Source organism: Buttiauxella sp. 3AFRM03 (assembly GCF_003675305.1).
Classification (GTDB): domain Bacteria; phylum Pseudomonadota; class Gammaproteobacteria; order Enterobacterales; family Enterobacteriaceae; genus Buttiauxella; species Buttiauxella ferragutiae.
Window position 1 is genome coordinate 342,577 of record NZ_CP033076.1, and the last position, 57,671, is coordinate 400,247.

General features: G+C 50.9%; 51 protein-coding genes and 1 pseudogene (2 of these 52 only partly in view). 28 read left to right on the forward strand and 24 right to left on the reverse strand.

Annotation, left to right across the window (positions count from 1 at the left end; genetic code table 11):
- A protein-coding gene (locus tag D8682_RS02800; protein ID WP_064546757.1) for an MFS transporter crosses the window boundary here: on the reverse strand, positions 1–175 show its start. The gene continues 1,244 nt to the left of window position 1, outside the view; 175 of the gene's 1,419 nt are visible here — the first part of the coding sequence; it begins with the start codon at positions 173–175; the stop codon falls past the left edge of the window.
- A gap of 619 nt (positions 176–794) precedes the next feature.
- On the opposite strand from D8682_RS02800, the gene D8682_RS02805 reads away from it, so the two are divergent.
- Positions 795–1,079 (forward strand): SemiSWEET transporter, encoded by a 285-nt coding sequence (locus D8682_RS02805; RefSeq protein ID WP_064546755.1) that lies wholly within the window; start codon positions 795–797, stop codon positions 1,077–1,079.
- Positions 1,080–1,164: 85 nt separating this feature from the next.
- On the opposite strand, the gene D8682_RS02810 is transcribed toward D8682_RS02805, so the two are convergent.
- From D8682_RS02810 to D8682_RS02825, 4 genes are read right to left on the reverse strand one after another with little or no spacing between them, the layout of a single operon-like run.
- On the reverse strand, positions 1,165–1,812 hold the full coding sequence (locus D8682_RS02810; protein ID WP_064546753.1) for a hypothetical protein: 648 nt from the start codon (positions 1,810–1,812) through the stop codon (positions 1,165–1,167).
- A gap of 8 nt (positions 1,813–1,820) precedes the next feature.
- The gene (locus D8682_RS02815; RefSeq protein ID WP_121813479.1) at positions 1,821–3,971 is read right to left on the reverse strand and encodes a hydantoinase/oxoprolinase family protein; all 2,151 of its coding nucleotides are present in this window, start codon (positions 3,969–3,971) and stop codon (positions 1,821–1,823) included.
- Between the two features lie 43 nt (positions 3,972–4,014).
- Positions 4,015–5,310 carry a Na+/H+ antiporter NhaC family protein gene (locus D8682_RS02820; RefSeq protein WP_202914368.1) on the reverse strand — a complete coding sequence of 432 codons (1,296 nt, stop codon included), beginning with the start codon at positions 5,308–5,310 and terminating at the stop codon, positions 4,015–4,017.
- 9 nt (positions 5,311–5,319) lie between these two features.
- A complete protein-coding gene (locus tag D8682_RS02825; protein WP_064546748.1) occupies positions 5,320–6,666 on the reverse strand; it encodes an FAD-dependent oxidoreductase in 1,347 nt (448 codons plus the stop codon).
- A gap of 276 nt (positions 6,667–6,942) precedes the next feature.
- Between D8682_RS02825 and D8682_RS02830 the strand changes: the two genes are divergently transcribed.
- The 3 genes from D8682_RS02830 (at position 6,943) to D8682_RS02840 (ending at position 10,565) form a co-directional block, all read left to right on the forward strand.
- Positions 6,943–7,863, forward strand: coding sequence for an ROK family protein (locus tag D8682_RS02830; protein ID WP_121813480.1), 921 nt, complete (start codon positions 6,943–6,945; stop codon positions 7,861–7,863).
- Between the two features lie 24 nt (positions 7,864–7,887).
- Positions 7,888–8,868, forward strand: coding sequence for a LacI family DNA-binding transcriptional regulator (locus tag D8682_RS02835; protein WP_064546939.1), 981 nt, complete (start codon positions 7,888–7,890; stop codon positions 8,866–8,868).
- 122 nt (positions 8,869–8,990) lie between these two features.
- Positions 8,991–10,565: a helix-turn-helix domain-containing protein gene (locus tag D8682_RS02840; RefSeq protein WP_255424160.1), complete on the forward strand. Its 1,575-nt coding sequence runs from the start codon at positions 8,991–8,993 to the stop codon at positions 10,563–10,565.
- A gap of 6 nt (positions 10,566–10,571) precedes the next feature.
- On the opposite strand, the gene nagA is transcribed toward D8682_RS02840, so the two are convergent.
- From nagA to D8682_RS02855, 3 genes are read right to left on the reverse strand one after another with little or no spacing between them, the layout of a single operon-like run.
- On the reverse strand, positions 10,572–11,783 hold the full coding sequence (gene nagA / locus D8682_RS02845; RefSeq protein WP_064546743.1) for an N-acetylglucosamine-6-phosphate deacetylase: 1,212 nt from the start codon (positions 11,781–11,783) through the stop codon (positions 10,572–10,574).
- 3 nt (positions 11,784–11,786) lie between these two features.
- Positions 11,787–13,136, reverse strand: a complete 1,350-nt coding sequence (locus tag D8682_RS02850) for an adenylosuccinate lyase family protein (RefSeq protein WP_121813482.1) — start codon at positions 13,134–13,136, stop codon at positions 11,787–11,789.
- A gap of 2 nt (positions 13,137–13,138) precedes the next feature.
- Complete coding sequence (locus D8682_RS02855) at positions 13,139–14,701, reverse strand: PTS transporter subunit EIIC (protein ID WP_121813483.1); 1,563 nt, start codon at positions 14,699–14,701, stop codon at positions 13,139–13,141.
- A 287-nt stretch (positions 14,702–14,988) separates the two neighbouring features.
- On the opposite strand from D8682_RS02855, the gene D8682_RS02860 reads away from it, so the two are divergent.
- The 9 genes from D8682_RS02860 to D8682_RS02900 all read left to right on the forward strand — a co-directional run bounded on the left by D8682_RS02860 (position 14,989) and on the right by D8682_RS02900 (position 22,069).
- Positions 14,989–15,594, forward strand: a complete 606-nt coding sequence (locus D8682_RS02860) for a CDP-alcohol phosphatidyltransferase family protein (protein ID WP_121813484.1) — start codon at positions 14,989–14,991, stop codon at positions 15,592–15,594.
- On the forward strand, positions 15,591–16,508 hold the full coding sequence (locus tag D8682_RS02865; protein ID WP_064546734.1) for a phosphatidate cytidylyltransferase: 918 nt from the start codon (positions 15,591–15,593) through the stop codon (positions 16,506–16,508). The genes D8682_RS02860 and D8682_RS02865 overlap by 4 nt, the downstream gene beginning before the upstream one ends.
- Positions 16,509–16,514: 6 nt before the next feature.
- Positions 16,515–17,153: a lysophospholipid acyltransferase family protein gene (locus D8682_RS02870; RefSeq protein WP_064546732.1), complete on the forward strand. Its 639-nt coding sequence runs from the start codon at positions 16,515–16,517 to the stop codon at positions 17,151–17,153.
- Complete coding sequence (locus D8682_RS02875; RefSeq protein WP_121813485.1) at positions 17,146–18,906, forward strand: bifunctional alpha/beta hydrolase/class I SAM-dependent methyltransferase; 1,761 nt, start codon at positions 17,146–17,148, stop codon at positions 18,904–18,906. Before D8682_RS02870 ends, D8682_RS02875 begins: the two co-directional genes overlap by 8 nt.
- A complete protein-coding gene (locus tag D8682_RS02880) occupies positions 18,903–20,189 on the forward strand; it encodes a phosphatase PAP2/dual specificity phosphatase family protein (RefSeq protein ID WP_121815619.1) in 1,287 nt (428 codons plus the stop codon). Before D8682_RS02875 ends, D8682_RS02880 begins: the two co-directional genes overlap by 4 nt.
- A complete protein-coding gene (locus tag D8682_RS02885; RefSeq protein WP_121813486.1) occupies positions 20,165–20,566 on the forward strand; it encodes a hypothetical protein in 402 nt (133 codons plus the stop codon). The genes D8682_RS02880 and D8682_RS02885 overlap by 25 nt, the downstream gene beginning before the upstream one ends.
- An 87-nt stretch (positions 20,567–20,653) precedes the next feature.
- Positions 20,654–20,977: an antibiotic biosynthesis monooxygenase gene (locus D8682_RS02890; RefSeq protein WP_064546725.1), complete on the forward strand. Its 324-nt coding sequence runs from the start codon at positions 20,654–20,656 to the stop codon at positions 20,975–20,977.
- Positions 20,970–21,362 (forward strand): amino acid-binding protein, encoded by a 393-nt coding sequence (locus D8682_RS02895; protein WP_121813487.1) that lies wholly within the window; start codon positions 20,970–20,972, stop codon positions 21,360–21,362. The genes D8682_RS02890 and D8682_RS02895 overlap by 8 nt, the downstream gene beginning before the upstream one ends.
- Positions 21,359–22,069: a helix-turn-helix transcriptional regulator gene (locus D8682_RS02900; RefSeq protein WP_238392812.1), complete on the forward strand. Its 711-nt coding sequence runs from the start codon at positions 21,359–21,361 to the stop codon at positions 22,067–22,069. Before D8682_RS02895 ends, D8682_RS02900 begins: the two co-directional genes overlap by 4 nt.
- A 64-nt stretch (positions 22,070–22,133) precedes the next feature.
- Here D8682_RS02900 and D8682_RS02905 read toward each other — a convergent pair whose 3' ends face one another.
- The gene (locus D8682_RS02905; protein WP_232885872.1) at positions 22,134–22,505 is read right to left on the reverse strand and encodes a hypothetical protein; all 372 of its coding nucleotides are present in this window, start codon (positions 22,503–22,505) and stop codon (positions 22,134–22,136) included.
- Between the two features lie 333 nt (positions 22,506–22,838).
- Here D8682_RS02905 and D8682_RS02910 point away from each other — a divergent pair, with 333 nt between their 5' ends.
- Complete coding sequence (locus D8682_RS02910) at positions 22,839–31,418, forward strand: GH36-type glycosyl hydrolase domain-containing protein (RefSeq protein WP_121813489.1); 8,580 nt, start codon at positions 22,839–22,841, stop codon at positions 31,416–31,418.
- On the opposite strand, the gene D8682_RS02915 is transcribed toward D8682_RS02910, so the two are convergent.
- Positions 31,411–31,995: a nuclear transport factor 2 family protein gene (locus D8682_RS02915; protein ID WP_064546717.1), complete on the reverse strand. Its 585-nt coding sequence runs from the start codon at positions 31,993–31,995 to the stop codon at positions 31,411–31,413. The two genes, D8682_RS02910 and D8682_RS02915, sit on opposite strands and share 8 nt — an antisense overlap.
- 108 nt (positions 31,996–32,103) lie before the next feature.
- Here D8682_RS02915 and D8682_RS02920 point away from each other — a divergent pair, with 108 nt between their 5' ends.
- Together D8682_RS02920 and D8682_RS02925 are read left to right on the forward strand one after the other, a co-directional pair.
- Positions 32,104–32,991: a LysR substrate-binding domain-containing protein gene (locus D8682_RS02920; protein ID WP_064546716.1), complete on the forward strand. Its 888-nt coding sequence runs from the start codon at positions 32,104–32,106 to the stop codon at positions 32,989–32,991.
- Positions 32,992–33,076: 85 nt separating this feature from the next.
- Entirely contained in the window at positions 33,077–33,499 is a 423-nt protein-coding gene (locus D8682_RS02925; RefSeq protein ID WP_064546714.1) for a DUF2809 domain-containing protein, read from the forward strand.
- Between the two features lie 230 nt (positions 33,500–33,729).
- Here the strand turns inward: D8682_RS02925 and D8682_RS02930 are convergent, their stop codons facing one another.
- Positions 33,730–34,785, reverse strand: a complete 1,056-nt coding sequence (locus D8682_RS02930) for a LysR family transcriptional regulator (RefSeq protein WP_121813490.1) — start codon at positions 34,783–34,785, stop codon at positions 33,730–33,732.
- Positions 34,786–35,030: 245 nt separating this feature from the next.
- On the opposite strand from D8682_RS02930, the gene D8682_RS02935 reads away from it, so the two are divergent.
- From D8682_RS02935 to D8682_RS02950, 4 genes are all read left to right on the forward strand, one after another.
- A complete protein-coding gene (locus D8682_RS02935) occupies positions 35,031–35,420 on the forward strand; it encodes a tautomerase family protein (protein ID WP_064546712.1) in 390 nt (129 codons plus the stop codon).
- Between the two features lie 135 nt (positions 35,421–35,555).
- Positions 35,556–35,879 carry a hypothetical protein gene (locus D8682_RS02940; protein ID WP_064546710.1) on the forward strand — a complete coding sequence of 108 codons (324 nt, stop codon included), beginning with the start codon at positions 35,556–35,558 and terminating at the stop codon, positions 35,877–35,879.
- Between the two features lie 38 nt (positions 35,880–35,917).
- Positions 35,918–36,211, forward strand: a complete 294-nt coding sequence (locus D8682_RS02945) for a DUF1330 domain-containing protein (protein WP_064546708.1) — start codon at positions 35,918–35,920, stop codon at positions 36,209–36,211.
- A 460-nt stretch (positions 36,212–36,671) separates the two neighbouring features.
- Positions 36,672–37,307: a hypothetical protein gene (locus D8682_RS02950; protein WP_121815621.1), complete on the forward strand. Its 636-nt coding sequence runs from the start codon at positions 36,672–36,674 to the stop codon at positions 37,305–37,307.
- Between the two features lie 43 nt (positions 37,308–37,350).
- On the opposite strand, the pseudogene D8682_RS02955 reads toward D8682_RS02950, so the two are convergent.
- The 9 genes and pseudogenes from D8682_RS02955 to D8682_RS02995 form a co-directional block, all read right to left on the reverse strand.
- Positions 37,351–38,230 (reverse strand): annotated as a pseudogene (locus D8682_RS02955) (ISNCY family transposase); the annotation flags it as partial.
- 198 nt (positions 38,231–38,428) lie between these two features.
- On the reverse strand, positions 38,429–38,929 hold the full coding sequence (locus D8682_RS02960; RefSeq protein WP_121813491.1) for a GNAT family N-acetyltransferase: 501 nt from the start codon (positions 38,927–38,929) through the stop codon (positions 38,429–38,431).
- Entirely contained in the window at positions 38,920–39,183 is a 264-nt protein-coding gene (locus D8682_RS02965; RefSeq protein ID WP_064546702.1) for a DUF1778 domain-containing protein, read from the reverse strand. Before D8682_RS02965 ends, D8682_RS02960 begins: the two co-directional genes overlap by 10 nt.
- Before the next feature lie 198 nt (positions 39,184–39,381).
- Positions 39,382–39,609, reverse strand: coding sequence for a hypothetical protein (locus D8682_RS02970; protein ID WP_064546700.1), 228 nt, complete (start codon positions 39,607–39,609; stop codon positions 39,382–39,384).
- A 112-nt stretch (positions 39,610–39,721) separates the two neighbouring features.
- Positions 39,722–40,732, reverse strand: a complete 1,011-nt coding sequence (locus D8682_RS02975; protein WP_121813492.1) for an Ldh family oxidoreductase — start codon at positions 40,730–40,732, stop codon at positions 39,722–39,724.
- A 20-nt stretch (positions 40,733–40,752) separates the two neighbouring features.
- Positions 40,753–42,318 carry an APC family permease gene (locus tag D8682_RS02980; RefSeq protein WP_064546695.1) on the reverse strand — a complete coding sequence of 522 codons (1,566 nt, stop codon included), beginning with the start codon at positions 42,316–42,318 and terminating at the stop codon, positions 40,753–40,755.
- Between the two features lie 20 nt (positions 42,319–42,338).
- Positions 42,339–43,955 carry an aldehyde dehydrogenase (NADP(+)) gene (locus tag D8682_RS02985; RefSeq protein ID WP_121813493.1) on the reverse strand — a complete coding sequence of 539 codons (1,617 nt, stop codon included), beginning with the start codon at positions 43,953–43,955 and terminating at the stop codon, positions 42,339–42,341.
- A gap of 60 nt (positions 43,956–44,015) precedes the next feature.
- Positions 44,016–44,936, reverse strand: coding sequence for a dihydrodipicolinate synthase family protein (locus tag D8682_RS02990; protein WP_064546691.1), 921 nt, complete (start codon positions 44,934–44,936; stop codon positions 44,016–44,018).
- Positions 44,937–45,131: 195 nt separating this feature from the next.
- On the reverse strand, positions 45,132–45,977 hold the full coding sequence (locus D8682_RS02995; RefSeq protein ID WP_121813494.1) for an AraC family transcriptional regulator: 846 nt from the start codon (positions 45,975–45,977) through the stop codon (positions 45,132–45,134).
- Between the two features lie 276 nt (positions 45,978–46,253).
- Here D8682_RS02995 and D8682_RS03000 point away from each other — a divergent pair, with 276 nt between their 5' ends.
- The 5 genes from D8682_RS03000 to D8682_RS03020 all read left to right on the forward strand — a co-directional run bounded on the left by D8682_RS03000 (position 46,254) and on the right by D8682_RS03020 (position 51,255).
- Positions 46,254–47,204, forward strand: a complete 951-nt coding sequence (locus tag D8682_RS03000; protein ID WP_121813495.1) for a 4-hydroxyproline epimerase — start codon at positions 46,254–46,256, stop codon at positions 47,202–47,204.
- On the forward strand, positions 47,204–48,319 hold the full coding sequence (locus D8682_RS03005) for an FAD-binding oxidoreductase (RefSeq protein WP_121813496.1): 1,116 nt from the start codon (positions 47,204–47,206) through the stop codon (positions 48,317–48,319). Before D8682_RS03000 ends, D8682_RS03005 begins: the two co-directional genes overlap by 1 nt.
- A complete protein-coding gene (locus D8682_RS03010) occupies positions 48,316–48,564 on the forward strand; it encodes a (2Fe-2S)-binding protein (protein ID WP_121813497.1) in 249 nt (82 codons plus the stop codon). Before D8682_RS03005 ends, D8682_RS03010 begins: the two co-directional genes overlap by 4 nt.
- Entirely contained in the window at positions 48,561–49,829 is a 1,269-nt protein-coding gene (locus tag D8682_RS03015) for an FAD/NAD(P)-binding oxidoreductase (protein WP_121813498.1), read from the forward strand. Before D8682_RS03010 ends, D8682_RS03015 begins: the two co-directional genes overlap by 4 nt.
- Before the next feature lie 85 nt (positions 49,830–49,914).
- Positions 49,915–51,255, forward strand: a complete 1,341-nt coding sequence (locus tag D8682_RS03020) for a glycoside hydrolase family 10 protein (protein ID WP_121813499.1) — start codon at positions 49,915–49,917, stop codon at positions 51,253–51,255.
- Between the two features lie 378 nt (positions 51,256–51,633).
- Here D8682_RS03020 and D8682_RS03025 read toward each other — a convergent pair whose 3' ends face one another.
- Complete coding sequence (locus D8682_RS03025; protein WP_121813500.1) at positions 51,634–53,133, reverse strand: aldehyde dehydrogenase family protein; 1,500 nt, start codon at positions 53,131–53,133, stop codon at positions 51,634–51,636.
- 258 nt (positions 53,134–53,391) lie between these two features.
- Here D8682_RS03025 and feaR point away from each other — a divergent pair, with 258 nt between their 5' ends.
- A complete protein-coding gene (gene feaR / locus D8682_RS03030) occupies positions 53,392–54,300 on the forward strand; it encodes a transcriptional regulator FeaR (protein WP_064546668.1) in 909 nt (302 codons plus the stop codon).
- A gap of 46 nt (positions 54,301–54,346) precedes the next feature.
- Here feaR and paaY read toward each other — a convergent pair whose 3' ends face one another.
- Positions 54,347–54,937: a phenylacetic acid degradation protein PaaY gene (paaY, locus tag D8682_RS03035; protein WP_121813501.1), complete on the reverse strand. Its 591-nt coding sequence runs from the start codon at positions 54,935–54,937 to the stop codon at positions 54,347–54,349.
- Positions 54,938–54,946: 9 nt separating this feature from the next.
- Entirely contained in the window at positions 54,947–55,879 is a 933-nt protein-coding gene (gene paaX, locus D8682_RS03040; protein WP_121813502.1) for a phenylacetic acid degradation operon negative regulatory protein PaaX, read from the reverse strand.
- 286 nt (positions 55,880–56,165) lie between these two features.
- Between paaX and D8682_RS03045 the strand changes: the two genes are divergently transcribed.
- Positions 56,166–56,531: a DUF6516 family protein gene (locus D8682_RS03045; RefSeq protein WP_121813503.1), complete on the forward strand. Its 366-nt coding sequence runs from the start codon at positions 56,166–56,168 to the stop codon at positions 56,529–56,531.
- Positions 56,528–56,905 (forward strand): transcriptional regulator, encoded by a 378-nt coding sequence (locus tag D8682_RS03050; RefSeq protein ID WP_064546659.1) that lies wholly within the window; start codon positions 56,528–56,530, stop codon positions 56,903–56,905. The genes D8682_RS03045 and D8682_RS03050 overlap by 4 nt, the downstream gene beginning before the upstream one ends.
- Positions 56,906–56,929: 24 nt before the next feature.
- Here the strand turns inward: D8682_RS03050 and paaK are convergent, their stop codons facing one another.
- Positions 56,930–57,671, reverse strand: the 3' portion of a protein-coding gene (gene paaK, locus D8682_RS03055; protein WP_121813504.1) for a phenylacetate--CoA ligase PaaK. The gene runs 575 nt beyond the window's last position; only the last 742 of its 1,317 coding nucleotides appear in the window; its start codon lies beyond the right edge, outside the window — the gene reads right to left on this strand; its stop codon occupies positions 56,930–56,932.

The window sequence follows — 57,671 nt, forward strand, 5'->3', positions numbered from 1 at the left end:
TGATCCCTGAAACACCAAGGACGTTTGTGTAATAAATCATTAAGAAGCTATTAACTAGCCCTAAAATAAAGCAGGTGCCTAAGTCACCACACATGTAACCAATTTTATCCCTCATACCAAAGGGCTTAATTGCAGCTATTCTTATTTTTTCATCATTTAAAACTTTGGTACTCATAGAGCTAACCCTCTTAATTCTCATGTAATAAAAATATTAAGAATCTATTGCGATTTTGTATACCACTTCCTATTTGTGTCATACAGGTAAGTGATGCTGAGAATAATTGGTATGACATAATTGTTTGTTGTTGGCGGTCACATAAATAAAAAACCTAAGATAATTACTCTGATAACTGTGATTTTATTCACATTGTTATTGCTTGTTTTTTTAAAGTTTATTTTTAAACTTTTTAGGGGCGTGAAAGTGGTTTACCAAATAATTTATTTTTAAATGAATTGTTTATTGTTTTTTAACAGTGGGTTATTTATTATTTTTGGATAATGGCAATTTTTTAATTCGCGAGAATTAGTAATTATTAAGCTGAATTGTCATTGTTAATAATGGAAATGAATTGATTAATCAGTATGTTATGACTTACCATGAACTCGAAATAATCACGGAATGGTAAGAGTTTTGTGAGAGGGCAGGTATTTTAAAAGATGGTGTCTGGAGAGATGTTTACCAGGTAAAATAATTGGTCCAATAACTGTGTTAAGACTCAATGCTATCTTTCAAGGAGCATGCCGAATCAACACTTTGATTGGCGTTAAGCTCTAGTTTTACGAGAATTTACTACATGAATACGATTGATATGGTGGGGTTTATCGGTGGTGCATGTACCACTGTTTCATTTATCCCTCAGGTAGTTTTGGTTCTGAAAAGTAAGTCGACAAAAGATATATCTTTAACAATGTACTCTATTTTTGTGTTTGGTATTTCTCTATGGCTAATGTACGGCATTATGTCTAATGCATTGCCAGTCATCATTCCAAACTTCATTACTTTTATCCTTGCGGGTTCAATTCTTGTCATGAAAATCAGAAATGATATTGTTACAGGAAAGAAGGCATTAAATAGTTAACCCCTGCATTCCGCAATAAAGGGCAGGGAGAACGGTTCTCCCTGCGCTCTAATCTCTCCTAATATTCCCCCACTTAGCATGTTTTTCACATCTGGCTTAGTTCCTGCCACGAATGGGCAAACAGTTCGTCTTTCTCCCGCTCAGTTTGTTTTCCGCTGTGCACCAGCCAAAGAAAATCGTAGTAGGTTGGGTAATGTTCAAGGCCGTTTAGCACCTGGCAGAAGCGATGCGCAGCAATTTCTGAAGTGGCGCACACCGTCGAATAACTGCGGAACGGACCGAGGGAGACATGACAGACTTTCTCAAGCGTTGCCCCAACAGGTTGATGCCGGTGGTGTTCCAGAAAATGGAAAAACTCGTGCGCCAGATGGATATCGATGATTTTACTGAGTGGTAGTTGCAACCCAGATTGTTCGCAGCTGCGTTGTAAACTTTCCAGCGAGGGTTGATACAACGTTACCCGCCGAATGGACTTCACTTCACTGTATTCAAACTGGGCACGGAACTGGACGGTGAAAAACAGGCCATCCCCCTGTTTAAGCTGAATGTCGATGCCATTTTCTGCATACAGATCACGGATGTTTTTTCCGTGAAACTCGCTGGCCGCTTGTTCCCCGGCAGCCAGCGCGTTGTCCAGATAATAGCGGTATTTCGCGGGCGGTATTTTGTTAAATACCGCATCATTACGAAGGTCCAGCCATGCAAGCACTCGATTGAGTTCAACAGGGGTCATGATTGCTCCTATTGCCAGGCCACGGCGATAACTGGCTGCTCTTGTTCCAGCACATCCAACTCCATCTCGATAATCGACAGCATCTGTTCTTTCGTTTGCATGCCAGTGAGATCAAGCATTTTCTCCTTCCAGAACAGGAAGGTTTTGGGGATGGTGGCATTTGCTTCGGAGTAGCGGGTATTATCATCAAGGAATTCTGCAAAGCTTGATGTCACTTCCTGGCGCGTGCACAGTAACCAGTTCGCATTCTCTTTTTTCAGCCGGACGACACCTTCACGGTCAATCATACTCAGGCAGATTTTTTTCTTTTTCATCAGGCCAAAGAAACGCTTATGTTCACTGATGTTTTCAAAAAGATGCCAGCGCCCGGTCTGACAGGCCGGTTTGGTGGTTTCGACAGGCAGATTGATCGACTCAGCTGCAATTTGTTGCAGCTGCTCAAGGGGTAGCGTTTCGTTGAGGTTCTCTTTCTGACGCAGTTCGGTCGCCCCAGTGGCAATCGCTCGCAGCACGTTTTTTTGTTTGTCTATCTCGATGTTGATATCAACAGTGGCTTCATTGGCTCCGGATTTAACAATGCGCTCCATTATTTCGGCGCGAATCTGTTTTATCTCGGCTTCTCCGGGGTTCACGACGCTTTTTTCGATCATTTCCCGCACCATCGCCATGCCCACACCAATGGTGGAAATGTAAGGCGCGTTGTTGGCATTTTTATGCTTCATGGCTGCTTTTTCAGCCATGGCTGGCACCAGCACACAACCGCTGCCACCGCCGCCCACCAGCGTAATGAAATGCCGCTCCAGCTTGTATTCGTTGATCATTTCGTTGACCACCACCATCACTTTATCGATGGCGATATCCAGTGCCTGACGCGCAGCGTCTTCTGCCGAAACACCGAGATGGTCACCCAGCAACTGCCAGGCGATACGGGCGCTATTAATGTTCCCCGCTGCGTAGTCATCTGTCGGAACATAGCCGAGCAAGTTTGCCGCACCAGCCACTGTCAATGCGTAACGTTTGCCTTCGGCACCGTTCACTACGGCATAAGTTTGCGGGTCGCCTGGGCGCGGGCTAATAAAGGTGAGCTGCGGATTTTCACCAAATGCGGATTCAGCAATAAAGCATTCATATTCACAGCCGGCGATGTGTGCGCTGCGTGGGCCAGTCATGGTGATTTTGCCGTTTTCGACCATCATCATACTGCCGCCCGCAACCGCCAGAGTACGCACATCGAGTGAACGCAAGTAGGTGCGATGACCGCCGACCTGGGCATTTTGGATCATCACTTTGCCGTTTTTAATAACCGAGATATCGACGCTGGTTCCACCGACTTCAAAGAATATGCCGTCAGAGACTTTTTCGTACATCAGCGCACCGGCAACCCCGGCAGCCAGGCCAGACAACATGGTGAGGATGGGACGTTTTCGCACTTCGTCAATACTCATCACGCCACCGTCACAGCGCATGATCATCAGCTGCGAGGTAATGCCAGCCTCGATAATTGCCTGTTCGGTCATGTTGGCGGTTTCCAGCATCCGTGGGATCAGGCTGGCATTAACGACGGCAGTGCGGGTACGGGTTTTCAGACCGTACAGCTGGGTAATTTCGTGGCCACCCGTGGCACAAAGCCCCATTTCCGCCGCCACGGCCATCACTCGTAATTCGTTGGTCGGGTCATCAACACTGTAGGCTTCTGAGGCAACAATAACTTCCGCGCCTTGCTCACGCAGCGTTTCAATCGCTGCACGGATGTTGTCATCGCTGAGCTGACGGGTGTCGATATAGGTATTAAAAGTGTGCAGAAACTTACCGTCGGCCAGTGGGATATCGAGGATGTTGGCTTCTTTTTTGGCACTTTTTCCTTCAAGCCCGCTCCCCATGGCGACAATGCCCACTTTCGCGACGTCGCCTTCCAACAGGGCGTTGGTAGCCTGAGTGGTACCGTGGGCGATAAAACTGACTTCCTGTGGCGAAATCCCGTTCTCTGCCAGCACCTCATGAATAATGGTAATAATGCCGTGCGCGACCCCATTAGGATGGTGGTGTGTCGTGGGGATTTTCTTTTTCGCGATCAAGGTAAAGTTGTCGTTATCGATAACTGCAGCGTCGGTAAACGTGCCACCCACATCAATACCAATGCGATATTTTTTGTCCGTCATAACCATTCCTTAAAATCACTCCGGCCAGGGCCGGAGCAGGGTATTAAAAGGCGATATAACCCGCCATCAACATGGAGACCAGCACGGCAGCCATGGCCCACGGCAAGGTCTTACGCATTATTTCGTTTACGTCGACCTTCGCGAAATCAGATGACCAGACGTTATGGGTGTTTGTCGGATCGGAAAGCCCTTGCAGCAGGGTCGCCGAGCGTAACGCCAGCATGGTTGCCAGAGGTGAAAGGCCACCGCCAAGCATCAACACGCCTAAACCGCTGCCCAGACCGTAGCTATTGAGCGGGCCTCGGTACAACGCCAGCGGGCTGAGGATCGAGAAGAACAGAATGTAAGTCAGTGGTGAGGTTGGAATAATCGTTTCAATCAATGGTTTTAAGACCATGCTGACCTGAGGCGCGGTGACCGCGTTCAGTAGAATACCGATGCCAACCATCAGACCAATGGCACCCGCCACGTTCTGAATACCTTCGACCAGGCTGCTGACAAGCACATGCGTCGGGCGTTTTGGCATGGCAAGCAGCAGACATATCACCAGACTCAGAACGATGGCCGGGACCACTTCAATTTTGAATGCAAAGATAATCACCACCGGCACCAGCGGGGAGAGCAACGCCAGGGCATTCACTTGTTTGCGCTTACTGAGTTTTTCGGCAACTGGCATGGACCACGCTTTGCGGACGATCACATCGCGTTTCACCATCCATACCACCATCGCGATATAGATAATGGCTGCTGGAATGGCAAACATAGTTGCGTAGCGGGCCATATCGGCAATCGAAATGCCATATAGATCGTGCATCAGGGCCCAACCACTGACAGAGAACAGGCTACCTAAAGCATGGCAGGCTAACAGGACAATACAGCTGGTGAGCGGTGAAAGCCCGGCAGTGAGCAGAATCGGGATCACAATACTGCCGACCAGGATAACCATTCCTAATCCATCGCTGGAGGAGAAAATCACCGTGCCAATAATGAAAAAGACAATGGCCATCGTCAGTGGTTTATCACCGGAAAGTTCTGCGGCTTTGCGAACTAATGCCTCAGTCACGCCGACTTTTTTCAGGACTTCGCCAAACCATGCGCCAAATATCAAAGCGATAATGGTCGCGCCCAGACGCAAAGAACCCTGGGTCAGCACGTTATTCGCGATGCTAAACGTGGTTTTATCTTCACTAAACAACGGGACGCCTGCAACCAGCGGCATCAGGATCCCCATCAGCGGTAATGCCAAAATCGCCGGCATTTTGCGGGTCATCATCAACCCGGAGAAAACCACAAAAATGGCAAGGATCGCGCCGATCCTTAAAATGTGTAACATGTCCATGTGTTGTCCTCAGAAGTCGAGATAACCCTGTTGCTGACGAATGGCATCCTGTAACTGTTTTGCAGATACCTGATGTACGCTTAACCCTTGTTGTGCTGCCAGTGCTGCTGCAATTCCCCCTGCCTGGCCAATTGCGCCTACGGTTGGAGTGGTGCGGATTGCGGCCTGCGCTTCAAAGGTGGCAGAGATACAGCGCCCGACGACGATGAGGTTGTCGGCTTCCTGGGCTATCAAGCTGCGCCATGGAATGCCGTACATACCGCCGTGGCGTAACTTGCCATGTTCGGTTCCTTCACCATCAGGGCTATGAATATCAATCGGATAGCCAGAGATGGCGATGGTGTCTTCGAATTGTGTTTCGTCGAGCAGATCCTGGGCGGTGAGGTGATAGCAGCCTTTGATTTGGCAGGAGCTGCGCACGCCAACGGACGGGCCGGTTTGCACAACAATAGCCTGTTCGAATCCTGGAACGACGCGTTTCATGAATTTTTCCAGCTCCCGACATTGCTGGCGGCCAACCACTTCAGCCTGGCTCAGACTCCACGGGTCGGTGGCGTCATGGCCGAGAATACGGCTGGTGTTGAAGACAAATTCACCGGGATTGTTGGTTTCAAAAATCAGTACATCTTCACGCGGAATGGTGATTTCACCGGCAGCTTTCGCCGCTGCAAACTCTTTCACAAAACCATGGCAGGCAAGGTGAGTGGCGGTGCGTATATCTTCGGCTTGATAGTCATTGTTGAGAGAAGATATGTTCTCCAGCATATAGGTGCGCAGCTTTTCGCGATCGACGTTGATCATCTTCATGGTCATGGTCATCGGCTGTGATTTGCCGTCAGACTCGCGGCCTTTCACCACCGGCACACCGGTTTTTACCGCCAGCATGGCATCGCCGCTGGCATCAATGAAGATAGCGGCAGCAATTTTCATCAAGCCGGATTTAGTACATACGGTGATGCTATCGAGATGATTTCCCTCGCGTGTGACATCGGCAAGCAAGGCGTGATAAAGCACGGTACCACCAGCCTCCAGCAACATGAGTTCCAGTTCATGTTTCATCGCTTCAGCATCGAACGGGGTATAAGTGGTGGTGAAATGCCCAGGGTCACGGACATGACCGGGGGATTTGTCCTGAGCTTTTAAACGCTCTATCAGCTCATCGGTAATACCGCGAATAACCTGTTTCTCACCTGCGTGAAAAGTCATCATCGGATTAACACCGTTGGTGGTCAGAGAACCACCAAGACAAGCCGTCGCCTCAACGATGAGTGTTTTTGCCCCGGCTCTGGCGGCGGCAATCGCCGCAATGCTTCCTGAGAAGCCACCGCCTACGATGACGACATCAAAATGTTCCATTCTTTATCCTTTTAGTAAACAAGATGTACTGACGGCAATCCTGGTCCTTTACGCGCAACTTGTATACTCTCGCATCGACCTATTGTGAAGGGTGTCGATATTTTTAATAAACAGGCAATGGATTTTGTGATCGCGAAATCATTATTCTTTTAAATGGTGTCATCAGCCCATTTTTAACGGGCTTCTGTCTGATTTGTGAGATGTGACATTGTGTATAGTAAACAAATTAAGTAGGCTGCATTCAGGATAACCAGAGTGGAAATGAGGTTAAGAACGATGAGGCTGGGACTGGATATTGGTGGGACGAAAATTGAAGCCGTGGTACTGAACACGCAGGGTGAGGTGATGTATCGCGAACGCTGCGCCACCGCAAAAGAGAGTTATCAGGACTTTTTCTTAAACGTCGTTAAGGTGATTGAAACGGCCAGTGCCGCAGTTCAAAGCCGTTTGTCGATTGGTCTTGGTATTCCGGGTGCCGTAGACGGCGAGGGTTTGATCAAAAACTCTAATATTCTGGTGCTGAACCAGCAACCTTTTGCACGGGATCTCGAGCAGCATCTGGCGATGCCGGTGGCAGTCACTAATGATGCCAACTGTTTTACGCTTTCCGAGGCGATGGACGGCAGTGGAAAAGGTTATCGCGTGGTGTTCGGCGTAATACTTGGCACCGGTTGCGGTGGCGGGTTGTGTATTGATAACCATCTTATTTCTGGGCCAAATGCCTGCGCCGGTGAATGGGGCCATAACGCTTTGCCTCGCTACGATCCCCGACAGGATGGCGAAGCGATAAAATGTTATTGTGGCCAACTGAACTGCATTGAGAGTTTTATTTCCGGTAGTGGTCTGGAAAGACAGTACACCCAACGATTCACTCATCATGAGAGTGTTCCGGCTATCGTTAAACGATTAGAATCTGCGGACGCTGGTGTGCGGGCGCTATGGGATCAGTATTGTAATCAACTGGCGCGCTCGCTGGCGGGAGTGGTGAATACGCTTGATCCGGATGTCATTGTTTTAGGTGGTGGGGTTTCAAATATCGAGTATTTGTATCCCGACCTTCAACAGCGAGTGGCAGAGTATGTGTTCGGTAAACAGTGCAATACCCCAATAGTGCGGGCTCAACACGGCGACAGCAGTGGTGTTCGAGGTGCGGCATGGTTGGGTGCGCAAATCTCAGTGCCAAAAGTCATGGCATAGCGAAGATCAATGAAAGAGAGCGAAATGACAAAACCTGTAAGGATACGCGACATTGCCCAGGCCTGTGGCGTGTCTCTCGGGGCCGTATCCCGCGCCTTGAAAGGGCAGCCGGGGCTACGTGAGGAAACACGGTTGCGCATTATTTCAGCTGCTCAGCAGCAGGGATATGATTTTTCCCGTTTGCGCAGCGACAAAATCAAGCGTGTTCTTTTCTTGTTGCACCGACAACACAACATCAGCCGCGCATTGCCATTTTATTCGCAGCTGCTGTTGGGAATTGAAGATCTGTGCCGCGATCAGGGTATTGCATTGAGTTTTCTCTCCATCGGACCTGGTGATGCAGTGAGTGAACAGGCGATGCTGCATCAGCCAGATGCTCTAATCTGTGCGGGTTTTTTCGAACCTGAATTGCTGGGGCTACTCCAGCAAATGAAACTACCGATGGTGCTGGTTGATTTATGGGCGCCAGGTTTACCCTGTGTTAACCCGGATAACACACAGGGCGGATATCTGGCGACCCGTCATTTGATTGAACAGGGGCGTAAAGGCATCGCTTTTCTCGCCAGCACACTGTCGCATTACAGTATTCGCCAGCGTGAAAAAGGCTACCGACAGGCATTGTATGAAGCGCGTTTACTGATGCCGCCAGAATACGAAGCGATCGCTTCACCTTCTCTGGATACCGAACAAGCGCTGGTGGATGCCGTAAACGATTTGCTCGATTTACCCGAACCTCCCGATGCCATTTTTGCTTATAACGATGCGGCAGCACTTGTGGTGCTACAGGTTTGCGCACAACGAGGCTTGCGGGTCCCGCAGGATGTCGCACTGGTAGGCTTTGATGATATCGATTCTGCGGCCTGGTCGAACCCACCTTTGACGACTATCGCAGTAGACAAACAACAACTAGGGCGCGAGGCGCTGGCGCTGTTGTTAGAAGACACTCAGGAAGAAAATAAGCTATTGCCGGTGAGTTTAATTAAACGTAGTAGTTCCGGGGGGTAAAAACGCCTCTGGCAGTAGCGAAACCAGGACCAGACGCTGTGGAAACCGTGACATAACGGCGTTGGTCACGGTTTTGATTTCGTGGCTAATGTACGATGGCAAGATGATGAAAACATAGCGTCGTGCGGCGTTGCCTGTCAGAGTTTTTAATGAACAGTTTTGATTTGTCCTTTCTGAAATTCCTTCAGGAACACAGCCCGGTTTATGTAGAGGATGCCGTCCAGCATTTTGGTAAAACGCTCTCTACACTGAAACGCACGATGAAAGAAATCAACGATCAGCTTGATCCCGCTTTTCATCTGCATATTGAAAATCAATCGATTTTCACCGCGATGGGCTATCGTGAGTACGTGTCATTTCTCGAAAATATTCACTTCAACCGATATCTCACCAGCCCGGAAGAGCGGGTGCGTGATTTAACCGTGGCACTGTGTTTGCAGGACATCGTCAATAAAAGTGATTACTACCAGAAATTCCACGTAAGCCCAGGCACCCTGAAAAATGATAATCAGGCGCTGGCGATGTTTCTCCAGGCTAATAAACTTGCAGTACAAAGTGTTCACCGGCAAGGTTCCCGGCTGCAAGGGGATGAGATCTCACTGCGTATCGCCATTTGTCTCACCATTCTTAAAACCATTGAGATTGGTGAAGATAACCACCTGGTTCAACACTCCGCCAACGAACCCATTAACCGCTCAATCGCCTGTCAGTTTTTGCAGCATTGCGAGAAGGAAATCCGTGAAGCTGCGGACATTTACCGTCAACGAATCGCGCCACGCCTGACCTTGGGCTATAACGGCAAAAAATACTTTCTGGTGTATATGAGCATTGCCTTACAGCGCACCGGCCGTGGCCATGTGATTACCGACACCCATGCACTGGATTTTGTCACGGCGATGGATTTCGGCCTGCTGGTACCGCCTGCTGAAAACCGTTTTCTCAATTTGTTGCTTTCTTCGTTGTCGTTCACCTGGCGGCCATTCACCCTCTATGATGTACCGCTTATCGACAAGGTACGGCGCTTTAGCCTGGCGATTGCACCTTTTCTTCAGGCGACGGTTAATAACCAGCAAGCCTGGTTCGGTGAGGTCTATCAGTTTATTTATACCGCCATCGTGCAGAATAAATTCAATCTGTGGTTTGACGATAAGAAACTGCACCATGTTCGCGATCGCTATCCGGCGCTGTATCAGGGTGTCTGTGTGGAAGTTCGGGAAATTGAGCAAGAGTGGGCGGTGAATTTTTCACCGGTGCATATTGCGACGCTGGTGCTGATCCTCAAAAAGTACGAGTTGCAGAATCGCCTGCATGATGAGGCGAAAAAGAGGGTGGTGATCGTCACCAACTCATCAGAAAGTAAAGTCGGCTATTTTAAAGAAGTGCTGAAGTCATGGTTTCATATCGACATTGTTGCAAGCGTGAACATTAACGAAATACATCAGTTGCAGGCTATCCCTTTCGATTTGCTGTTAACCTTCACCAATAAGATCTCCAGTTATCTGCGTTATTATCAGTTCGATTACGTCAAAGTGAGTTTCCATCTGACACAAGAAGATATCTCCACGTTGCGTCAGATGGGGCTTTCACGGGCGAAGAAAAAAATCGCCATTGAGACTTTTATTGAAGAGAGCAGGAACCTGGCGGATAGCGAGCTACGGCAGTATCTTGAAACTCGCTATCCTGAAATTTTTATCTGACCTTTATCAGCGAACGGGTAACGGTTGACGGACTCCGCGACACCATACATCAGTCAGATTTAATTCATGGTCAAGGCAGAGAATATCTGCGTCTTTCCCCACCGCCAGGCTGCCTTTCCTCGATGCCACGCCAGCCAATACAGCGGGGTTGTGACAGGCAATTTGCGCCACAGATTCCAGGCCTTTTTCCAGTCGTCCGACAATATTCTTCACCGAATCGAGGAAATTCATTTCCAGCCCGGACACCACTGGCCAGTCATCCGGTGAGACACGTTGGCACTCGCCATTCTGCGCGGTGATTTCCAGTTGCCCCTGGCGAATGCGAAACGTTTGCTGGCGCAGGTAGTGATGAAATTCATAACCTTCCGGAAAATCGGCATAGCCCATGCAATCACTCATTAATACCAGCCGTCGATCCCCTTTCAGGCGATAGAGAATGTCAAAAGCCTGGGGTTTAATGGTGATGCCACTTTGTTTCGCCACTTCTGCATACACATCCGGGTAATACATCAGCGCACCCACGACGCCCAATTCGCGGTGATGAAAACCGCGCATCGCGCTGAATGCATGGGTAAAGTGCATCAGACCGGCGTCGATGGCCTCGGTTATCTGGTCAAACGTGGCATCGGTATGTCCGGCAGAAACCGTAATCCCTTTACTGTGTAAATGACGGATAAAGGGCAGGGAGCCTTCCAGTTCCGGTGCCAGCGTCACCAGCCGGATGTGTCCTTTTGCCAGCGCATTAAATTGCTCGAAACCTTCAATAGACGGGGACTGCAGGCAATCAGCCCGCTGCATCCCCAGATGTTTCGGGCTAATCCATGGCCCTTCCATATGTACACCGAGGACTTCCGCCCCGTCCGCTGGCGTTGCTGCTTCCAGATAATTTGCAGCGGCGGCGACGGATGATTTCAGAAAGTCGTCCGGCATGGTGCCGGATGTCGCCAGATAAGCAGTGACACCGCTACTGACTAAATCACGGCTCATGTTGACCAACGAAGCATGGTCGCCTTTATAAGCGAAAGACCCGCGCCCCCAGCCATGCACATGGATATCGACAAATCCGGGCATCAGGTAACGGCTACCATAATCAGTGGCCGCGCCGGACCAGCACTCCTCAATGCCAATGATCGTGCCGTTTTCAATCAGCAAGTAACCAGCACGAATGCCGTCTGCTGTCACAATATTCGCTGATTTCAGAGCCGTGACGTCACGCATGGTTCACTCCTTTCTGGCAAAAACGGTGTTAGCCAGTTCTTCTGCCAACACGGCGCAAAGCCCGGTATAGGCGGCCGGATCAAGTAAATCGCGGATTTCATCATCACTGAAGTTGTCGCGGATCTCCGGCTCGTTACGCAGCACACTGGCGTAATCCAGCCCTTCATGGGTGCTGCGCATCGCCATTGAGTACACCAGTTCATGCGCCGGATCTTTCCCTAACCGTTCGACCAGACTCATCATGATTTTTTCACTGTTGATAAGACCGTGCGTCAGCATCACGTTTTGCTGCATACGGGATTTATCGATGATCAGTGTGCGGGTCAGCTCTTCAGCGCGCAGCACGATTTCTGCCATCAACTCCATGCTTTCTTGCAGGTTGGCATCAAAGATGAAATAGGCAGAACTGTCGGCCTCAAACGGGCGCGGGCAGACGTACAACGACGATGTCATCACCGCGTACAATCGCTGGGCATTGGCTATGATTCCCTTCGCCAGTTTCGGGTTCACTTTTTGCGGCATGGTGCTGCTACCGACCGTGCCTTTGGCAAACGCCTCAGATACTTCACCAAATTCCTCGCTGGAGGTCTGATAAACCTCCTCGGCAATTTTGTGGAAGGTGGTCGCCAGCAGGCATAAATTGCTGATGTACTCGGCACGATAAACCCGTGCATTACGGGATGGCACGCGCATTGGGTACATATTCAATGCTTGTGCGACCAGATCCTGTACCTGCCGCCCAGGTTCTCCGGTGGCGTGAAACGCGCCTACTGCGCCGCCCATCATCACGGTAAAGACTCGTTTTTCCGCTTCCTGCATCCGTTCAACGGCACCCAGAAGCTCGTAAATCCACACCGACACTTTATAACCGTAGGTAATGGGCAGGGCATGTTTACCGTGGGTACGGCCCGCCATCAGGGTGTCTTTATGTTGCAGGGCCAGTCTCGCCAGGTTCTCAAGCGTGGCATCGACAAAGCTCATTAGTTGCTGGTGGAATTGCTTCACCAGATAGAGATGCGCGGTTTGCTGGATGTTTTGTGTTGTCACCCCGTAATGCACATATTTGCCGCTTTCTTCGTCGCAGGCTTTAACCAGCACTTTAATCACTGGCACAAACCCGTGGCCTATCTCCCGCAACAGGCGTTCAACTTCTGCCAGATCGATACGGTCAAGCTGGCAGTTTTCGGCGATATTTTTTGCCGCAGCAGCAGGAATAATGCCGACTTTAGCCTGTGCCGTCGCCAGCGCTGCTTCCACATCAAGCCAGGACTGAACCCGCGCTTCGTGGGTGAACAAGGCTTTCATTCCTTTGTCATCAATGGTTTTACTTTTTGAATCATAAAGTGCGCGCATGGTTATCTCTCCTGTTTGGCCATGGCATCGTCCACCGCGTTGCGGACGAACTCAACGTGGGGGCCAAATACAACATGAATATGGTTACTGGACGGAATAAAGGTTCCCAACGAGCCTGCTTCTTTCAGAATCGCCATATCCAGTTTCTTTTGATCGGCAAGGTCGATACGCAAGCGTGAAACACAGTTCTCAACGCGTTTAATATTACTTTTGCCGCCGAGGCCTTCCACTACCAGCGCCGCGACTTTGTCATACTCTTTATTGTTCAAGAGGGTGCTGTCGCCCATGTCACTTTCGCGACCCGGCGTTTTAATGTCGAACTTGCGGATGGCGAAACGGAAGACAAAGTAGAACACCACAAAGTTCACGATGCCGAGGATAACGAGATTGAGCCACTGAGTGTGTTCATACATCAGCCCAAAGATGCCAAAGTCAAAAATAGTGCCACGAATATAGCCGACGGAAACATCCAGTATCTGTAGTGGGATTGTCAGCAGGCCACACAAGATGGCGTAAACAATAAACAGCTTAGGCGCAATAAACAGGAACGAGAATTCCAGTGGTTCGGTGACATTGCCAAGTACAGCGGTTAATACCACAGTCAGGATCATGCCTTTGGCGAACTTTCTGTTTTTCACGTAGGCCATGTGGTACATCGCCAGACCAATAGCCGGAACACGGAATAACGTGGTCAGCATTTGTGACGACGCCAGATAGCTGGTCAGGGTTGGCATATATTCTTTCCATGCCGGATGATTCGGGCCTAACTCAAAAAGAATTTTGTTCATTGCCGGTAAAATACCGACATAAGTTTGCCCATCAATTAAGTAAGTGCCACCCGCCGCAGTAAAACGAACCGTAGAACTTAAAACATGGTGTAAGCCGAAGGGGATTAATAGACGGTTGAGGGTCATATAGATCCCGGCACCAATATTTGGCGCCATCAGAACAGTCGAAAGGCTGTTCATTCCGGCGGTAAACAGATCCCAGATAAAGGGAATAAGCAGGCCGACGGGAATAGTAAAAGCAATAGATAAAATGGCGACGGATTTTTTACCGCTGAAAAAGGCAAAAGCCAGCGGTAACTGCAAACGGTAATATTTGTCGGTCACTTTTGCTGCCAGTAAACCAGCGATAATGCCGCCCAGCGCCTCAATCTTCAGCGTCTGGATCCCCAACACCATGCCTTGCCCGACCAGCGATAAATCTCCTTTCGCCAGTTGTCCGGCCAGTTTTAAGTGCACGTGCATCGAAATTAACAGTGTTAGATAGGCCACCACGGAGGCAAATACGGCGATGCCTTTTTCTTTTTTCGACATTCCATAAGCGACCCCCATCGCAAAGAGTAAGGGGATATTCTGGAATACCACACTGCTGATTAAACCCAGCGATGAGAGCAGATCTTTAAAAATGGCGTTACCTAATAAAGGTAACTTTTCAATCATATAATTCTGGCCCAGCGCGCTACAAATGCCCATAACCATGCCGACAGGTGCCAGCACAGCAATAGGTAATAGCAACGACCGTCCGAACGTTTGTATTTCATTCTTAAAATTGGCGTTCATAGACCCGTCCTGAAGTGTTGTCTCCGGGATATAAGACACGCTATCGGCAGGAGTGAGCAAGGCCAAAAACTGGGCTGCCTCAGGCGCAGGATTTGCCCCTAAAATAGGTGGGTAGAAACCCACTTAAAGTTAGATGTGCTAGTCTGTATCCGCCGGTGGGAAACCGGTAACAATTATCCCTTTCGCAATCGAAATTCTGATTATTGTTTCGGTCGCTGAAAAATATCACTCCTGGTGCGGTTAATTAATGCACTATAAAGGAAATCGACAAACTATCAGGGAATATGATGACGCTTTATCAGATAAAGCCTGCCTTCCAGGCACTGTTACGCCCGCTGATGTTCTGGCTGCATAAACACCACGTTACGGCCAACCACGTGACTCTCGCTGCCATGGCACTCTCCTTTATTACAGGCGCGGTGCTGATTATTTTCCCTGATCCCGGCTTGTTCTTTCTCCTGCCCATCGTCTTGTTTATCCGGATGGCGCTCAATGCCCTGGACGGCATGCTGGCACGCGAATGCCATCAACAATCCCGGCTCGGAGCTATCCTCAATGAGACGGGAGATGTGCTCTCCGACATTGCGCTTTATCTGCCTTTTATGCTGCTACCCGAAAGCAATATGTTGCTGGTGCTGGTGATGTTGTTCTGTGCGCTAATGACCGAATTTTGTGGTGTGCTGGCACAAACGATTAACGGCTTGCGCAGTTATGCCGGGCCACTGGGGAAAAGCGACAGGGCATTGCTGTTTGGTGCGTGGGGGCTGGCGCTGGCAATCTGGCCGCAGTGGGTGCAATGGAATAACGTCGTGTGGGGGCTGGCAACCGTATTGCTGTTGTGGACGGTCGTTAACCGTTGTCGGAGTGCATTGCGTGATAAGGCGGCGAAATGATGTTGCTGGAAAAATCCCTCGCGGTAATTTTTGCACTTCTGCTGGTCGCATCGGTAGTGAATGGCCTGCTGGTGTGGCTACGTCCCGCTAAAGACTGGCGGGAACTGACGCTGCGGATCCGCACATGGTGGGTGATCATCGTGCTGTTTTCGCTGGCGATGTTAAGCCCGAACTGGCTGGCGCTGACTTTCTTTGCGCTGGTCAGCTTTATGGCGCTAAAAGAGTTTCTGACGCTGGTGCCTTCGCGCCATTCCGACCGAATGCCTTTGCTGTGGTTGTTTATTGCCATTCCTCTTAACTACTGGCTGATTGGCATCGGTTGGTACGGCATGTTTGTGGTGTTTATACCGGTGTATGTGTTTTTATTTTTACCGGCGCGGATGGTGATTGCGGGCGACACTCAGGGGTTCTTGCGTACCGCATCCCAGCTCCACTGGAGCCTGATGACCACCGTGTTTGCCTTCAGCCATGTCGCCTTTTTACTGGTGCTACCCGCCGATGGCCAACAGACTGGCGCTCTGCTGGTGCTGTTCCTGGTCGGCCTGACGGAGTTCAACGATATCGCGCAATACTTGTGGGGCAAATCGCTTGGGCGCATCAAGGTGACGCCGAAGGTCAGCCCGAATAAAACGCTGGCTGGGCTAGTGGGGGGCGTTGCGACAACGGCTCTGCTGGCAATGTTGCTCGGACCACTACTTACGCCACTGAGCTGGCCAATGGCGCTATTGGCAGGGGTGATTATCGGGGTTACCGGGTTCTGCGGTGATGTCGTGATGTCCGCCATCAAACGGGATATCGGCGTTAAAGACAGCGGCACGTTGTTGCCTGGCCACGGCGGCATTCTTGACCGGCTGGATTCACTGATCTTCACCGCTCCTGTCTTCTTCCATTTCATTCGCTACTTTTGTTACTAATTTATGATGACACGAATGCTTCGCGCGCTTTTTACCTTGTGCATAGTCTGGCCGGTTATCTGGTTATGGCTGGGTCTGCGAGTCAAACATCGCGAACGGTTGCCGAAAAGCGGCCCGGCGATTGTGGTGGCAAATCACAACAGCCATATGGATGTTTTTGCACTGCTGTCGCTCTTTCCGTTACGCGAACAGGCGAAAGTGCATCCGGTGGCCGCTGCCGACTATTTTCTGCGTGATAAACGGATGGCGTGGTTTGCGCTGAATATTCTCAACATTATTCCCATTTCTCGTGAGGGTGGAGCAGCAAACCCGCTGGCGCAGTGCGAACAGGCGCTACGTGATGGCAAGACGTTGATCCTCTTTCCGGAAGGTACGCGTGGCGAGCCGGGAAAACTGGCACCGTTGAAATCCGGACTGTGGCATTTGAGTCAAAGCATGCCTGAAGTGCCAATTATTCCAGTCTGGCTACGCGGCACGGAGCAGGTGATGGCGAAAGGTAACCGTATTCCATTGCCATTGTTTATCGATGTCACTATTGGTGAAACGTTACGCTTTCATCCCGAGAAAAAAGTGTTTATGGACGACCTGAAGCAGCAATTGCTGATGCTTCAGCAACAAACCACAGGAAATCACCCTCATGAGTAATATCCGCACGCCTGACGAGCGGCAGTTTCTGACCAGCGATCGCACTGAGTTGTTTTATCGCCACTGGCCTGCTGTGTCGGCGGGTGCCACACCCAAGGTGATTGTCCTGTTTCACCGCGGGCATGAGCATTCCGGGCGTCTGCAACATATTGTCGATGAGCTGTCGATGCCGGATACCGCGTTTTATGCCTGGGATGCCCGTGGCCATGGCCGCTCACCAGGGCAACGCGGCTTTAGCCCGTCGCTGGCCCGCTCGGTGCAGGATGTTGAAGAGTTCGTCCGTTTCGCCGCCGCAGATAGCCAGGCCGCAATGGAAGATGTGGTCGTGGTTGCACAAAGCGTGGGTGCGGTGATGGCAGCTACCTGGGCTCATGATTACGCACCACCTATTCGTGGGCTGGTACTGGCATCACCCGCGTTTAAGGTCAAATTGTATGTCCCATTTGCCCGTCAGGGGCTGGCATTGATGCACCGTCTGCGCGGTCTGTTTTTCGTCAACTCTTATGTCAAAGGCAAGTATCTGACGCACGATCCACAGCGTGTGGCGAGTTTCAATCAGGACCCATTAATTACCCGACCCATTGCGGTGAACATCCTGCTCGATCTCTACAAAACAGCGGAACGGATTGTCAGCGACGCCAGCGCCATTACCTTACCTACGCAGATGTTGGTCTCCGGGGAAGATTTCGTTGTCCACCGTCAGCCACAGATCGATTTTTACCAGCGTCTGCGCAACCCACTCAAAGAACTTCATGTGTTGCCTGGCTTCTATCACGATACGCTGGGGGAACAAGACAGGCATCTGGCGTTCGACAAGATGCGCGAGTTTATTGACACGCTTTATGCCATGCCGCCGCAGCATTTTGACTACAGTCAGGAAGACCGCTGGAGTCCGGGAGCGGACAACTGGAGAACCTTAAGCGGTGGGCCGGAACCCTACTCGATTGAGGATATAGCGTATCGCGGTTTGCGCTATGGCATGAAGACGCTGGGGACACAGTCAACAGGTGTACGCCTGGGATTTGAAACCGGGTTTGATTCCGGCAGCACGCTGGATTATGTCTATCGAAATCAGCCGCAGGGCAGCAGCGCATTGGGGCGGATGATAGACAAAAACTATCTCAATAGCGTCGGCTGGAAGGGGATCCGCCAGCGAAAAATCCACCTGCAAACGCTGATTCAGCAGGCAGTCACGCAGCTGGTTGAGCAGGGCAAAACGGTGCGAGTCGTTGATGTTGCCGCTGGGCACGGGCGCTACGTGCTCGATGCGCTGGAAGGCAAAGAGGCGGTGAGCAACATTTTGCTGCGCGACTACAGCGAGTTAAACGTAGCGAAAGGACAGGAGATGATTGCCTCGCGTGGAATGGCAGAGTATGCACGTTTTGAACGTGGCGATGCTTTCAACCGCGAAGAACTGGCCGCGCTTGAGCCACGTCCGACGCTGGGAATTGTCTCTGGCCTGTATGAACTGTTTCCGGAAAACACCCTGGTGCGTAACTCGCTTGCCGAGCTGGCAGACGCGATAGAGCCGGGTGGCATTCTGATTTACACCGGGCAACCCTGGCATCCGCAGCTCAAAACTATCGCCTGGTCACTCACCAGCCATAAAGATGGTAAACAGTGGGTGATGCGCGTTCGTAGCCAGGGCGAAATGGATGCGCTGGTACGGGAGGCGGGCTTCGATAAATGCAGCCAGTTGATTGATGAATGGGGCATTTTCACCGTGTCTATGGCAGTGCGCCGCGCATCATGACAAACCGACGTTCGCTATACTTGCAGGGTTTGGGTTGGCTGATTCTGCTTGCGCCCTTTTTCTTTTTAACCTACGGGCAGGTTAATCAGTTTACCGCCGGACGTGCGAACATTGGCAGCCTGGTGTTTAGCTGGGAGCGGTACATTCCGTTTGTGCCACTGACAATCCTCCCGTACTGGAGCCTGGATCTGCTGTACGGTTTGTCACTGTTTATCTGCACCTCGCTGAATGAACAGCGACGGCTGGTCTGCCGACTCGTGCTGGCATCAGTCATTGCCTGCCTGGGTTTTTTGCTATTTCCTTTACAGTTTACGTTTACCAGACCGGAGATAACCGGCCTGGCCGGTTGGTTATTTGGGCAACTCGAACAGTTCGACCTGCCGTACAACCAGTCGCCATCGTTACATATTATTCTGTGCTGGCTGCTGTGGCGGCATTTCCATCGCCACCTGACGGGGGGCTGGCAGAAACTGAATAGCGCATGGTTCTTGCTGATTGCCGTTTCTGTTTTAACCACCTGGCAGCATCACTTTATTGATGTGCTAACCGGCCTTGGCGTCGGAATGGTGATCGACTGGTTGATCCCGGAACAGGGGAAATGGAGCTGGCGAATGGCTGACGGGAAACGCAAAACGCTGGCCGTTCGTTATCTGTGCGGCGCAATAATCTGCCTGGCGGGAACCTGGCTGACCACCTGGCTGTGGTGGCCAACGCTGGCACTGGCGATTGTGGCGCTGGCCTACGGGATACTTGGCGTTGAAGCGCTACAAAAAGATGGGAAAGGGCGGCTGACACCTGCGGCCTGGTGGCTGTTGCTACCCTGGCGAGTCGGGATGTTGCTCTCTATGCGCCTCTATACCCGCCATCTCCCGGCGTTCAGTCCGGTTACTGATGGGGTGTTTTTAGGGACATATCCGCTGACAACTCCCGCACAAAAAGCCGTATTGGATCTAACCAGCGAGTTTCCCCGTTCCCGTGCCTTGCAGGGCGTTGTGTATCAATGCGTGCCCATGCTGGACCTGGTTAAACCCGATGAAGTAACACTGGCGCTGGCAGTAGATAAACTGGAACGATTACGCCATGAGCAAGGTAGCGTACTGATTCATTGTGCGTTGGGGTTGTCGCGCAGTGCGCTGGTCGCTGCCGCCTGGTTGTTACAGCGCTACCCTGAGCTGGCTTCAGAAGATGCCGTTGAGCAAGTGCGTAGGGCGCGACCGCAGGTAGTCTTCACCTCTGAACATATGGAGTTGCTGGAAAGATGGAAGATAAAAGTGACATCGTAACAAATAACCACGCACTGCAATCGCTCTTGGTACAACAAACCCTGAATAGTTGGCGTTTCTTCCTGTTGTTTTCCGCTCCGCCGATGGTGTGGGTGATCTTTGCTGCACCGGTGGATTTGCTCCGCGTCTTGATCACGTTGTTGTGCGGCATAGTGTGGTTTGGCTGCTGGCGTCTTTGGCTGGACGCACGCTATTTCAGGTTGATAAATGAAGAGAATAATCATCAAGCTGGAGAGGCGCTTTGTGTTATCTGGCAGCGTGACAGATTGAAGACGCTTTCGCTTAGCGAGCGCCAGCAGGGCGCATTGAAACAGTGCCGACGCGCAATGTTTTTCACTGGTGCCCTATGGGTCGTGTGGCTGGTGGCGTTACTCTAAGCGATGACAAATCCATATTTCGCCCACCATCGAAGCATCAGTTGATTAACTCTTTATAGTTGGTTCGTCCACGTTAAGGAGATCAACATGATTGCGGTACTTTTTGAAGCCAATGCTATACCCGAACAACAGAATAGATACCTGGAGCTTGCGGCTGAACTCAGACCGGAGCTTGATAACATAAAGGGGTTTATTTCCATTGAGCGTTTTCAAAGCCTGAATACAGATGGGAAAATTCTCTCGTTATCATGGTGGGAAAATGAAGAGGCGGTACTTGAGTGGAAGAAGAACATGAAACACATGGCGGCTCAATTTGAAGGGCAGCAATCTATTTTTTCATTTTATAGAATCACCGTCGTTCAAGTGCTACGGGATTATTCATCTGAAAAAGAGGAATACCACCATGTATGATATTCATGTCATTCTCAGTAATACCCCTGGAGAACTTGCATTACTGGGAACTGCACTTGGTCAAAATGGTGTGGGCCTTGAGGGAGGAGGTGTATTCAGTGCTGGGAATAAAAGCCATGCTCATTTTCTGGTAGAAGACGGTGAACTTGCTCGCAAGGTGCTTACCGATATTGGCCTGCACGTCGAAAGTGTCAGTCAGCCGCTTATTCGTAAACTCAAACAAGAACGGCCTGGCGAGTTGGGGGAAATTGCCAATATACTTGCGCGGAATAATATAAATATCAGCGTACAATATAGTGACCACAGTAATCGGTTGATTCTGCTGACCGACAATAATGAAATGGCAGCCGCAGCCACCATGAAATGGGATGTATCCGCTGTATGAAGCCCAGCGCTTTCAAAGCAGATATTGATGACTCTGATTTATTAGAAAAGTCGATGTCTGAAATTGCTTCTGCTATCGCTGACCCTTCTCGGGTCAGCATTCTGTGTGCTTTGATGGATGGGCGGGCATGGACGGCAACAGAGCTAAGTTCGGTAGCTAATATTGCAGCATCAACGGCAAGCGCTCATCTGGCAAAACTTCTTAATAGCCAATTAATTACGTGTCTGTCTCAAGGGCGCCATCGGTACTACAGACTAGCAGGAGTTGATATAGCGACACTGCTTGAAACCCTGATGGGAGTATCAATGAAGACGCAGAAGGGTTGCGTCACCAAAACCCCTGTGCATTTGCGCAAAGCCCGTACCTGTTATGATCATTTGGCCGGTGAAGTTGCTGTTGCCATGTATGAATTTATGGATAAAGAAGGCTGGTTTTTACCTGAAGGAGGCGCGTTATCACCCATTGGTATGGCTAAATTTCAGGAAATTGGTGTTGAAATTCTCCCGCACACAAAACGAAAAAGCGTTTGTACTTGCCTGGACTGGAGCGAACGCCGTTTTCATCTTGGGGGGAGTACTGGTGCGGCTTTGTTGGTGACGTTTGACCAAAAGGGGTGGATAGCCAGGACAGCGGGTTACAGAGAAGTGACTTTCACCGATGCCGGGATAAAAGCTCTCGGACGTTTATTCAGGCTCAGCTTAAAATAATAAACTCATCGCATCAGTAGATGAGTTTATTATTAATAATAGAAAATATAATCAACCAGGGTTATTAACCGAGCAACTCATCTAACGAATCAGATAGATTACAGCTGGAACCCAGTTTGGTATCCGTAACATCGGTTAAATAAAACGTATATGCACCCTTATCGTCATTTTTCACATGACCAACAAAAGTAAAATAAAGAGGTTTATCTTTATTTTCCTTGAAGGTTTGATATGCGGCCTCGACGTTCTTCTTATTGACATCGTCTGTTTCAACGATCTTCATTTTTAATGACGGTCTATCACAACGAACAAAAACAATATCGTCACGATCTTGTACCAGCATGCCAGAGAATATGTCATTGCCAGCACTAGATTCTGCGTGAGCATTAACCATTGAAACTAAAGATAAAAATATCCCACTCAATAATTTTTTCATAACAATATCGATACCAGGGTCCATGGAAAGAAAATTTATGTTAATAACATAATCCCACAATTAAAATAGCATAAAAAAGCCATATCTGAGAATGAGGATATATACATAACCTGCTATTAATTCCAGAATAATGATAACTGTGCGTTGTTCGTTCAGGGCGTGCTACGATGACGAAAATCCACGCAAGAAAATCGAACAAAATTTAATCTATACTTTATAGAAGATCCTTGCAGCTGTTAAATCCCTGATGCCTGACACCCCATCCTGAGAGAACGTTTCTGATCTGATTGAACAACTGCTCCTGTGCGTTCACATCGCCTGATGAGCAAATTCATGAAATTAAGTCTAAAACAGTGGTTTTCTGCGCGTAAGTCACGGGAATTACCTACAGAAATCCCTGATTGGTTGGGTTCTGAACCCGCGAACGAAAGCCCTATCAAAGCTGAGCTGTTTTCTGCCGCCCAAATGGAACGCTACGGCCAGAAACTGGCTCGTTCCCATAAATTATCGACCACTAAGCTGCCTTACTATTTACTCAAGCGTCTGGAAGATAATGAAGCCATCATCACCCGTAATTGCTATCTGCTCAATGCAGGGGAAAAATCGGGTATTACTCCGGCCGGTGAATGGCTGCTGGATAATTACTATCTCATCGAAGAACAGATCCGCGTGGTTCGTCATCATTTACCAAAGAATTTTGGTAAAGGGTTGCCACCGTTAGCTGCTCCTAATCATTGCCCGCGTATTTATGATATTGCCTCTGAAGCTATCGCTCATGCCGATGGACGATGGGATGCCGCAAGCCTAACCAGTTATATCGCGGCCTATCAGCAAGTGACGCCGTTAACTCTTGGTGAACTTTGGGCATTGCCGGGTATGTTGCGTCTGGCGCTGATTGAGAATCTACGACGCGTTAGTATTGAAGTGGCTGAGGCGCAAAAAGAGCGAAATCTGGCTGATGTGTGGGTCACGCGAATTTTTGAATGTGCTGAAAACACGCCAGCGGATTTGATTATGGTGATTGCGGATATGGCACGTTCACGTCCGCCATTAAGCAGCGCTTTTGTAGCGGAACTGGTTCGCCGCTTGCAGGGGCGAGGGAACATGCTCTCTTTGCCGCTGACCTGGGTTGAACAGCGCCTTGCTGAAACCGGCGTCACCACGGATTATCTGATTCATCGCTTTAACCAGCAACTTGCTGCAAGCCAACTTTCAGTGAGCAACAGTATTGCCGGGTTGCGTCTGTTAAGTGAAACCAACTGGGCTGACTTTGCCGAAGCAATGAGTCTGGTCGAACAGACATTGCGCCAGGACCCTTCCGGGATTTATCCGGCAATGCACTTCGATACCCGCGACCATTATCGCCATATTGTTGAGATCCTCGCCCGTCACAGCCATCACAGTGAACCGGAAGTCGCCCGTTATATTTTAGAAATGGCTCAGGCAACGCCTGTTCATCATGTGGGTTATTACTTAATTGGTGAAGGGCGCTCGCAACTAGAACAAAAGCTTGGGGCAAATACATCGTGGGTCGTCCGGCTGCGTCATAGCTTTAACCAAATTCCTCTGCTTTCATGGCTTGGAAGCCTGAGCCTGTTGACCACAGCGTTCACTGCTGACATTTTATCCCGCACCCATCAACAAGGGATGAACTGGCCGCTGGCGCTTCTTGCGCTGCCGCTGGTGGTGCTGATTAGTCAGTTGGCTCTCAATTTGCTGAGTGAGGCGACGACTCGCTTCCGGTCGCCACTGCCTCTGCCACGCATGGATTTCTCAACCGGCATCCCGGCGGAGTATTGCACGATGGTGGTTATCCCTTGCTTACTCACCAGCCGGGCCGGGATAGACAAGCTGCTTAACAGCCTGGAGGTTTGCTATCTGGGTAACAACTCGCCAAACCTGTACTTCGCATTGCTAACCGATTTTGCTGATTCCCCGGACCAAAACTCACCAGAAAGCGGCGATCTGCTGCACTGGGCTGAAGCGCAAATGCAGAATTTGAATCGACGCTATGCTTCTGTTGCCCAACCACTTTTCTTTTTGCTGCATCGTTCAGCGCAGTGGAATGAACAACAAAACGTGTGGATGGGGTATGAGCGTAAACGCGGCAAGTTATCGATGCTGAATAGCTGGCTGCGCGAACCGACCGACCAATTTTCCGAAGTACACAGTAATGTGATTAGCCCACCAACGGGGGTTAAATATGTCATCACGCTGGATAGCGACACCGTTCTGCCACGTGACACTGCGCATAAACTGGTTGCCACTATGGCGCATCCGCTCAATCACCCGATCTACGATCCGGTAAAACAGCGTGTCGTTAAAGGGTACGCTATTTTGCAGCCCGGCCTTGCTGAAGAGATCCCACGAAACGGGCAGGGGCGCTATGCCGCGATGTGCAGCAACGTGCCGGGTAACGATCCTTACTCAATGATGTCATCGGATATTTATCAGGATCTGTTCGGCGAAGGCTCGTTCGTTGGTAAAGGTATTTACGATGTGGATACTTTTGCCCAGGCTACGCACAATACGTGCCCGGAAAACCTGGTGTTGAGCCATGATTTGCTGGAAGGGTGCTATGCCCGTTCAGGTTTGCTCAGTGAAGTCTTGCTATATGAGCAGTACCCCAATAACTACCTCACTGATGTGGCAAGACGTACCCGCTGGATACGCGGCGACTGGCAACTATTGAATTGGCTTAAATTCAGGCCCAGAAAAGCAGATGGAACACATGACAAAAACCCACTAAGCACGCTTTCACGCTGGAAACTGCTGGATAATTTGCGCCGCAGCCTCGTGGCACCATCATTTCTGATGTTGGTGTTTTGCGCCATTTTACTGGTCCCCAATCCTTTTTACTGGCTCGGCGTGCTAGCCGTTGTGCTGCTACTTCCTACCGTGCTGGTTTTAGCGCAGGATATTCTGAGTAAGCCAGCACGGCGGCCATTCGTCCAGCATCTGATTCTGGTTTCTTCCGGCGGGCTTAAACGCCTGTTGCGCATTGGCCTGGGATTTATCACGCTTCCTCATGAGGCCGGATATTCGCTTCATGCAATTGCAGTGACGTTATGGCGGCTGGGTATTAGCCATCACAACCTCAATCAGTGGGCTAGTTTTGACCAAAGCACTGAACACGCCAAAGCCTCGCCGCTGCGTTTTTATCGGGCAATGTGGCTCAATGTCGTTTCAGGTATTGCACTCATCCTGCTCGCGGCCTTCCTTTCACCTATGCTGCTGTTTTTTGCTGTGCCTATCGGTGTGGTGTGGTGTCTGGCTCCTTTGTTATTAAGCTGGCTGAGCCGCGAGACTGTAAGCCATACCATTACATTCAATGCTGAAAATAAACGCCTGTTGCGCCAAAGCAGTCGCGAAATTTGGGCCTTTTTTGAAACCTTTGCCACAGAGAAAGAAAACTGGTTACCGCCGGATAACTACCAGGAAATTCCACATCCGGTTATTGCGCACCGCACTTCGCCGACCAACATTGGCCTGTCGCTAATGGCCAACCTAACGGCGTGGGATTTTGGTTATATTCCCCAGGGGGAAATGCTGCAACGCATCACGCTGACGCTCGACACCCTGGATAAAATGGAGCATTACCGCGGCCATTTATACAACTGGTACGACACCCGCACCCTGGTGCCGCTGAATCCGCGTTATATCTCAAGTGTCGACAGCGGCAATATGGCCGGGCATTTGCTCACTCTAAGTGCGGGGTTAACGGGGCTGCGTAACCAACCCGTACTCAATTGCACACAATTGCTGATGGGCCTTGATGACACATTGCAAATCCTCGAGAAAACCTGGGGGCAGCATGCGCCGACCTCTTTGCGCCAGTTGCGCAATCACTGCAAAACTGCCGCCACACTCTCTCCATCGTTACTGTTTCCAGAGCTGAAAAACATGCGTGCGCAAAGTCATCGTCTGCACGCACTTTGTAGTCATGAGGATGGGCGTATCCGCCGCTGGGTAGAGCATCTTCAACACCAGTTGGTGCTGATCTGTCACGAATGGACGAATTTTCTCGGGTGGCTACCCGCCCATTGGGAGAGTAAATCGTTACCATCACTTTCCTGGCTTGCACAGGCAAAACATACCGGCGAAGGCACACCTTCAGAATCGGTGATCCGCCTGGCCCGCACACGGCTGGATATTATTACCGAGCTGGAACAGCGCCTGACAGAACACGCACGAATGGATTTTGTCTTCCTGTATAACGAAGTCACCAGCCTGCTCAGCGTCGGTTATAACTGCGATAACAATAAGCTCGATAACAGTCATTACGACTTGCTGCCTTCGGAAATTCGTCTTACTAGTTTTCTGGCGATAGCCACTAATCAGTTGCCGTTAAAAAGCTGGTTTGCGTTGGGGCGACTCTTCACCACCATTGATAACGAAACTGCGTTGATGTCGTGGAGTGGCTCAATGTTTGAGTACTTAATGCCGAACCTGGTGATGCCAACTTTCCCTGGCAGCTTGCTGGAGGAGATGAGCCAGTCGGCGGTGAAACGCCAGATTGACTGGGGCAAAGAGCGGGGCGTGCCGTGGGGAATTTCAGAGTCGGGTTACTACTCCTTTGATGCGCTGCAAAATTACCAATATCACGCCTTTGGCGTGCCGGGTCTTGGCTTGCGAAGGGGACTTGCGGATGACATGGTCATCGCACCTTATGCCACCATGATGGCACTGACGGTCTCTCCGCATAAAGCTTGCGAAAACTTGCTGAAACTAGAAAAAAATGGTGCTCGTGGGGAATATGGCTTCTACGAAGCGCTGGACTACACGCCTTCACGCCTAGCCAACGGCCAGATGTATGCGGTGGTTCGTTCGTGGATGGCGCACCATCAGGGAATGGCATTCCAGGCTCTTTCCCATGTGCTGTTAGGTGCGCCAATGGTAGACCGATTTATGACCAGCCCATCATTTCAGTCGGCTCGTTTGTTATTGCAGGAACGGGTGCCTGATGCCGTTGAGTTGTATAGTCCGCGTCGCCATTTCGAATCTCACGAAGGGGTTTTGCAACCTGTACAATACGAAGTGCGCGAGTTTACCGACGTTGATAGCCTGATACCCGAAGTTCAGTTGCTGTCGAATTCCGATTACCATCTGATGATCAGCCAGTCAGGAAGCGGTTACAGCCGCTGGAAAGACATTGCGTTGACCCGCTGGCGCAGCGATGCCACTTGCGATAACTGGGGTACTTTTTGCTATATTAGTGACAGTGTAACTAATGAGGTGTGGAGTAATACCTGGCAACCGCTTGGTGAACCGGTCAGCCAGTACGATGCGACATTTACCGACGCCGGCGCGGAGTTCAAACTGGTCGCGGGTACGATCAATGTTAAAACGCAGATTGTTGTCTCGCCCGAAGATGATATTGAGCTGCGCCGCGTCACGCTGCTGCATCGTGGGCGGCAATCACGTACCATTGAGTTAACCACTTACGCGGAAGTCGTGCTGGCTCCTAAAGAGAGCGATCTGGCCCATCCAGCCTTCAGTAATTTGTTTATTCAGACCGAGCTACTTGCCGATCAGCACGCCATTCTGTGCCACCGTCGTCCTCGTTCACCGGATGAGCGTTGCCCGTGGATGTTTCACACGATGGTGGTGCACGGGCAAGCGCAAAGCGAAACCTCATTTGAAACAGACAGAGCCAAATTTCTCGGGCGGGGCAGAACCCCGGTCAATGCTCTGGCAACCCAACAAAGCGGTGCGCTAAGTAATAGCGTCGGGCCAGTGCTGGACCCGATACTTGCCATTCGTCAGTCGATAGTTTTACAACCTGGCTTGCCCGTCACAGTCGACATTATTTATGGCGTCACGGACAGCCGTCAGCACAGTCAGGCACTGGTCGAGAAATATCATGACCATCCGATTGCCGACCGTGTATTTGAACTGGCGTGGTCACATAGCCAAATTGTGTTGCGCCAGATTAATGCCAACGAAGACGACGCAACACTCTTTAACCGCTTGGCCAGCGCGGTGCTTTTCCCTGGCCCCGAACTGCGTGCTGATGCCAAAACTCTTTGCCGTAACCGTCGTGGGCAGTCAGGTCTTTGGGGTTGGTCTATTTCAGGCGACCTGCCGATTGTGATTCTGAACGTCACCAGCGATGAAAGTATTTTGCTCATCACCACAATGATTCAGGCGCACCATTACTGGCGTTTAAAAGGGCTGGCTGTGGATCTGGTTATCCTTAACGATAGCCCTGGCGGTTATCAGCAGGAGTTGCAAAACCAAATTATCGAACTACTAATGGCGGGTTCTGAAGCCAACCAGATGGACAAGCCCGGTGGCATTTTTGTGCGCAATGGCGAACATATGTCAGCAGAGGACCGCCTGTTGCTGCTGAGTGTGGCGCAAATCGTACTGGATGATCGTGCTGGAGGTCTTAAAGAACAGCTAAATCAGCGGCTTCTGGCAACTATTCCCGCACAGCCGAGCTTTACTCCCCGCACGGTGATGCCGGTTAATCAGCACGATCCCTGGCAGCCTGATACCAGCGCATTGGTCTTTTTCAATGGCCGCGGTGGGTTCTCGCAAGATGGCCGTGAATACCAGATGACGCTGGATGAAAATGACCAGACACCTGCGCCGTGGGCTAACGTTCTGGCCAATACTAGTTTTGGCACTGTCATTTCTGAAGCTGGACAGGCCTACACCTGGTATGAAAATGCACATGAGTACCGACTCACGCCCTGGGAAAACGACCCGATCAGCGATCGTTCTGGCGAAGCGTATTATTTGCGGGATGAAGAAAGTGGCGAGGTCTGGTCACCAACCACGCTGCCGGTGCGCGGCAACGGGCATTATCTTTCACGCCACGGCTTTGGCTACAGCGTTTTCGCCCACCGTGAAACAGGTATCGACACTGAGTTGACAATACTGGTGGCAGAACATGCGCCGGTAAAAATCGCTATTCTGACGCTGAGTAATACCTCAGGGCGGACACGAAAAATCTCGGTTACCGGTTATGTTGAATGGACGCTGGGCGAGTCGCGCAGCAAATCGGCCATGCATGTTGTCACTCGTACATCGACAACCGGGCGCGGCTGCGGTGTGCTGGCAAATAACTTCTATAACAGCAACGGTTCGGAAAGAACGGCATTTTTCGCGGTGACGGGAGTGCATTGCTCAGTGTCAGGTGACCGTCGGGAATTCCTTGGGCGCAATGGTTCACAGCGTGACCCAGCGGCTATGAAACAGCGCACGTTGTCTGATAAAACGGGCGCGGGGCTGGACCCGTGTGGTGCAGTTCAGTCTGCTACCACGTTGATTGATGGCGATCAGCGGACATTTATTTTTGTGCTGGGTATCGGGCAGAACCCGCAAGACGCGGAACTGATGATTAACCAGTATCTAAGTGAAGATGCCGCACGTAGCGAACTGGCGAATGTTCACCGTTACTGGCATCGCATGCTCGATCAAATTGTCGTAGCAACCCCCGATCCTGCGGTTAACTTACTGGCCAATGGCTGGCTGCTTTACCAGACCATCGCTTGCCGCCTGATGGCTCGCAGTGGTTACTATCAGTCTGGTGGTGCTTTCGGCTTCCGTGATCAGCTACAAGACACGCTGGCTCTGAGTCATACCGCACCGGAACGTTTGCGCGAGCAAATTCTGCTGTGCGCATCACGCCAGTTCGTTGAAGGCGACGTTCAACACTGGTGGCATCCCCCATTAGGGAATGGCGTTCGCACCCGTTGTTCAGACGATTATCTTTGGTTGCCGCTATCTATTTGCCGCTACGTAGAAACCACCGGCGACCTCGATTTGCTAGAACACCGCGTGGCGTATCTTGAAGGCCGTGAATTACAGCCAGGAGAAGAGTCAGCCTATGAACAACCGGTTATCAGCGCAGTTGAAGAGACACTTTGGCAACATGCGATAAAAGCCATTCGCCACGGCCTGCGGTTTGGTCAACATGGTTTGCCGTTGATGGGCGCGGGGGACTGGAACGATGGCATGAACCTCGTTGGGCTGGAAGGCAAGGGCGAGAGCGTCTGGCTTGGGTTCTTCCTCTATGATGTCTTGCAGCAATTTGCGCAGCTGGCGGAACAAATCCACGATGACGAAATTGCCGTGCTTTGCCGTACAGAAGCCGCAAAACTGCAAGCCAATATTGAGGCGACAGCCTGGGACGGGGCGTGGTATCGCCGGGGCTATTTTGATAGTGGAGAAGCCCTTGGTTCGCAGAACGCAGAAGAGTGCCAGATAGACGCCATTGCCCAGAGTTGGGCGGTGTTGTCCGGCGCGGGGAGCGAGGAACGCTGTGTACAAGCAATGCAGGCGCTGGACTCACGCCTGGTTGATAACGAGGCTGGGCTGATAAAACTGCTTACGCCGCCATTTAATGGCAACGGGCCAAACCCCGGCTACATTCAGGGTTACCTGCCGGGCGTGCGTGAAAACGGTGGGCAATATACACATGGAGCCATCTGGGCAGTGATGGCATTTGCCCGCAGCGGCAATATCGAACGGGCCTGGCAGCTATGGTCGCTGATTAACCCGATTAATCACGGACTCACTACCGATGCCATTGAACGTTATAAAGTCGAACCGTATGTGATGACGGCGGATATTTATAGTGTTGCACCGCACAGCGGGCGCGGTGGCTGGAGCTGGTATACCGGTTCGGCAGGATGGGCGTATCAGTTGATAATCGAAACGTTGCTGGGGATCGAACGGCATGGCGACTCAATAACCGTTCACCCGTTACTGCCGCGTGACTGGCCTTCAGTGAGCCTTGTTTATAGACATGGCTCAAGTGATTACCAGATCAATGCGTTACACAGTGAGGGCGAATATCAGCTCATGCTAGATGGCATATCGTTGCCAGGAAAAACCATACCGTTGAAGGATGATGGTCAACGGCATGTGGTGGAGATAAGTCTGGGTACCGTTCTTAACTAGCGGATAACCAGCGCTTAGCGTCGGCTTTCATTTTCAACTCTAGTTCGCTGCCGCGAGTGGCGAATACGCGCCCGAGAGGGAAGCCGCTCAGCTCGAGTAAATAGGCCAGCGCGGCATATTCACGTGGATACTTCACAACCACAGCCTGGTCTATTGCGACTGGGCCAAGTGGGAAAGTGAATGTGCCGATATCGTAAATACTCTGGCGGTGGAATAGTTTCCATACGCCATCCCTTTTTTCTGCCAGATCGTAAAAACGGTTGTGACACTCACAGCCAATGTTCAGTTTCACGTTCTCGGCAACGATGATTGCATTGGTTTCCAGAATCGCTTTATCCCCGGCATCATTGAAGGTTACCGCAGGTGAACCGATAAGGTGTTTGGTGCGCAAGTCGGAAGCGCCCATCCGCATTGAGCCATTAACAAAATCACTTCCCAGCCCTTCAAACCACGTTATTTCAATGGTGCCGTCAGGGTGGAACAGTTCGCGAAGCTGATCCCATTCGCCCAGATCGCGGTGCATCCAGCCATTCATCAGGTCATTAAGTTGTTGGCGGTCTTGTAGTGGATTTTGCATGTATTTAGTTCCTGTTAGTTGACTGGATTTAGTCTGGATGCAAAATACGACAATCTCAAATATATAGATTTTACTGATTAATCATTTTAAATGATTGATGGAGCCATTATGGATCTACGTCACCTGAAGTATTTTTTAGCCGTCGCCGAAGAACGGCATTTTGGCCGGGCGGCGGAACGGCTCAATATTGTTCAACCTGCACTGAGCATGCAGATAAAATCCCTGGAAACTGAGCTGGGCGGCCCATTATTCATTCGCACCAGCCGTCGGGTTGAACTGACTGAAGCCGGGAAGCTTTTGCAAGCTGAAGCCGCACGGACTCTGGAGCAAATGGAACATACGCGCCTTGCCGTTGAGCGTTCTATTCGTGGTGAAACAGGCCGGGTGCGAATCGGCTTTGCCGGTAATGCCGTCTTCAGTGGCAGACTGATGCAGGATGTACGATCTTTTCACAAGGCTTATCCGGATGCTGAATTAATTTGCCAGGAACTGGCACCACAGCTTCAGCGTGAGGCCATCCACAACGGAACGCTGGATGTGGGTTATATGCCTGATTACTATCCGGATCATGACTCTGCTTTTGTCTATCAATCGGTGGGTCAATGGGGAAGGGTGGTTGTGATGTCCAGCGACCATAAACTCGCCGCTAAAGAGAGCCTGACCATAGACATGCTGGCCCATGAGCCCTTGATTATGTATTCAATAAACGATGTGGATTCACATCTGGATAGGCAATTACAAAGGCTGCTTGGCGATTCGCTAAATATTGCCTGGCGAATCTCCAGTTCACTTAGCGTCCTCGCCATGGCCGGAGCCGGGCTGGGTATCGCTTTGGTTCCTGCACCGCTAGCGCAGGTGGCGATCCCTGGTGTAGTTTATCGGCTTCTTGACGCGCCGGATCTATCAGCGAACCTGATGATGGTGAGCCGTAAACACGAACCGAGTGCCGCTGTGCTTGCTTATCTTAATCACACGCGGATAACGGCGCTGGCTTAAGTTTCCATGTTAGTATTTTTAAAAATTGGATTGTTTCTTAAAGAGATACCTTTTTTCATTGAACTTCTTTCAGGTGATATTTGTTATGAGTTTACGGTTTGAACGCTTCAATTTTGTATGCTCCATCATACTGTTCGTGATGTTGGCTATCCTGGCAACTTTGGGGTCAAAGTGGGGATTGATACGAAGCCTTGGAGGAGACGTTCTGGCTACGATGTGGATTTACTACTCGCTGGCTGCAATAGTCAAAGCGAAGCCATTTTTACTCACCTGTATTTCATTCCTGGCTGGCGCTGGAGTTGAGCTTTGCCAATTACTGGCCGTTAAGGCCGACTATCAATTCGAGAGCCATTTGCTAAGAGTCGTGTTTGGCTCCACACCGGATTGGTGGGATTTAGTGGCCTATGCAATGGGTGCCTTGATTTGTTTGGGATGGAATACTCGCGGCCACATAAGTTATTTAAAAGAAAAGATGCATAAGTCCAGGCGTGAGTCTCAAAAATTATAGAACAGTCACCCCTCAAATTAAATATCCACAATTAGACGCGGCTATTGCTGAATAGAGAGAAAAGGGTATTAAGTTGATTTTCTGCAGGATACAGGCATTAGGTGAAAGAAATATCTGGCCTGTTTTAATAAGCCAGATTCATTAATCAGAAAGTTCAGAACTGTTTTTTTTCGATCAACGTGATATCAATCGAGAAACTATATATTTCCCGGTTCGGCGGGCGCCATATGCTATTTCACGGTGACGTTGGGCCTTTTTCCCGTCAGTTCTGAGGCTGAGTCGGGAAGGGCCATCACCGGAAGCTGGGACGATTCAATCAATTTGAACGAACGGGATGAAAAACCAGCAGAAAATGCGCTGCGGAGGAACTCGATGAACACTTGTGACACCCGCGATGTATGTGCGGAATATGGGCGAATGATATAGAGCCATTCACCGAATACTTCTGTCGGTCTCCATTGCGGTAGGACTTCAACCAGGCTGCCAGAGTCCAGTGCTGACTGCGCGCTGAAGTCGGGTAAAAGCACTATCCCCATGCCTTCAATTGCCATATTGCGTAGTGCTTCGCTGTTGTTGACGGCTATTGGCCCGGCTATCGGCACGGTCACCTGGTTGGGATACACAGCGTCATTGCTCTGCGCGTTGTTAGCTGCAGGAACAAATATCCAGGTTGTGCTCCCCTGGGTACGTGGATAGTGTAAGCATGCATGCAACGATAACGCTTCCGGCGTCTCGGGCATGCCGCGATCTTGAAGGTATGACGGGCTTGCTGCCAATACCGTGCGAGTGGGCGCAAGCGTCCATGCTACATGGGTCTCAGGAGGGGAGTCGGTGTGGCGAACCGCGATGTCGTATCCTTCCTGCGCCAGGGGCCGAATCCGATCGGACATGTCTAGCTCCAGTTGGATCTCGGGATAGCTACGCAGGAATTTGGGCAAGTGTGGCAATAGTTGCTGCCGTGCAAACGCGACAGGTGCGGTGACGCGCAATTTTCCCCTTGGTACCCCAGCCAAGTCTCGAACGCTCGCAAAACCCATAGCTATCTGCTCGAAGGCACCTTGTGTCGACATGACCAGTTGTTTACCCGCCTCAGTGAGCGTTGCGCTCCGGGTCGTCCTTTGCACCAGTGAGATACCCGCAGCTCTTTCGAGGTCAGCAATATGCTGGCTCATCGATGCCTTGCTAACACCGAGGTTGAACGCTGCTTTGCTGAAACTACCTTGTTCTTGCAGTACGGCCAGCCAATGCAAGTGTCTCCAGAATCCGTCCACTTCGTCCCGTTTCATAGCTCCATCCTTCAATGAAGTCGCGCCGGATTTTTCAAGTTGTAGTTATCCGTACGACAAAATTTTGAACAATGTGTTTGCGTTAGGATAGCTACCCACGCGTATGGGCGCAATCTACACTGTGCAAACACTGACCGTCACAGCTTTATTTATCAGGAGACAGTCCATGACTGGGTTCGTTTCTGTACGTGCCAAAAGAGCATTATGCAACGTTGGCCTAATCCAACCATAAACAGGAGAACAATATGCCTCTCATCAAATTTGACATCGTCGAAGGACGAAGTGAGAAAGAAATCAAGATAATGTTGGATGCTGCCCACCGAGCAATGCTGAAGGCATTCGATGTGCCTGAACGTGACCGCTATCAGGTGGTCAACGAACACAAGGCTTCACATCTCATTGCCGAGGACACTGGTCTGGGCATTGTCCGGACCAGAAATATTGTCATTGTCTCGGTCGTTTCTCGACCAAGAACGGAACAATCCAAGAAGACCTTCTATCACGAACTTTGCCGTGAGCTTCAGGAACACTGCGGAATTGCTCCAAGTGACGTCATGGTATCGATCACTATCAACTCCGATGCGGACTGGAGTTTTGGTCATGGCGTGGCACAGTTTTTGACCGGCGAACTGTAAATTTTTTCGTTTATATCCATCTGGTTCAACATCACGTTTTGCCATTAATAGATAGTTTTGCCTCGTGTGTATTCGTGTAAAAAAAGCCGTGGTTTTTCGAAAATCAGGCCTAACATTCATTCTAAGGGGATATATATGATTACCGTTATTGTGACAATGAAACTTAATAAGGCGATTACGAGAGAAGAAGGGAAAAAGATATTTCTTTCAACAGCGCCTCGATATAAGACGATCGAAGGTCTTGTGCGCAAGTACTACATCTTATCGGAGGACGGCATCTCCTCCGGTGGTGTATACCTTTGGACGACGAAGGCTGCAGCGGAGGCCTGGTATACGGACAGTTGGCACGAATTTATTAAGGAAACGTACAATACAACGCCTTCCATTACCTATTGGGAAAGCCCGGTAATCGTTGACAATATTCTTGGATGCACTACTTCTGACGATCAAGAGTTATAGATTTGGCGGTATCAGAAAATACATTAGGAGAGACCAGGATGAGCAAAGCCTATTGGGTTACTTCGTACCGCTCTATTAAGGATCAAACTGTGCTTGCCGCTTATTCGGTACTTGCCACCAAGGCAATTGAGGCATCAGGAGGGCGGTTTATCATAAGAGGGATCGCAGAAGAGGTGCGGGAACAGGGAATGAAAGAGCGAACGGTTGTGATCGAATTCCCCAATTTCGCACAAGCGGTCGCTGCATATGAAGCTGCTGCATATCAAAAAGCTCTGGCAGTTCTAGGCAATGCGGTCGAACGCGACTTGCGCATTGTTCACGCGGTTGAGTAAATAACTTCAGCTTGATGAGTTAATCGAGAAAGTTGTCGAGCGGAACGAACTGTTTATGGCCAAACAACTCGGAATCATCGATTGCGATTAACGCTGAGTAAGGTTGTTCAACCACCGTGATGGTACGGTGGTTGAACTTACCTTACTAAAGCAGATGCAGATTTTTTGGCAGAACGGCCAGAGATTATGGAGGAAGGCAGAACGTGATGGTATCAGCGCTGGAGAAAGAACTTTCAGAGGCTATCAGCAACCAGGGCAATCAGGTTGATTAAACACTGGATTCTTCCTTAGCCTACCTTTGTCAAACCTCAATTAAACTGACCGTTATCTGGCTCAATTGAAATGACCATTAATCCTGTTTCTTTTCAATTAATCACCGTGTTTTGTTTAATACCGGATGCTGAATGAAATCATTACTGATAGTCTTTTTTCAAACTGAAATAATGAGAAGATGGACGTTATGTTTCGATTTGAATTAACACCGAATAATGCCGGTATTATTTTATGGGGAGATACGGCAGCACTGGATGAATTACACCAGTTTATCCATTTCGCTGTGGATGAAAGTCCTCTGATAAAAATTAAAGATGGCTTTATGCTGGCCCTGGCCTATGACATCCGCAAAGCCCGGGAAGGTTGTCGCCGTACTGAGCAGTATCAGTATGAAGAAGGGGATTCCTATCAGCTTTATGGCGTGGAACTGTTATGGCCACTGGTCTTGCTTCAGTCTGCAATCCTCAGACGTTCAATGAGTTACATCCAGACAGATAAAAAACAGTTATCCATTATGTATGCATTCGAGCATCTTCTGGAGTCTGCTTTACAGGAGTTTCTGCCGGGTAACCGGGCAGAAGTGATGATAAAACTGGCCAGCAGCGCAGCTGACTCTGACTTTGAATGGCTTGAGGACAACATTGACAGCCGGTGTTGTTATTTCCTCAGTCAGCCACCTGCAAAGAGAAAAGAAAAACTGGATAAGATCCTTTGCTCCTTTGATTCACTCTGGAGTCAATATGCCCGTGAAAAGCCGGATACAAAAATGCTGAATACCATGAATAATACGGACTGGGTCTGGCCAGATACGATTCACTGGTAAGCACGGTATTAAGTTGTCGTCGCACTCATTAATAACGGTTGCATCAGCCAGGCTTTTTGCCAAAGATTTGCTCAGAACGCGACTGAAGCTTCTTCAGGGCTTCAAGCATGTCATCCTGGTTCAGCGCACGCTGGGTCTTTTTACCGGCCGCTCTGGGACGTCGTCGGGAAGGGCCATCACCTGCAGGAACGGACTGTGAGCGAGTGTCATCGCGGTTGCTCTGTACCAGCCGGATAAACTCAAGTGTTCTGCCGAGACGTTTATTATCAACAATGGCACCCTGGTCGATTTCAGAGAGCCGATCGTAGGTAGAGCAGGGAAGAGCCACACCATTCAGACGCAGCTCTTTTTGCCCATCGGGGTAATGATATACATCAATATACTTACCCATGGCGCGGCGGCTATATTCACTGTCTTCAATCAGATACAACATTTTATCGTATTGAATGGTCAGTGCTTTTGAGACCTTTCGCTTCTCGCGAACAGTGAATATAAGATCCAGATCTTCATCGTGTTCCACGGTGCGGTGAACATCAAAATCATGCCTCGGGATTTTACCAAAGCGTCGGTTGTAATCAGCCCTGTATGTTTCGGCGAATGCATTGGCCGCTTCCATTGAACTGATTGGTATCGGCACAGATAGTCTGAATGCTCAGCTCGTGCATGGCCCGACCAAACTGCGTATGGCCATCACCCCCGGTCGCATTTTTGTTATTCACCCGAAAAACGCCCGCTTTATCACTGTACCGCGCCAGTGTCGGACCGAAATCGGCATAGCGCGTTCTGATAAGTTCCAGAGCCTGATCGGCAAGCCCGGGCATAAGTTGCCGGTTACCCCGCATGCCACGTCGCCGGTTGGCCATACCGAGCGGACCTTCTTCACGGTAACGCACCAGAAGCCGGCGGCATTGTCTGTCGCTGATCATGGCAATCTCCGGTAGTTTTTACTGATGAAAAACGACTCCGTGAGACTCACCATATCGCGGTCACGTGAATTGAGCTACAGGCGGACACTACTATTGAGCTTCCACAACCTTGGTGCGCATAATGTATATTATGTTAAATCGCCTGCAAAGATCCTTTACTTCATGAACCAAGATGGTTCGCATAAAATCATAGGGTTAAGTCCCCTCCACATCTTTCGGAAGTTTAAAAAATAATGTTCGCTCCTGCGTTTGCAATGGTTTAAAACCATGATGAATATAGAATTGTTTGGCTTTTTCAGTAAGTGCATGGACCATAATGGCCCGGACACCGATATTATCGGCCACCCTGTAGCATCGCAGTACTGCATCGTGAAGCAGATCGGCTCCCAGACCTTTTCCCCGGAAAGAAAGGTCCACTGCCAGACGCGCTAGTATAATAACGGGTATTGGGTCCGGCATATTACGACGAAGACCACCCGTAGCTTCGGTATGGTTGACACTTCCAGTTGCCAGTGAGTAAAAGCCCGCTACTTGTTTCGATTCCTTCTTACAAATGACAAACGTCCTTGCAGCACCGTAAGCGTGGTTTTTTAACCCTCTTTGCTTTAACCAATCATCAAGAACTGACTCTCCACTCACGAATTCCGCTAGCTGATGAGAACTTGTCAGAGGCTCAGGAGCTGTTACTAGTCCCACTGAGGCTTCCTTGCGAGTAATTTCTTAACGGCTGGGTCATCTGCAAGCGGAGCATCAAGCATATCTATGAACTCAGCGTATTGTTCGTCATTAAAATTGAATACACGTCGATCAAGTATCACATTCTCTGCCGCCTGACAGGCCATTTCCAATATAAAGTCTGTTCGCGATTTATGGAGGATCTCGGCGGCTGCATCAATGAGCGCCCGCTGGGACTCCTTAGCTCTAAGGTTGAGTTGAACATCTGATTTCATATAAAAACTCCATGTGTGGTGATTACTTTATCAGCATAACACAAGAGCAATGTATAGCAATTGCTATACATGTAAGTTGGCAGAATACCAGTGCTTCATCTGAGCTCGCATGAATCAAGATAATTACTTATTTTTGAAAGATAAAATCCAAATTTAGCTGCCCACCTAAGGCAGGCAGCTTTTCCACACTTTTGAGAGTTAAAATACTTTTGATGAAAAATCGGATTTCACTTCACTTTCTATATAAGTGTTCAGGCCCCAACCAGCACGCGCCAACTCTTTCATCTTCTCCAGGCGCTCGGGTCCAGGGTGGCGAAGATCGTAGAGATACACATGATTATTTTTGAAGCGCACTTTAATTGAGTTGGCATCAATCTGGAAACTGACAACCTGTGAGTCACCACTTATGTTCGCGTAATTTTCCATACTGCATCCTGTTGGCTAAAGCGCCTGAACTTGGCGAGTTACCTATTAACCACGTTCCGCGTTGTTTTACAGGGTGATAGCTCACGATTTGGTGAGAAGCCCGTTGAAGTGACTAACTCAATGCCACTATCTCTTCATATAACGCCAGCGGCAACTCCACACCGAACTGCTCACTGTGTTGACGCGCTTTAAAACGCCGCTCGCCTGGGATTCTGGCTCCTTGTGCGGCCATATCGTTAAAGAGAACTTCTGCTCGGGCTAAATGCATCTCTTTATCCGCACCCAGAAAACGCTCAGGATCCATGGCAATAATCAGTTCTCCGCCATAAGGCGAAGAACCGCTCTGTTGGTCGTATGCCAAAGATTCTTTACTGGTCATATCACCAATCAATGTCCCGGCAATCAGTTCGACCATCGCCGCCAATGCCGAGCCTTTATGCCCCCCAAATGTCAGCATGGCACCTTGCAGCACACTGGCGGCGTCGGTAGACGGTTGTCCATGGCTGTCGATTCCCCAGCCTTCAGGTAACGGTTTATTCGCCCGGCGATGCAGTTCAATTTCACCGCGTGCGGCAGCGCTGGTCGCCATATCAAACACAAACGGTGCTTTACCCTGGCGTGGCCAACCAAAAGCTATCGGGTTGGTACCAAATAGCGGTTGGTTCCCGCCAGCGGGTGTAACCCAGGCATGGCTTGGGGTGCAGGCCAGCGCCACCAATCCTTGCTCGGTCAGCGGCTCAATGTCTGCCCACAGCGCAGAAAAATGAACGCAATGGTTGATAGCCAGCGCAGCAATACCGCAGTGACGTACTTTGTCGATAAATACAGGCAACGCCGCTTGATAAGCCAGCAACGAGAAACCACCCTGCGCATCGACACGTAAAATCGCTGGCGCGTTGTCGATGAGGGTCGACTCCGCATCTGCTGCTACCTTCCCTGCTTTCAATGAGCGAACGCATCCCAGAACCCGATACAAACCATGAGAATGGCAGCCATCGCGCTCACCGGCGGTGACGTTCTTTGCCACCGCGTCGGCATGTGCGGCGCTGAAACCATTACGCAGCAAAGCTTGATACGCCAGTTGATAAGCCTCTACCAGAGTCAATTTAACGGTTGATGTCATTGCCCTTTCCTCCCGTAGCATCACTCTTCTTCATCCCCGACGAAATTCGCCTTAGGCAAACAAGTGTAAGCACCCCAGTAATAAATCAGCAGTGCGATGCCCGCCACCAGTAAGGTATCCCACGGGTGACCAATCGCATTGATCCCGCCAAAACTGCCCAAATAAGAAGCCACAATGATCAACGCGTAGAACGCGATCAACCACAGTGAGGACCAGACCTGCTGCTTAAGGCTAACGTTATGAGTCGGCACTTTGTTTTTAAACAGAATATAGACAAAGAACATCACGATTTGCAGGCCAAGCAGCCAGGACACGGTATTCCAGCCAGACCAGTAAACGATCAATGCCGAAATGATGAACGACACCGGCCCTAATACACAAAAGCCCCTGACAAAAAACGGACGCGGCATATCCGGCGCATTGCGGCGTAAACCGGCGGCAGTAACCGGAGCAATGGCATAGCTCAGAACCAGTGCGGCAGAAACGACGCCAATTAACTTTTCCCATGACGGGAACGGCAACGTCCAGAAGATAGAAAGCCCGAACGTTAACCACAGCGCCGGACGCGGAATACCGGACTCGCCATCAACACGGGTGAAAACTTTGAAGAATGTCCCTGCCCTCGCCCAGCCATAGATCACGCGCGGCGTGGCATTCATATAGATGTTGCCAGTACCGCTTGGCGAAACAATCGCGTCGCTCACCACCAGGAAGGCCAACCACCCCATCCCTAGCGTCACGGCAATATCACGGTACGGCAGCGAAAAGTGCTGGCTGATACCTTGCCAGCCACCACTTAGCAAATCGGCAGGAATACTGCCGAGGAAGGCCAGTTGCAACAGCACATAGATAATCGTGGAAAGCACCACCGACAAAATCAGAGCGATCGGGATAGTTTTCTGCGGGTTTTGTACTTCGCTGGCCACCGAAATAATCGGCGTCAGCCCCAGATACGCGAAGATGATGCCACCGGCAGAAATTGCCGCTTCCACTCCGGCCGAACCAAATGGCGCAAAGCCCTGGCTGTGTAAGTTTTCAGGTTTGAAGAACGTGAACAGCACCACGATCACCAGTACCGGCACAATGAACTTGAGGATGCTGATCAGGTTATTGGATTTAGCAAAGGTTTTGACACTGTAGTAATTCAGCACAAAGAAAATACACAGCAAGATGAATTGCGCCACCCAACCGATCATTGTGGGGTCACCGGAACCAGGCTTACTTAGCGACGGGAACCAGGCCGCGGCATATTGCCGGGCGGCAACGATCTCTATCGAGATCAGGCTGGAAAATGCAATCAGGGTGATAAACCCCAACAAATACCCCATCAGTTCCCCGTGGGAAAATACCGGATAACGAATGATGCCACCGGCGCGAGGAAGTGCAGCACCCAGTTCGCAATAAACAATGCCGAGTAACAGCACGGCCACGCCGCCAATCAACCACGAATAGATCCCTGCCGGCCCCGCGATGGAAGCAACATGACTGGCGGCGAACAACCATCCGGAACCAAAAATTGCACCCAAACCGATAAACGTCAGATCGGTAAGGGTCAGCTGCTTTTTAAATTTGCCCTGTGTTGTCATGGTAGTACCTTTCCAATGATTTATTGACCGGCAGGCGAATGGAGGGCTGCGCGAGTGTATTCACCGTTAACTAAGCGCAGCAGATTCAGCGGGTTGCTGTCCTGCAATGCTGGCGGTAACAGTGCGGCCGGGTAGTTTTGCAGGCAGACCGGGCGCAAAAAACGCTCGATGGCCAGGGTTCCGACCGAGGTACCTCGCGCATCGCTGGTCGCCGGATAGGGGCCGCCGTGCACCATGGCTTCACAGACTTCCACACCGGTTGGGTAGCCGTTAAACAACACTCGCCCCGCTTTACGGGTGAGTAATTGCGCCAGTGAACTCGCCTCAGCCAGGTCTTCTTCATCGGCCAATAACGTGGCGGTCAGTTGCCCTTGCAGGTTATCCAGCGCGGCAAGCAACTGCTGCCGGTCGGCAACTTCCACCACTATGGCCACCGGGCCAAAGACTTCTTGCTGCAACAAAGGGTCGGCGTTGAGAAGCAAATTGCTTTCGGCCTGATACAACTGAGCGACCGCCAGATGGGCTTGTTCTTCCCGGCTCCCTGCCAAATGCCGAAGCTGCGGATGCCTTTCTAATGCTTGCAAACCACTCAGATAATGGTCGCGGGTACCGGCATTCAACATTGGTTGTGGTGAGCAAGCACTAACATGGTTTTGCAAATCGGCGATCAACTGGCTAAAGGCCGCGCTGCGCTGGCCAATAATTAGCCCAGGCTTAGTGCAGAACTGGCCGCAGCCCAGCGTGAAAGAGGTAACCAACTCCTGGGCTATCTGTTTGCCACGCTGAGCCAGCGCTTGTGGCATAACCACCACGGGGTTGATGCTCGACATTTCGGCAAACACCGGAATCGGTTGTGGGCGCTGCATCGCTAAATCAAATAATGCCCTGCCACCTTGCAATGAACCGGTAAAACCCACCGCCTGGATTGCCGGGTGTTTCACTAAGTCTGCGCCGATACTGCCGCCGAATACCATGTTGAAAACGCCCGCTGGCATCTGCTGTTTTTGCACTGCACGCTCAATCGCTTGCGCGGTCAACTCAGCGGTGATCATATGGCCGCTATGTGCCTTGAACACCACTGGGCAACCGGCAGCCAACGCAGCAGCGGTATCGCCACCGGCGGTAGAAAACGCCAGCGGGAAGTTGCTGGCACCAAACACTGCAACTGGGCCAAGTGCAATGCGGTACTGCCGTAAATCAGGTCGCGGCAACGGAGTTCGGTTTGGTAATGCGCAATCAATCCTTGCCGCGTGCACGCGGCCACTGCGCAACAGTTCGGCAAACAAACGCATCTGCCCGCTGGTTCTGCCGCGCTCACCGTTCAGACGAGCGAGAGGCAAAGCGGTTTCCTGTGCGGCAAAAGCAAAAAAGTCTTCTCCCAACGCATCCAGCTCATCGGCGATAGCCGCCAGAAAATCAGCGCGCTGCTCGGCACTGGTTTGTGAATAAATATTAAATGCCTGGGCAGCAGCTTGTGCTGCGGCATCCACCTCTGCCGGGCTGGCTTGATAAAAACGATAACCAGTTGGTTGATTATTATCGGCCCGCAGGCTGATGAGTTCGGCGTCACCACTGGCTATCCGCTGCCCGCCAATAAACTGTTTACCGCTAAGGTTGTAAGTGCTGTGAGTCGGCATCGGTTTCCCCTGTTCGATTGCCCGATAAAGCCCGGTGAAATGCCGGGCCGTCATGGAGGATTACAGGCCGACGTCAGGCAGAGTCGGACGGTTAGCCAGAGCGGCGTCGATAATTGCCGTCACCTCTTGCAGAGTTTCACCCTGCAATGCCAAACGTGGTGGACGGGTCACCGCGCTGCCACGGCCCACGCGCTCTTCGCACAATTTGATGCACTGCACCAGGTCCGGACGGGCATCCAAATGCAGCAACGGCATAAACCAGCTATACAGTGCCAGGGCTTCTTCGAAGCGTTTTTGCTTCGCCAGGCGGAACAAGGTTTCCCCTTCGCGTGGGAAAGCATTCGACATGCCAGAGATCCACCCTTCTGCACCCACGGCAAGGCTTTCCAGTACCACATCGTCCAGCCCGGCGAATAGCACGAAGCGGTCACCTACCGCATTGCGTAAATCGATAAAGCGGCGGGTATCGCCAGAGGAGTCTTTGAAACAGACGATGTTGTCGCAATCGACCAGCGTGGTCAGGATGTCTGGCGTGACATCGTTTTTATAAATTGGCGGGTTGTTGTAAACCATGATTGGCAGGTTGGTGGCACTGGCTACACTGCGGAAATGTGCTGCGGTTTCGTGTGGTTTGGACGAATAAACCAGTGCTGGCATCACCATGACGCCGTCGACACCGGCTTTTTCTGCTTCACGCGCCATATTCTGTGCAAAGGCAGTGGTGAATTCGGCAATCCCTGCAATAACAGGTACTTTGCCTTGTGCGGCGTCTTTCGCCACCTCGATCACTGCCAGTTTTTCCTGCATCGTCATGGAGGTGTTCTCACCGACAGTGCCGCAAACCACCAGGCCAGACACACCGTCTTTGACCAGGTTTTTAATCACCGCATGGGTGGCATCAAGATCCAGAGAATAATCGTTACGAAATTGAGTACTGACCGCAGGGAACACACCGCTCCAGTTAATCGCTTTATGGCTCATCGTGTTTGTCCTTTCGCCTTAATTGTTAATTGATGGTTAATATTTGGTGAAATTCGAGAACAGATTGACCTGATTTCTCAGTAGCGGCTTGACGGTTTTCACCGAATGCGAGGACGAAATTGGCACAATGCTAGCGGGCTGCGCGCAGCAAAAGCACTGACGCAGCCACATCATAAAAGTAATAACTTCAGGGGATTAGGGAACTAACGTGGCACGAAAATCGCGAGGGGTGGAGCCGGTCATGGCTTTAAACTGGCGGCTGAAAGCGCTGTGATCGGTATAACCGCACTGGATAGCGATATCGGTAATCGGCAGATCGCTGGCTAACAGTTCGGTGGCCTTCTCCAGCCGGACTTTGTGGATCATCTGGCGCGGCGTCAGGTGGAAAATACGTTTGCAGTAACGCTCAATTTGCGCAACCGAAAGGCCGGTCAGCGCCCTTAACTCATCCATTGCGATTGGCCGGTCATAATGCTGGCGGATATAGACATCCAGTGCCGCCAGGCGTTGATAAGCCGGGTGATTGGCCTTCGCTTCCTGCAAGTCGTGTGAAATCCCGGCCATGCCGATAATCTTGCCCTGCCGGTCATACAGCGCCAGCTTTTGCGTCAGACACCAGCCGGTTTCACGGCCACTGTACAGGTGCATTTCAAGCTGATCCTGAATCTGCACACCGTGATGTAATACCCGAAGATCTTGCTCGGTATAGCCTGAACCTAACTGGGTCGGGAAAACATCTGCCGACGTTTTACCTAATAGCGGTGTCACCGTTTTAAAACCACAACGTTTGGCTAATGTGAGGTTCGCCAGCAAATAGCGCGCCTGCTTGTCTTTAATAAAGAACACCACATTGGGAATAGCGTTTAGCAGCGGGGCAATCAATGCCAGTGAATTCAACATACTACGTAACGAACTGGGGCGCTGCTGTGCTAGTCCATCACAGAGCAATTTGAGTTGATCGACAGCAAAGCACTCTTCCGCTTCTGGCTCAGGAAGACAGAGAGCCTGCGGAGGAGCCTTCAAACCAGGGATTAATTGCATCGCAATACCTTTTCCCGCGAGTGGTTGCAGTGGGTTATTTTTAACTCCATTGGATCAATATTAACTTTTCTTTAACTTATCAAGCGCGTTATAGCGAATATGCGGATTGCCACAAACTTTTGTTCTTTCAAGGGTGAGTTACGTGATGTGGGCTCAGGCCATTTTGCATTGTGCTGATTTCGGCATAGCCGTTGCCGAAAAAGGTCAAGCCGTGATGGCGGGATTCGGTCAGTCTTAATCTATTGGTAACATTTAATTAACCATTGAGAGACACCCATGACACCTGCATCCCCTTTCATCGCATTACGCGCGATTGACTCCCACACCGGTGGTGAACCTACCAGGTTGATTATCGATGGTTTTCCCGACCTGGGCCGTGGCAGCATGGCTGAGCGTAAAGCGCTTTTCGCTGAACATTATGATGACTGGCGTAGTGCTATCATTCTGGAACCGCGTGGCAACGATGTATTAGTGGGCGCGTTGCTCTGCCAGCCCTACTCTCCACACGCCGCCGCCGGGGTGATCTTCTTCAATAATAGCGGCTATCTCGGCATGTGCGGCCACGGCACCATTGGGCTCATCACCTCTCTGGCGTATCTTGGTCACATTGCTGTGGGCGAACACCAGATTGAAACCCCGGTTGGCACGGTGAGCGCAACGTTGCATGAAGATGGCAGTGTAACTATCGAAAATGTCCCCGCTTATCGTTACCGCCAGCAAGTCGCCGTGTCTGTTGAAGGCTATGGCGAAGTCACCGGAGATATTGCCTGGGGGGGAAACTGGTTCTTCCTCATCAGCGACCATCACTTGAGCATCGCCACTAACAATATTGAAGCCCTAACCGCCTTCAGTTGGGCGGTACGCCAGGCGCTAGAAAACGCAGGTGTCTACGGGGAAGACGGCGGAGTTATCGATCATATTGAACTCTTCTGCGACGACGAACAGGCCGACAGCCGCAATTTTGTTTTATGCCCTGGCAAAGCGTATGACCGCTCGCCGTGTGGCACCGGAACCAGTGCCAAACTGGCTTGCCTGGCCGCAGATGGCAAATTATTACCAGGTGAAATCTGGCGCCAGGCCAGCGTGATCGGCAGTGAGTTCAGCGGTTATTACCAGCCCAATGCCGGAAACACAGTGACACCGTTTATTCGCGGGCAAGCTTTTGTCTGTGCCGATAGCCAATTGTTACTGGATGAACGCGACCCGTTTGCCTGGGGGATACGTTAATGGCGACCGCCGATGCGATTGTCATTGGCGCGGGTATTATCGGTACGGCCTGCGCATGGCAGTTAGCACAACAAGGGTTACGGGTGTTGCTGGTTGACGACCAACGCCCTGGCGCGACCGCTGCTGGCATGGGGCATTTGGTGTGTATGGATGACAACCCCGCTGAACTTGCGCTGAGTAGTTATTCGTTGAATTTGTGGCGCAGCGTGGTCGACCGTATGCCGGAAGACTGCGCCTGGCGCGACTGCGGTACCTTGTGGCTGGCAGAAAAGCCCGAAGAAATGGCGATTGCGGAAGTTAAACAGCAACGGATGGCCGCATTTGGCGTGAACAGTGAACTTCTGACCCCACAACAGGTGGCACAACTTGAACCGATGCTACGTGGCGGATTAGCCGGTGGTTTGCGCGTGCCGGGAGATGGCATTATTTACGCCCCGAATGCGGCCCGTTGGTTGGTTGACGATGCGGGGCAAGCCGTCCAGCGGATTTACGGTGAAGTCGTAGCACTGGAACAGCAGTCGGTGGTTTTGGCGAGTGGGCAGCGATTTAGCGCACCGGTTATCACCTTAGCCTGTGGTTTACAGGCCGACAAACTGCTGGCAACGCCGCTACTGCGAGCCAAAAAAGGCCAACTGGCGATCACCGACCGCTATCCACACACGGTAAAACACCAACTGGTGGATCTAGGTTATGGAGCCAGTGCGCATGCTTCCGACGGCACATCCGTGGCCTTTAACGTGCAGGCTCGCCCAACCGGCCAATTGCTGATTGGTTCCTCACGCCAGTTTGACACCCTCAACCCAGCCATCGACATGCCTTTGCTCGCCACCATGCTTAAACGCGCTACAGACTACCTGCCCGAGCTGGCAAAAATGAACATCATCCGCTGCTGGGCGGGGTTTAGGGCAGCGTCGGCCGATGGCCTTCCCTTGCTTGGTCCCCATCCGGATTATTCATGGCTGTGGTTGGCGCTCGGACATGAAGGTCTTGGCGTCACCACGGCGATGGGCAGTGCGGCATTGATTGCCGCGCAAATCCAACAACAGCGCACCGCCATTGATGACACTCCTTATCTGGCTGCGCGTATGTTCGCCACAGACGAGTGCCTCTTATGAAACTGATCTCCTTAACCCTCGCCGGACAACCTTATCAGGTACCAGAAGGCATCACCGTGGCGGCAGCACTCAGCTTAAGCGGGCAAGATTACTGCCGAATTTCCGTCAGCCAGCAACCGCGAGCGGCTTTCTGTGGCATGGGTGTGTGTCAGGAATGCCGGGTCATCATTGATGGTGTGCAACGACTGGCCTGCCAAACTTTGTGCCAGCCCGAGATGAGAATCGAACGGAGTGGGAATAAATGAATAACCTGCAATGCGACGTGTTGATTATCGGCGCTGGCCCTGCCGGAATGGCCGCTGCGCTGGCGGCAGGTGAAAGCCAGCAACGAATCGTGATGCTTGATGATAATCCGCGTCCTGGCGGGCAAATCTGGCGCGATGGGCCTGAAGTCGAGTTACCCGCTCTCGCCCGCCAATATCGGCAAGCCATTGATGCGTTAGAACACTTTACCCTGCTCAGCGGCAGCAAAGTGGTGGCACAAAGCGGGCCACAGCAACTGTTGTACGAAAATGACAAAGGTTGCGGGACTATCGACTACCAACGGTTAATTTTATGCTGTGGCGCGCGCGAACTGTTACTGCCCTTCCCTGGCTGGACTTTACCGGGGGTGACAGGTGCCGGTGGCTTACAGGCACAAATCAAAAACGGCTTATCGTTGCGTGGCGAACGGGTGGTGATAGCCGGAAGCGGGCCGTTGCTACTGGCGGTTGCCGACAGCGTCAGTAAAGCGGGCGGTAAAGTCACGTTGCTGGCCGAACAAGCCGCGATGAGCAGACTCGTCACATTCGCCAAAGGGCTGTGGCAGTGGCCTGCGAAAGTGCGGCAGTCATTAGGTTTAATTAACCGATGCTATCGCCCAAACAGTTATGTGCTGGAAGCGCAAGGCCAGCAGCGGCTTGCCGCCGTTCGTGTCCAACAAGGTGGACAAATTCGAACCATAGCTTGTGATCGTTTAGCCTGCGGGTTTGGGCTGGTAGCCAATATCGAATTAGCAATGTTGTTGGGTTGCCGGATAGAAAATGCAGCCATTTCCGTTGATGAATGGCAGCAAACCAGTATTACCAACCTGTATGCGGCTGGTGAATGCACCGGTGTGGGTGGAAGTGAACTCGCTTTGGTGGAAGGCGCAATTGCCGGATATGCTGCCAGTGGTAATACAGCAGCAGCGCAAGCATTGCTGGCAAAACGCAGCAAATGGCAACGTTTTGCCACCGCAGTCAGCCAAACCTTTTTGCTAAATCCGGCACTTAAAACTCTGGGTGCCGCAGACACTTTTTTGTGCCGCTGTGAAGATGTGACTCTGGGGCAAATCAATACCCAGGCCGGTTGGACTGCCTGCAAACTCAATAGCCGCTGTGGGATGGGAGCGTGCCAGGGGAAAATCTGCGCCACCGCCGCCCGTTACCTGCTTGACTGGCCGATACCGCAGCCGAGAGTGCCGTTAACACCAGTGCGGCTTGAAACACTGGCGGTACTCACTCCACGACAGGCAGATGATGTTGAATAAAGCCCCACGGGGTGACTCTGCTTTTCTGGTTACGGTTACGCAAAGAATACAGCTACAATGATCCTTTCATTGCGACGACCAGAAAATGGAGTTCATCATCGCCTACTTTCGCCTTTCTCACTCGGCCACACAAACAAAACAGCTATGCGCTCTGGTTGCCGCTGTTTTTCTGCTCGCCAGTTGTTCATCCAAAGCACCGAAATCGCTGGTGACTCCGTTGCCTTCAGTCACCAAGCCTGTTGCTGGAAAATCGAAAAGCCAGGAACCTGTGCGTGGTGTGTGGCTGGCGACGGTTTCCCGTCTCGACTGGCCTCCAGTGTCATCGGTGAATATCAGCAGCCCAGAGCTGCGTATCAACCAGCAGAAAAAAGCGCTGACCGACAAGCTGGATAATCTGAAAAGTCTCGGGATTAATACCGTCTTTTTCCAGGTTAAACCGGATGGCACCGCCCTTTGGCCGTCAAAAATTTTACCGTGGTCTGACGTGCTTACCGGCAATATTGGTCAAGACCCAGGTTACGACCCGCTGCAATTTATGCTCGATGAATCACACAAGCGCGGCATAAAAGTGCATGCCTGGTTTAACCCCTATCGTGTCTCGACTAACACTACTCCCCGAACCCTTGCGGAACTGAACCAGACATTGTCGTTGAATCCGGCGAGTGTTTACGTCCTGCATCGCGACTGGATTCGTACTGCGGGCGACCGTTACGTGCTGGACCCTGGTATTCCGGAAGCACGCGACTGGATAACCAACATCGTGGCGGAAGTGGTTAAAGGCTATGATATTGATGGTGTCCAGTTTGATGATTACTTCTATACCGAATCACCAGGTTCTGCGCTTAACGATAACCAGACATTCAAAAAGTATGGCCTGGCATTTAACTCAAAAGCTGACTGGCGACGCCACAATACCCAGCAGTTAATCGAACAAGTTTCTCGCACCATTAAACAGCTGAAACCGGGCGTTGAATTCGGCGTTAGCCCTGCGGGCGTATGGCGCAATCGCTCATTCGACCCAATGGGTTCCGATACGCGAGGTGCTGCCGCATACGACGAATCATTTGCTGATACCCGCAAGTGGGTGCAACAAGGATTGCTGGATTACATTGCGCCGCAGTTGTACTGGCCTTTTGCCCGCGATGCCGCGCGTTATGATGTGCTGGCAAAATGGTGGGCAGATGTGGTGAAGCCAACTAACACCCGTCTTTACATCGGCGTGGCGTTGTACAAAGTGGGCGAACCGTCAAAGAATGAGCCGGACTGGATGGTTCGTGGCGGGGTGCCAGAGTTGAAAAAACAGCTCGATTTGAATGAGTCGACGCCACAAATTAACGGCACGATTTTGTTCAGAGAGAACTACCTCAACCAGCCGCAAACCCAGGAAGCAGTTAACTATCTTAAACAGCGCTGGAACCAATCTTAATTGATTGAATTTAATAGCTTCATGTAAATCTGGCGTTGATACGTGGGTTCTGCACTTTTGGCTGCACTCTTGCAGTGCAGAATTCACGTCAGCGCCGCCTTCGAAAACCTTCCCCCTCGTTTTTGCAACAACTCCGTCCAGAAATCGAAAACTAACCTAAAACAAAAATAAAACCGTAGCCTCTGTCTCGCTAACTGCTCCGTTTCAAACCCCGCAGCGTTATATCTCAAAGCTGTGACTACCGTTTATATTTATTTAATGACACAGCTATTGTTGATTTTAATACTCATTGTAATAAACGGGTTTTGTAGGGTGGATAAGCGATAGCGTCATCCACCATTTTGAAGTGAACCCCGAAAGATTTCGGGGTTATTTATTCTAATAACGCACACAAATCGATTTTGTTTCCGTATAAGCATCCAGCCAGTCCGGGCCAAAATCTCTGCCTGAACCGGATTGTTTCATGCCGCCAAACGGCAAATTGGCATCAATAAGCGTATGGCTGTTTACCCAAACGGTTCCCGCCTGAATGCGTGAGGTATAACTCATCGCCGCCTGCATGTTGTTGGTCCATAGACTCGCCGTTAAGCCATACTCTGTGTCGTTTGCCAGGCGCAACGCTTCTTCGGCATCTTTGACGCACACCAGGTTTACTACCGGCCCAAACACCTCTTCATGATTCAGGCGCAAATCCGCTGACGGATTCACAACCAGCGTTGGCGTGATGTAATAACCCTCGCCTTTTGGCGCGGTGTTCCCGGTGATCAACTCCGCATGTTTGCGCTGCGCATCATCCAGATAACTGGCGACTTTTTGCTGATGCGCTTTTGAAACCAGTGGGTTGATGTGCGTACCGGTATCCATACCTGCGCCTACAGAGAGTGATTTCACCGCCTGCTCAAAGCCGCTGACTAATGTGTCAAACAGTGGCGATTCAATGTAAATGCGTGAGCTGGCGGCGCAAACCTGCCCCTGGTTCAGGAAACTGCCCGCCATCAACCCGCCAATCACCATCTCAGGGTCGGCATCTTTCAGTACGATCGCCGGGTTTTTGCCGCCCAGTTCTAGCGTGACGCGAGTCAGACGATCCGCAGCCGCGCGCGCAATGCCTTTGCCGGTGGCGGTCGAACCGGTAAAGCTGACTTTCGCAACCAATGGATGTTGTGACAGCGCACGCCCACAAACCGCGCCGCTGCCGGTGACAACGTTAAATACGCCATCAGGAATACCGGCTTCGCTGGCTAATTCCGCCACTCGTAGCAACGTTAGCGGCGTGGTTTCCGATGGTTTCACCACAATCGAGCAACCTGCCGCCAGTGCGGGCATCACTTTCCACATGCCAATCAGCAGCGGGAAGTTCCACGGCACAATGCCTGCGACCACACCGACCGGCTCTTTGCGGGTCCAGGCCTGGTAACGCGCCCCTTCCGGCATTGGAATCGATACATCCAGCGTGCGTCCGCTGATTTTGGTGGTCAGCCCGGCGGTATAACGCATCCAGTTCAGCGCGCAACCCACTTCAAAAGCGCGGGAAATGTTAATGGATTTACCTTGTTCCAGCGTTTCGAGTTGCGCCAGTTCTTCGGTATTTTGTTCAACCAGGTCAGCAAATTTCAGCAGAATTCTTTCGCGTGCGGCAGGCAACATATTCGCCCACACGCCGCTGGTAAACGCACGCCAGGCCGAAGTGACAGCTTTGTCGACATCGGTTTCACTGGCATCGGCACTGGTGGCAATTTGTTGGCCATCTGCCGGGTTAAAAACACTCAGGCGTGATGAGGAAGCCGACGCATGCCAGCTTCCGTCGATATACAGCCCATGCTGGCGCGCCAGAAAACGTTGAACCGACTCGAGAACAGCAACAGCGTTAGCAGACATAGTTTCTCCTTATCATCGTATTGGCAACAAGCCCTGGTAAGCAGTCTAGGGGCAGGCTGCGTAAAAGGTTTGCCTGTGCCTGACAATTACTTTGTTCCCTGTGACAGCACACGCATTTGGCGACAAAGCTCGCCGTTTTATTGGCCAATTTATCTATAGTGAATTCCTATACCAGACGCGAAGGGCTTCTCCCGTATCGCGCAAGCTGTAACAATGAATTAACACGTGGCACCCCTGGTGCAATTGGTGAGGTGAACAATGGCAGATTCGGCAAATCACGAGCGTTTCGATAGTTGGTTGGATCATATCAACCGTGCCTGCGGGCCTTTCGCCGGGCAAGTCACGGATGGTGGATTCCACGGCAGTTTGCAGGAATATCACGCCAATGCCATGAAGCTGAGCATCGTCGATGCCGCTCATTCACGTCTGTTCCGTACCCAATATGAAGTCGCTCGCAGCAACGACGCCTGGTATTACGCGGTGTTTCAACTCGATGGTGAAACCGTTCTGGAGCAAGGCAACAACCAGGCGGTGATGCACAGCGGTGATATCACGCTGATTGATGCTTCACGCCCGTGCAGCATCAATTACACCCAACAAACCAAACAAATTTCATTGCTGGTTCCGCGCCATATGCTGGAGCAAAACCGTCGTTCAGGTGAACTCCCTTGTGCCTATCGCCTCAACGCCGAGATGCCAGTGGTGAAAATGAGCCAGCGTCTGCTGCATGAAAGCATGAAAAACCCGACGCTTAACGCCTGCGAAAGTGAAGCCGCGCTGGAAGCACTTATTTGCCTGCTGCGCCCGGTATTGCAGGTGCGCGATGCCCTGCCGTCCAAACGTGACAAGCAACTTGAGCGGGTAATGGGGCTGATTGATAACAATATTCAGTCGGAAGATTTACGCCCTGAATGGATTGCCAGTGAAGCGGGAATGTCAGTGCGTAGTCTGTACCGCATGTTTGCCGATAAAGGTCTGGTGGTGGCGCAATACATCAAAAACCGTCGACTGGATTTGTGCGCCCAGGCGCTGCGCACCGTCAGCACGACCGAGAAATTAGCCGGAATTGGTTATAACTGGGGATTCACCGACCATAGCCACTTTTCGACGGCATTTAAGTTGCGCTTCGGTGTTTCGCCTGGGGAATATCGCAAACGCTGGCAGTAAACTAGCGAGGGATAACGCAGCCGCGATTCCCCCACTGGCGCGACTTTTACGATTTTGGCTGGTGCGCACTAATTATGGTTTTTTCATCGCGATTCGCTTCCACTTCGCGCAACGGTTCCACCTGGTGCATAGTTTGCTGGCAACGGATCACCAGTTCCTGATATTCACGCGTGCCCTGCTTTTTCCACTCAATCTCCTCGGGGCGCAATTCACGCACCAACTTCGCCGGGCTGCCGAGGATCATTTGATTCGCGCCAAACTCGGCGCGCGCTTTCACAAACGCCGTGGCACCGACAATACTGTTTTCGCCAATTTGTGCGCCATCCAGAATCACCGCATTCATGCCAACCAGCACATTTTTGCCAATTAAGCAGCCGTGCAAAATAGCGCCGTGACCAATATGACCGTCCTCTTCGACTACGGTATCCTGCTCCGGGAAACCGTGCATCACGCAATTATCCTGCACGTTCGCCCCATCTTTGACGATAATGCGCCCAAAGTCGCCACGTAAGCTGGCATTCGGCCCGATATAAACCCGATGGCCGAGAATCACATCGCCAATCAGTACCGCTGTCGGGTGCACGTAGCTGTCTTCCGGCACCACGGGGGTGAGTCCATCAATTTGATACACGGGCATAGTTTCTCCTTACGGGTTCAGATTGATTCCACCAAAACGCTGAAAATAGCCGCTTCCCGGTTGTGGCAAATCACCCACCGAGGTTTCCCCATGCTCGCTGACAAACAGCAGCGCACCGGGCGCAACGCGTTGGTAAATGTTGATGCACAACTGGCGAGCGCTTTGCCCCTGCCAGTGTGGCGGCAGTAACTCATCAGGAAGCAGTGGGTCTTTAAGCACCACGCGACGATAAAAGTGGATAAGCAGAAGTTGGATCTGGAAACAGCGCAGCGGCGTCAGTTCACTTTCATCGGCCTCACGTAATAGCGGCAACAACGGGCGAAACGAGTTAATAAATTCGCCGTAGCGGTCGTTTTTATCGGTCAACAACCAGCATTCTTCGACGCGCGCTTTAAGTGCAGTTTTTGATGCCTGCAACGGCGAACTGGCTTCAAAACAGATTACGTTATCGGCAACTCCGGCTTCATGCAGCAGGTTCTGCACGTCCGCCAGATTTTGCGACGGCGACGCCATCAGGCTCGGTGCCAGCGTACCAAACCCTTGCCAGATAAGTTGTTTCTTCACTTGCAGGAGGGTGTTTTTCTCAAGCCCTTCCGAGAGTAACAGCAGCCATTTACCGTCCCATTCTGGTTGCCCGGCACGATAGATTTTGGCTTCTGCGCGGCGCGTCATACGCTGCCCCATTTCGGTGAGACGATAGAAACTGCGTCGCCCGACGCGTTCCACGTCAAGCCAGCCTTCTTTGTTGAGTCGGAATAACGAGGTCCGCACAAAACGTTCGCCAAAGCCTAACGATTCAAGCATCGTCGCCAGGCTTCCCAGCCAGATTTCTCCGCCACGATGCGCCAGCGCATCACCGTACAAAGAGACAATCAGCGACGTTCCGCTAATGGGAACGGCGCTGACCGCCTGCTGAATAAACTGTTCCAGTTTGTTGCTCATCGTCAGACTAAAATTCCGTTTAAAACCGTTAAGACATAAAACATAGCACAACAAAGATAATAAAAATCATGTCATTAACAATGTGATTCACATTTTTCGAAAATACAGATTTCGTAGGTCGGATAAGCGCAGCGTCATCCGACATAACCGTTTTGATTTTAGTTTTGCGAGGCGTTTCCACAATATTAAGTCTCTGTATTGTACTGCCATTTTTTCCCCATCATTCTTCCATTGCATAAAAATCAAACTAACATTATGATTCGGTCATAAGTAAGGATTTTACTCGATGGAAAGAGAAGATTTTGGCTTGCAGTGGTTACTCGAACTTCACGGGGTCTCGGTCCAAATGGACGACGGTTATTGGTGGAAAGCGGAAGTCTGGCAGGTCGCCCCTACGGTCCTTTGCCCACATGGTGTTCGTTATTCGTTAACTTTGCATAACAAGTACAACACACGCATTTTTGGTTATGACAATGCACATGGCATCAGAGCAGCCGGCAAAGGGAGGTTTGGTAGTCGAATCGTCCGTGACCACGTTCACCTTACGGCGTCCGATAAAGGGCATGTATATGAATTTTCCTCTGCGGCACAACTGCTGGAAGATTTTTTTAAACACAGCGAAGAACTAATCAACCGAAGGAAGCAACAATGAAAGCAAGAATCGGCATCATGTCGAATGCACTGGTTCAAAAGTATATGCTGGCTATTGTGTCCGGTAAGTATCTCCGGGCAGAGGATGAACCTAAAATATGGTTCGTCTCAATCAACGCCTTAGGGCAAATATTGAATCCTGAAAACATCGCACTCTTGCGACTCATGGTCGAACATCAACCGGAAACTATCTCCGAACTTGCGGCGCTGTCCAACCGCCAGCTCAGTAACCTGTCTGTCACTTTGCAGGCGCTAAACAGGCACGGATTCGTTGAGCTAATCAAAACCGGTCGCAAAGTAAAACCTAAAGCGCTGTATACCGACTTTGAAATCATTGTCGACAGCGCTTTTGAAGCCCGCATTAACGCAGCCTGAACCGCATGTTAATGCGGGATATTGTTACTGATTCGCCGCTGTGCGCAAATCACACACGCGAATCGCTTTGCCTTCCGAACGTGGCAGGCTACCGCAATTCACAATGCTGATATCGGTAGAAATCCCGACCATCGACTTAATGCGATGACGTAACTGGTGGCACACCGAGCAACGTTGTTCATGGCTCAGATACAAGCTGCTCTCTTTCAGCTCCACCTTGACAGAAAGCGTGTCGAGATGGCCGTCGCGGTGCACTTCCAGTTGGTAATGCGGTGCCAGATGCTCAAATTTCACAATCTCTTCTTCGAGTTGTGACGGGAACACATTCACACCACGGATGATCAACATATCGTCTGAACGGCCGGTAATGCGGTCCATACGGCGCATGGTGCGCGCGGTGCCTGGCAGTAAACGCGTCAGGTCGCGGGTGCGGTAACGAATCACCGGCAACGCTTCTTTGGTCAGCGTGGTAAACAGCAATTCGCCCTGCTCACCATCTTCCAGCGGTACGCCGCTAATTGGGTTAACGATTTCTGGATAGAAATGATCTTCCCAAATCGTTGGCCCGTCCGTGGTTTCCAGGCATTCCATCGCCACACCTGGGCCCATCACTTCCGACAGCCCGTAAATATCCAGTGCTGTAATACCCAAACGACGTTCGATTTCACGGCGCATGGCGTGGGTCCACGGTTCTGCACCAAACACCCCAACACGCAGCGAGCAATCGCGCGCATCGCCACCCATCTGGCGTTCCAGCTCTTCAATC

Coding starts and splice junctions, on each gene's coding strand:
- D8682_RS02805 (WP_064546755.1), top strand. CDS start 795: ATGAATACGATTGATATGGTGGGGTTTATCGGTGGTGCATGTACCACT.
- D8682_RS02810 (WP_064546753.1), bottom strand. CDS start 1,812: ATGACCCCTGTTGAACTCAATCGAGTGCTTGCATGGCTGGACCTTCGT.
- D8682_RS02815 (WP_121813479.1), bottom strand. CDS start 3,971: ATGACGGACAAAAAATATCGCATTGGTATTGATGTGGGTGGCACGTTT.
- D8682_RS02820 (WP_202914368.1), bottom strand. CDS start 5,310: ATGGACATGTTACACATTTTAAGGATCGGCGCGATCCTTGCCATTTTT.
- D8682_RS02825 (WP_064546748.1), bottom strand. CDS start 6,666: ATGGAACATTTTGATGTCGTCATCGTAGGCGGTGGCTTCTCAGGAAGC.
- D8682_RS02830 (WP_121813480.1), top strand. CDS start 6,943: ATGAGGCTGGGACTGGATATTGGTGGGACGAAAATTGAAGCCGTGGTA.
- D8682_RS02835 (WP_064546939.1), top strand. CDS start 7,888: ATGACAAAACCTGTAAGGATACGCGACATTGCCCAGGCCTGTGGCGTG.
- nagA (WP_064546743.1), bottom strand. CDS start 11,783: ATGCGTGACGTCACGGCTCTGAAATCAGCGAATATTGTGACAGCAGAC.
- D8682_RS02850 (WP_121813482.1), bottom strand. CDS start 13,136: ATGCGCGCACTTTATGATTCAAAAAGTAAAACCATTGATGACAAAGGA.
- D8682_RS02855 (WP_121813483.1), bottom strand. CDS start 14,701: ATGAACGCCAATTTTAAGAATGAAATACAAACGTTCGGACGGTCGTTG.
- D8682_RS02860 (WP_121813484.1), top strand. CDS start 14,989: ATGACGCTTTATCAGATAAAGCCTGCCTTCCAGGCACTGTTACGCCCG.
- D8682_RS02865 (WP_064546734.1), top strand. CDS start 15,591: ATGATGTTGCTGGAAAAATCCCTCGCGGTAATTTTTGCACTTCTGCTG.
- D8682_RS02870 (WP_064546732.1), top strand. CDS start 16,515: ATGACACGAATGCTTCGCGCGCTTTTTACCTTGTGCATAGTCTGGCCG.
- D8682_RS02875 (WP_121813485.1), top strand. CDS start 17,146: ATGAGTAATATCCGCACGCCTGACGAGCGGCAGTTTCTGACCAGCGAT.
- D8682_RS02880 (WP_121815619.1), top strand. CDS start 18,903: ATGACAAACCGACGTTCGCTATACTTGCAGGGTTTGGGTTGGCTGATT.
- D8682_RS02885 (WP_121813486.1), top strand. CDS start 20,165: ATGGAAGATAAAAGTGACATCGTAACAAATAACCACGCACTGCAATCG.
- D8682_RS02890 (WP_064546725.1), top strand. CDS start 20,654: ATGATTGCGGTACTTTTTGAAGCCAATGCTATACCCGAACAACAGAAT.
- D8682_RS02895 (WP_121813487.1), top strand. CDS start 20,970: ATGTATGATATTCATGTCATTCTCAGTAATACCCCTGGAGAACTTGCA.
- D8682_RS02900 (WP_238392812.1), top strand. CDS start 21,359: ATGAAGCCCAGCGCTTTCAAAGCAGATATTGATGACTCTGATTTATTA.
- D8682_RS02905 (WP_232885872.1), bottom strand. CDS start 22,505: ATGAAAAAATTATTGAGTGGGATATTTTTATCTTTAGTTTCAATGGTT.
- D8682_RS02910 (WP_121813489.1), top strand. CDS start 22,839: ATGAAATTAAGTCTAAAACAGTGGTTTTCTGCGCGTAAGTCACGGGAA.
- D8682_RS02915 (WP_064546717.1), bottom strand. CDS start 31,995: ATGCAAAATCCACTACAAGACCGCCAACAACTTAATGACCTGATGAAT.
- D8682_RS02920 (WP_064546716.1), top strand. CDS start 32,104: ATGGATCTACGTCACCTGAAGTATTTTTTAGCCGTCGCCGAAGAACGG.
- D8682_RS02925 (WP_064546714.1), top strand. CDS start 33,077: ATGAGTTTACGGTTTGAACGCTTCAATTTTGTATGCTCCATCATACTG.
- D8682_RS02930 (WP_121813490.1), bottom strand. CDS start 34,785: ATGAAACGGGACGAAGTGGACGGATTCTGGAGACACTTGCATTGGCTG.
- D8682_RS02935 (WP_064546712.1), top strand. CDS start 35,031: ATGCCTCTCATCAAATTTGACATCGTCGAAGGACGAAGTGAGAAAGAA.
- D8682_RS02940 (WP_064546710.1), top strand. CDS start 35,556: ATGATTACCGTTATTGTGACAATGAAACTTAATAAGGCGATTACGAGA.
- D8682_RS02945 (WP_064546708.1), top strand. CDS start 35,918: ATGAGCAAAGCCTATTGGGTTACTTCGTACCGCTCTATTAAGGATCAA.
- D8682_RS02950 (WP_121815621.1), top strand. CDS start 36,672: ATGTTTCGATTTGAATTAACACCGAATAATGCCGGTATTATTTTATGG.
- D8682_RS02965 (WP_064546702.1), bottom strand. CDS start 39,183: ATGAAATCAGATGTTCAACTCAACCTTAGAGCTAAGGAGTCCCAGCGG.
- D8682_RS02970 (WP_064546700.1), bottom strand. CDS start 39,609: ATGGAAAATTACGCGAACATAAGTGGTGACTCACAGGTTGTCAGTTTC.
- D8682_RS02975 (WP_121813492.1), bottom strand. CDS start 40,732: ATGACATCAACCGTTAAATTGACTCTGGTAGAGGCTTATCAACTGGCG.
- D8682_RS02980 (WP_064546695.1), bottom strand. CDS start 42,318: ATGACAACACAGGGCAAATTTAAAAAGCAGCTGACCCTTACCGATCTG.
- D8682_RS02985 (WP_121813493.1), bottom strand. CDS start 43,955: ATGCCGACTCACAGCACTTACAACCTTAGCGGTAAACAGTTTATTGGC.
- D8682_RS02990 (WP_064546691.1), bottom strand. CDS start 44,936: ATGAGCCATAAAGCGATTAACTGGAGCGGTGTGTTCCCTGCGGTCAGT.
- D8682_RS02995 (WP_121813494.1), bottom strand. CDS start 45,977: ATGCAATTAATCCCTGGTTTGAAGGCTCCTCCGCAGGCTCTCTGTCTT.
- D8682_RS03000 (WP_121813495.1), top strand. CDS start 46,254: ATGACACCTGCATCCCCTTTCATCGCATTACGCGCGATTGACTCCCAC.
- D8682_RS03005 (WP_121813496.1), top strand. CDS start 47,204: ATGGCGACCGCCGATGCGATTGTCATTGGCGCGGGTATTATCGGTACG.
- D8682_RS03010 (WP_121813497.1), top strand. CDS start 48,316: ATGAAACTGATCTCCTTAACCCTCGCCGGACAACCTTATCAGGTACCA.
- D8682_RS03015 (WP_121813498.1), top strand. CDS start 48,561: ATGAATAACCTGCAATGCGACGTGTTGATTATCGGCGCTGGCCCTGCC.
- D8682_RS03020 (WP_121813499.1), top strand. CDS start 49,915: ATGGAGTTCATCATCGCCTACTTTCGCCTTTCTCACTCGGCCACACAA.
- D8682_RS03025 (WP_121813500.1), bottom strand. CDS start 53,133: ATGTCTGCTAACGCTGTTGCTGTTCTCGAGTCGGTTCAACGTTTTCTG.
- feaR (WP_064546668.1), top strand. CDS start 53,392: ATGGCAGATTCGGCAAATCACGAGCGTTTCGATAGTTGGTTGGATCAT.
- paaY (WP_121813501.1), bottom strand. CDS start 54,937: ATGCCCGTGTATCAAATTGATGGACTCACCCCCGTGGTGCCGGAAGAC.
- paaX (WP_121813502.1), bottom strand. CDS start 55,879: ATGAGCAACAAACTGGAACAGTTTATTCAGCAGGCGGTCAGCGCCGTT.
- D8682_RS03045 (WP_121813503.1), top strand. CDS start 56,166: ATGGAAAGAGAAGATTTTGGCTTGCAGTGGTTACTCGAACTTCACGGG.
- D8682_RS03050 (WP_064546659.1), top strand. CDS start 56,528: ATGAAAGCAAGAATCGGCATCATGTCGAATGCACTGGTTCAAAAGTAT.